Annotated in this window: 44 protein-coding genes, 1 tRNA gene and 1 riboswitch (1 of these 46 cut by a window edge); of the genes, 34 read left to right on the forward strand and 11 right to left on the reverse strand. The window is 58.3% G+C overall.

The window, feature by feature from the left end:
• The 8 genes from C6Y32_RS05775 to C6Y32_RS05810 all read left to right on the forward strand — a co-directional run.
• Nucleotides 1–30, forward strand: partial view of an HD domain-containing protein gene (locus C6Y32_RS05775; RefSeq protein WP_105204442.1) — the end only. It extends 564 nt beyond the left edge of the window; 30 of the gene's 594 nt are visible here — the last part of the coding sequence; the start codon falls outside the window, past its left edge; it ends in the stop codon at nt 28–30.
• A 22-nt stretch (nt 31–52) separates the two neighbouring features.
• Entirely contained in the window at nt 53–700 is a 648-nt protein-coding gene (locus tag C6Y32_RS05780; protein WP_164998154.1) for an HAD family hydrolase, read from the forward strand.
• 55 nt (nt 701–755) lie between these two features.
• Nucleotides 756–944, forward strand: a complete 189-nt coding sequence (locus tag C6Y32_RS05785) for a DUF6440 family protein (protein ID WP_105204388.1) — start codon at nt 756–758, stop codon at nt 942–944.
• A gap of 43 nt (nt 945–987) precedes the next feature.
• On the forward strand, nt 988–1,536 hold the full coding sequence (locus C6Y32_RS05790) for a nucleoside 2-deoxyribosyltransferase (protein WP_105204389.1): 549 nt from the start codon (nt 988–990) through the stop codon (nt 1,534–1,536).
• Between the two features lie 299 nt (nt 1,537–1,835).
• A complete protein-coding gene (locus C6Y32_RS05795) occupies nt 1,836–3,227 on the forward strand; it encodes an MATE family efflux transporter (protein WP_243562560.1) in 1,392 nt (463 codons plus the stop codon).
• Nucleotides 3,228–4,170: 943 nt separating this feature from the next.
• The gene (locus C6Y32_RS05800) at nt 4,171–4,743 is read left to right on the forward strand and encodes a DUF3793 family protein (protein ID WP_105204390.1); all 573 of its coding nucleotides are present in this window, start codon (nt 4,171–4,173) and stop codon (nt 4,741–4,743) included.
• 56 nt (nt 4,744–4,799) lie between these two features.
• Entirely contained in the window at nt 4,800–5,231 is a 432-nt protein-coding gene (locus tag C6Y32_RS05805; protein WP_105204391.1) for a flavodoxin, read from the forward strand.
• A 296-nt stretch (nt 5,232–5,527) separates the two neighbouring features.
• A complete protein-coding gene (locus tag C6Y32_RS05810; protein WP_105204392.1) occupies nt 5,528–5,773 on the forward strand; it encodes a glycine zipper domain-containing protein in 246 nt (81 codons plus the stop codon).
• Nucleotides 5,774–5,917: 144 nt separating this feature from the next.
• Here C6Y32_RS05810 and C6Y32_RS05815 read toward each other — a convergent pair whose 3' ends face one another.
• Both C6Y32_RS05815 and C6Y32_RS05820 read right to left on the reverse strand, forming a co-directional pair.
• A complete protein-coding gene (locus C6Y32_RS05815) occupies nt 5,918–6,688 on the reverse strand; it encodes a sulfite exporter TauE/SafE family protein (protein ID WP_105204393.1) in 771 nt (256 codons plus the stop codon).
• A gap of 284 nt (nt 6,689–6,972) precedes the next feature.
• The gene (locus C6Y32_RS05820; protein WP_105204394.1) at nt 6,973–8,139 is read right to left on the reverse strand and encodes an iron-containing alcohol dehydrogenase; all 1,167 of its coding nucleotides are present in this window, start codon (nt 8,137–8,139) and stop codon (nt 6,973–6,975) included.
• A 467-nt stretch (nt 8,140–8,606) separates the two neighbouring features.
• On the opposite strand from C6Y32_RS05820, the gene C6Y32_RS05825 reads away from it, so the two are divergent.
• Together C6Y32_RS05825 and C6Y32_RS05830 are read left to right on the forward strand one after the other, a co-directional pair.
• The gene (locus tag C6Y32_RS05825) at nt 8,607–8,984 is read left to right on the forward strand and encodes a CidA/LrgA family protein (RefSeq protein ID WP_105204395.1); all 378 of its coding nucleotides are present in this window, start codon (nt 8,607–8,609) and stop codon (nt 8,982–8,984) included.
• Complete coding sequence (locus C6Y32_RS05830) at nt 8,981–9,661, forward strand: LrgB family protein (RefSeq protein WP_306418969.1); 681 nt, start codon at nt 8,981–8,983, stop codon at nt 9,659–9,661. Before C6Y32_RS05825 ends, C6Y32_RS05830 begins: the two co-directional genes overlap by 4 nt.
• 77 nt (nt 9,662–9,738) lie before the next feature.
• Here the strand turns inward: C6Y32_RS05830 and C6Y32_RS05835 are convergent, their stop codons facing one another.
• Nucleotides 9,739–10,365 (reverse strand): flavin reductase family protein, encoded by a 627-nt coding sequence (locus C6Y32_RS05835; RefSeq protein WP_105204396.1) that lies wholly within the window; start codon nt 10,363–10,365, stop codon nt 9,739–9,741.
• 199 nt (nt 10,366–10,564) lie between these two features.
• Here C6Y32_RS05835 and C6Y32_RS05840 point away from each other — a divergent pair, with 199 nt between their 5' ends.
• The 3 genes from C6Y32_RS05840 (at nt 10,565) to C6Y32_RS05850 (ending at nt 12,838) form a co-directional block, all read left to right on the forward strand.
• Complete coding sequence (locus C6Y32_RS05840) at nt 10,565–10,879, forward strand: hypothetical protein (RefSeq protein WP_129589397.1); 315 nt, start codon at nt 10,565–10,567, stop codon at nt 10,877–10,879.
• The gene (locus C6Y32_RS05845) at nt 10,869–11,306 is read left to right on the forward strand and encodes a HEPN domain-containing protein (RefSeq protein ID WP_105204398.1); all 438 of its coding nucleotides are present in this window, start codon (nt 10,869–10,871) and stop codon (nt 11,304–11,306) included. The genes C6Y32_RS05840 and C6Y32_RS05845 overlap by 11 nt, the downstream gene beginning before the upstream one ends.
• A gap of 197 nt (nt 11,307–11,503) precedes the next feature.
• Entirely contained in the window at nt 11,504–12,838 is a 1,335-nt protein-coding gene (locus C6Y32_RS05850) for a DNA recombination protein RmuC (protein WP_105204445.1), read from the forward strand.
• A gap of 115 nt (nt 12,839–12,953) precedes the next feature.
• Here the strand turns inward: C6Y32_RS05850 and C6Y32_RS05855 are convergent, their stop codons facing one another.
• Nucleotides 12,954–13,379, reverse strand: coding sequence for a hypothetical protein (locus C6Y32_RS05855; RefSeq protein WP_105204399.1), 426 nt, complete (start codon nt 13,377–13,379; stop codon nt 12,954–12,956).
• A 206-nt stretch (nt 13,380–13,585) separates the two neighbouring features.
• Between C6Y32_RS05855 and C6Y32_RS05860 the strand changes: the two genes are divergently transcribed.
• From C6Y32_RS05860 to C6Y32_RS05870, 3 genes are all read left to right on the forward strand, one after another.
• Nucleotides 13,586–13,677: transfer RNA gene (locus C6Y32_RS05860), tRNA-Ser, on the forward strand.
• A 263-nt stretch (nt 13,678–13,940) separates the two neighbouring features.
• Complete coding sequence (locus tag C6Y32_RS05865; RefSeq protein WP_105204400.1) at nt 13,941–15,059, forward strand: C45 family autoproteolytic acyltransferase/hydrolase; 1,119 nt, start codon at nt 13,941–13,943, stop codon at nt 15,057–15,059.
• Between the two features lie 16 nt (nt 15,060–15,075).
• On the forward strand, nt 15,076–15,951 hold the full coding sequence (locus C6Y32_RS05870; RefSeq protein WP_105204401.1) for an AraC family transcriptional regulator: 876 nt from the start codon (nt 15,076–15,078) through the stop codon (nt 15,949–15,951).
• Nucleotides 15,952–16,183: 232 nt separating this feature from the next.
• On the opposite strand, the gene C6Y32_RS05875 is transcribed toward C6Y32_RS05870, so the two are convergent.
• Entirely contained in the window at nt 16,184–16,606 is a 423-nt protein-coding gene (locus C6Y32_RS05875) for a pyridoxamine 5'-phosphate oxidase family protein (protein WP_186487707.1), read from the reverse strand.
• 688 nt (nt 16,607–17,294) lie between these two features.
• Nucleotides 17,295–17,398, forward strand: a riboswitch (purine riboswitch).
• 195 nt (nt 17,399–17,593) lie between these two features.
• Between C6Y32_RS05875 and C6Y32_RS05880 the strand changes: the two genes are divergently transcribed.
• The 6 genes from C6Y32_RS05880 to C6Y32_RS05905 all read left to right on the forward strand — a co-directional run bounded on the left by C6Y32_RS05880 (nt 17,594) and on the right by C6Y32_RS05905 (nt 23,896).
• Nucleotides 17,594–18,466, forward strand: coding sequence for an MTAP family purine nucleoside phosphorylase (locus tag C6Y32_RS05880; protein WP_105204402.1), 873 nt, complete (start codon nt 17,594–17,596; stop codon nt 18,464–18,466).
• A gap of 79 nt (nt 18,467–18,545) precedes the next feature.
• The gene (locus C6Y32_RS05885; RefSeq protein ID WP_105204403.1) at nt 18,546–19,583 is read left to right on the forward strand and encodes a BMP family lipoprotein; all 1,038 of its coding nucleotides are present in this window, start codon (nt 18,546–18,548) and stop codon (nt 19,581–19,583) included.
• A gap of 101 nt (nt 19,584–19,684) precedes the next feature.
• Nucleotides 19,685–21,253, forward strand: a complete 1,569-nt coding sequence (locus tag C6Y32_RS05890) for an ABC transporter ATP-binding protein (protein WP_105204404.1) — start codon at nt 19,685–19,687, stop codon at nt 21,251–21,253.
• Nucleotides 21,214–22,323 (forward strand): ABC transporter permease, encoded by a 1,110-nt coding sequence (locus tag C6Y32_RS05895; protein ID WP_105204405.1) that lies wholly within the window; start codon nt 21,214–21,216, stop codon nt 22,321–22,323. Before C6Y32_RS05890 ends, C6Y32_RS05895 begins: the two co-directional genes overlap by 40 nt.
• A gap of 2 nt (nt 22,324–22,325) precedes the next feature.
• Nucleotides 22,326–23,261 carry an ABC transporter permease gene (locus tag C6Y32_RS05900; protein WP_105204406.1) on the forward strand — a complete coding sequence of 312 codons (936 nt, stop codon included), beginning with the start codon at nt 22,326–22,328 and terminating at the stop codon, nt 23,259–23,261.
• A gap of 14 nt (nt 23,262–23,275) precedes the next feature.
• The gene (locus tag C6Y32_RS05905) at nt 23,276–23,896 is read left to right on the forward strand and encodes a 4-vinyl reductase (RefSeq protein ID WP_243562563.1); all 621 of its coding nucleotides are present in this window, start codon (nt 23,276–23,278) and stop codon (nt 23,894–23,896) included.
• A gap of 100 nt (nt 23,897–23,996) precedes the next feature.
• Here the strand turns inward: C6Y32_RS05905 and C6Y32_RS05910 are convergent, their stop codons facing one another.
• The 3 genes from C6Y32_RS05910 to C6Y32_RS05920 form a co-directional block, all read right to left on the reverse strand.
• Nucleotides 23,997–24,200 carry a hypothetical protein gene (locus tag C6Y32_RS05910; protein ID WP_129589398.1) on the reverse strand — a complete coding sequence of 68 codons (204 nt, stop codon included), beginning with the start codon at nt 24,198–24,200 and terminating at the stop codon, nt 23,997–23,999.
• 545 nt (nt 24,201–24,745) lie between these two features.
• Complete coding sequence (locus C6Y32_RS05915; RefSeq protein WP_105204408.1) at nt 24,746–25,426, reverse strand: TIGR00266 family protein; 681 nt, start codon at nt 25,424–25,426, stop codon at nt 24,746–24,748.
• Between the two features lie 164 nt (nt 25,427–25,590).
• The gene (locus C6Y32_RS05920; protein WP_105204409.1) at nt 25,591–26,856 is read right to left on the reverse strand and encodes a saccharopine dehydrogenase family protein; all 1,266 of its coding nucleotides are present in this window, start codon (nt 26,854–26,856) and stop codon (nt 25,591–25,593) included.
• 435 nt (nt 26,857–27,291) lie between these two features.
• On the opposite strand from C6Y32_RS05920, the gene C6Y32_RS05925 reads away from it, so the two are divergent.
• Entirely contained in the window at nt 27,292–27,564 is a 273-nt protein-coding gene (locus C6Y32_RS05925) for a DUF1905 domain-containing protein (RefSeq protein WP_105204410.1), read from the forward strand.
• Between the two features lie 454 nt (nt 27,565–28,018).
• Here C6Y32_RS05925 and gltA read toward each other — a convergent pair whose 3' ends face one another.
• Nucleotides 28,019–29,407 carry an NADPH-dependent glutamate synthase gene (gene gltA, locus C6Y32_RS05930; protein ID WP_105204411.1) on the reverse strand — a complete coding sequence of 463 codons (1,389 nt, stop codon included), beginning with the start codon at nt 29,405–29,407 and terminating at the stop codon, nt 28,019–28,021.
• A 2-nt stretch (nt 29,408–29,409) separates the two neighbouring features.
• On the reverse strand, nt 29,410–30,252 hold the full coding sequence (locus C6Y32_RS05935) for a sulfide/dihydroorotate dehydrogenase-like FAD/NAD-binding protein (protein WP_105204412.1): 843 nt from the start codon (nt 30,250–30,252) through the stop codon (nt 29,410–29,412).
• 415 nt (nt 30,253–30,667) lie between these two features.
• Here C6Y32_RS05935 and htpG point away from each other — a divergent pair, with 415 nt between their 5' ends.
• The 5 genes from htpG to C6Y32_RS05955 all read left to right on the forward strand — a co-directional run bounded on the left by htpG (nt 30,668) and on the right by C6Y32_RS05955 (nt 36,857).
• Nucleotides 30,668–32,566, forward strand: coding sequence for a molecular chaperone HtpG (gene htpG / locus C6Y32_RS05940; RefSeq protein ID WP_105204413.1), 1,899 nt, complete (start codon nt 30,668–30,670; stop codon nt 32,564–32,566).
• 47 nt (nt 32,567–32,613) lie between these two features.
• On the forward strand, nt 32,614–33,459 hold the full coding sequence (mutM, locus tag C6Y32_RS05945; RefSeq protein WP_105204414.1) for a bifunctional DNA-formamidopyrimidine glycosylase/DNA-(apurinic or apyrimidinic site) lyase: 846 nt from the start codon (nt 32,614–32,616) through the stop codon (nt 33,457–33,459).
• Nucleotides 33,460–33,704: 245 nt separating this feature from the next.
• On the forward strand, nt 33,705–35,720 hold the full coding sequence (locus tag C6Y32_RS05950) for an N-acetylmuramoyl-L-alanine amidase family protein (RefSeq protein WP_105204415.1): 2,016 nt from the start codon (nt 33,705–33,707) through the stop codon (nt 35,718–35,720).
• Nucleotides 35,721–35,763: 43 nt separating this feature from the next.
• On the forward strand, nt 35,764–35,889 hold the full coding sequence (locus tag C6Y32_RS15735; protein ID WP_279386204.1) for a hypothetical protein: 126 nt from the start codon (nt 35,764–35,766) through the stop codon (nt 35,887–35,889).
• A gap of 200 nt (nt 35,890–36,089) precedes the next feature.
• Nucleotides 36,090–36,857 carry a GNAT family N-acetyltransferase gene (locus tag C6Y32_RS05955; RefSeq protein WP_105204416.1) on the forward strand — a complete coding sequence of 256 codons (768 nt, stop codon included), beginning with the start codon at nt 36,090–36,092 and terminating at the stop codon, nt 36,855–36,857.
• 103 nt (nt 36,858–36,960) lie between these two features.
• Here C6Y32_RS05955 and C6Y32_RS05960 read toward each other — a convergent pair whose 3' ends face one another.
• Entirely contained in the window at nt 36,961–37,641 is a 681-nt protein-coding gene (locus C6Y32_RS05960) for a nitroreductase family protein (protein WP_105204417.1), read from the reverse strand.
• Nucleotides 37,642–37,890: 249 nt separating this feature from the next.
• Here C6Y32_RS05960 and C6Y32_RS05965 point away from each other — a divergent pair, with 249 nt between their 5' ends.
• The 6 genes from C6Y32_RS05965 to rplS all read left to right on the forward strand — a co-directional run bounded on the left by C6Y32_RS05965 (nt 37,891) and on the right by rplS (nt 44,753).
• Complete coding sequence (locus tag C6Y32_RS05965) at nt 37,891–38,865, forward strand: M23 family metallopeptidase (protein ID WP_129589399.1); 975 nt, start codon at nt 37,891–37,893, stop codon at nt 38,863–38,865.
• Nucleotides 38,862–39,464, forward strand: coding sequence for a site-2 protease family protein (locus C6Y32_RS05970; protein WP_105204419.1), 603 nt, complete (start codon nt 38,862–38,864; stop codon nt 39,462–39,464). Before C6Y32_RS05965 ends, C6Y32_RS05970 begins: the two co-directional genes overlap by 4 nt.
• A 211-nt stretch (nt 39,465–39,675) precedes the next feature.
• The gene (locus tag C6Y32_RS05975; protein ID WP_105204420.1) at nt 39,676–41,406 is read left to right on the forward strand and encodes an EAL domain-containing protein; all 1,731 of its coding nucleotides are present in this window, start codon (nt 39,676–39,678) and stop codon (nt 41,404–41,406) included.
• A 277-nt stretch (nt 41,407–41,683) separates the two neighbouring features.
• The gene (locus tag C6Y32_RS05980; RefSeq protein ID WP_105204421.1) at nt 41,684–43,537 is read left to right on the forward strand and encodes a TIGR03960 family B12-binding radical SAM protein; all 1,854 of its coding nucleotides are present in this window, start codon (nt 41,684–41,686) and stop codon (nt 43,535–43,537) included.
• On the forward strand, nt 43,515–44,186 hold the full coding sequence (locus C6Y32_RS05985; protein WP_129589400.1) for a TIGR03936 family radical SAM-associated protein: 672 nt from the start codon (nt 43,515–43,517) through the stop codon (nt 44,184–44,186). The genes C6Y32_RS05980 and C6Y32_RS05985 overlap by 23 nt, the downstream gene beginning before the upstream one ends.
• 222 nt (nt 44,187–44,408) lie before the next feature.
• Nucleotides 44,409–44,753, forward strand: a complete 345-nt coding sequence (rplS, locus tag C6Y32_RS05990) for a 50S ribosomal protein L19 (protein WP_105204422.1) — start codon at nt 44,409–44,411, stop codon at nt 44,751–44,753.
• Nucleotides 44,754–44,994 lie beyond the last annotated feature (241 nt).

Consider the following 44,994-nt stretch of genomic DNA (forward strand, 5'->3'; position numbering starts at 1 on the left):
ACCTCTGATGTGCCCAACGAGCACCGATGAGCAGACTGTTAGGAGAGAGCATTTGAAAGCGATATTTGATATGGATGGAACTCTGACCTGTTCCACCTCTATCTGGGACGGGGTCAGCGAGGCGTATGTCCGCTCGCTGGGCTACGAGGTGCCCAGTGACTACCAGCAGCGCATCCGCGGCAAGAGCTTTAGCGGCGCGATGGAGTATATAATCGAACGCGATGGTATCACCGGTATCACCGCCGACGAGATGATCGCCGCTCAGTTCGAGATCGTGCGCCAAAAGTACCGCGCGGTGCCGCTGAAACCGTCGGTACAGGCATATCTCGAATACTTGCAGCAGCAGGGGATCGAGATGGCGGTGGCCACCCAGTCGCACGACTATATGGCCGCTGAGATCCTGCGCAGCCACGGTATCGACCGCTATTTTTCACACATCGTCAGCGCCGAGGCCATGGGCACCCACAAGTCGAGCCCCGACGTGTATCTCGAGACAGCCCGCCGCCTGGGGGCCGCTCCGGGGGAATGTGTGGTGTTCGAGGACATGCTTTTTGCCCTCACTACCGCCCATAGTGCCGGTTTTCGCACCGTGGGGGTGGCCGACGAGAAATCACTCGGTGACCGCGCAGCCATCTGCCGCATTACCGAGCGCTACATCACCGATTTTGCCCAACTTATCGCCGAGCCGCTGCCCCGGTAAACATTTTGCTTGCAATGCGGCTTTAGCAGGGCCTTACTAGGGAGGAAAAAACGACATGGCCAGAGCAGATGACCGCTTCGTTCGGGTGTATAAGCAGGGGACGATGACGATAACCGAGATATGGGTGGACCGGTATACCGGCGTCAACTACCTCTACCACGAGGATGGGTACTCTGGCGGGCTCACCCCGCTCTTAGACCGCGACGGCAAGCCGGTGGTTTCGCCGGTAAGCGGCAACTTGTAGCCGCCCGCCGCCGGCAGGATACTATTTTGACAGGAGGTCCCCTATGCCCAAGATCTTTTTGAGCGACAGCAATATTTTTTATAAAGACTGCCACCAGCGGGTGGAGCGGGCGGCAGCGCTGTGCGCCCAGTACGGGTTCGACTGCTTTCACCCCCTGCGCTCCAACTTCCACGCACAGGCTGGTATGGCTCCGCCCCAGATGGCGGCTGCGATTTGCCAGAACAACTTAAAAGAGCTCGACGCCTGCGATATTCTGTTGGCCCAGTTAGACCCTTTTCGCGGCCACGAACCCGACAGCGGTGCCGTGTTTGAATGCGGGTATATGTTCGCCAAGGGAAAGCCGGTATACGGCTATGTCGCCGACGCCCAAAAGAGCTATTGCCAGCGCTACCCGGTCAAGACTTTCGACCGGGAAGACGGGGTGTACCGCGACGAGCAGGGGAGGCGCATCGAGGAATTCTCGCTGCCGGTGAACCTGATGCTGGGGGTGCCGGTGCATATCGTCACCGGCGGTATCGAGGATGCCCTGCGGCAGATCGCCGCCGATTGGAAAGCACAAGGTATTGATGGCGATGCGGGATGTGTAAAGTGAAATAACATTACACTGTAAAAGCCGCTGGCCTGTGCAGGGCAGCGGCTTTTTGTGCGATCATGACGCATCTGCAAAGATCTGCACGAGTACTGTAAAGTCTAATCACATTACAGCAAAAATGCGACAAAAGACAGGACCTGTAGAGAAGTTTTTAACGCACTGCGTATCGAGCTGCTGCACAGCTGTCAGGTAGCGACAAAAGCCGTCTCATTTTGTGGCATATACCTTTACGAAAGATAAAAAAGGTGTATAATGCAGGTATGAACATATTATGAATAATGTAAAGCTGGTGTAAACAAGTGCAGTTTTTTAAGGCAGAAAAGTTGCTACACGGCATGGGCCGGTTGGGGGAGATCCCCAGCGAACAAAAGATCTTCAAGACCACCTTCGACATCGCCTGGCCCTCGATCCTCGAGTCGTTTCTCATCAGCCTGGTGGGCATGGTCGACACGGTGATGGTCAGTTCGCTGGGGTCCTATGCGATCGCGGCGGTGGGGCTCACCACCCAACCCAAATTCATCGCCCTGGCGGTGTTTCTGTCGCTGAACGTGGCCATCTCGGCCATCGTGGCCCGGCGCCGCGGCGAAGGCGACCGTGAGAGCGCCAACAAGGTGCTCATGCAGGCACTGGCTATCTCGGTGGTGCTCACGGTCATCATCTCGGCGGCATCGGTTGTTTTTGCCGATCCTATCATTCACCTGTGCGGCTCGGCGCCCGACACCCACAAAGATGCGGTGGGCTACCTGCGCATCATTCAGGGGGGCATGATCTTCAATGTGCTCTCAATGGTCATCAACGCCGCCCAGCGCGGTGCCGGCAACACCAAGATCGCCATGCGCACCAACATCGTATCCAACGGTGTAAACATCGTGTTCAACTACCTGCTCATCGGCGGCCATTTCGGCTTTCCCAAACTGGGGGTCCAGGGGGCGGCCATCGCCACCGTGCTGGGCAGCATCTGCGCCTGTGCTATGAGCATCTTCTCGGTGCTGCACCCCGACCAGTTCATCTGCCTGCGCCATCACTTTACGCTCTCGTTTGATAAGCGCAATATCTCCGCCATCGTCAACATCGGCTCCAGCACCTTGGCCGAACAGGTATTTTTGCGCATCGGCTTTCTCATCTACGCCATACTGGTGGCCAAACTGGGCACTACCGCCTTTGCCGCCCACCAGATCGGCATGAACATCATGAACATCTCCTTCTCATTCGGCGACGGTCTGTCAGTAGCTGCTATCGCGCTGGTGGGCCGCAGTCTGGGCGAGAAGCGGCAGGATATGGCCAAGATCTACGGCGGCGTTTGTCAGCGCATGGGGGTGGTGTTCTCCCTCATGCTCTCGATCATCTGTGTGGTGTTGGGCAAGCCGATCTTTATGCTGTTTTCCCGCGAAAAAGCCATTTTAAATTACGGCGAGATGATCATGGTCCTCATGGCGGCCATCACCTTTTTGCAGATCGCCCAGGTGGTGTTCTCAGGCTGTCTGCGCGGCGCCGGCGACACCAAGTTTACCGCGTTCGTCTCGCTCATCAGCGTCACCTGTATACGCCCGGGGCTGGGCTATCTGTTCTGCTATCCACTGGGGCTGGGGCTGTTGGGGGCCTGGTTGGGCCTGGCCTTTGACCAGCTGGTGCGCTTTTTCCTTACCTGGCTGCGCTTTAAAAGCGGTAAGTGGACGACCTATAAGGTGTGAGTACCTCTGTAAAGACGTAAAAGAGCGGGGAATCCCGCTCTTTTTTTGTTGCAGGAGGGGGCGGAGATATTTGCAGACAGGGGAGAGATCAGCTTCGCGGTCGGTATAGACCATATCTTCTCGGTCCGGTGGCCGCATCTGGGTTTTTAAAGACCATGTAGATGCCGGTTGCCGATAGCGCTCTACTAAAATATTCGTGCGCAGCACACGCTGTAAGCAGGTGTTTGGTCAAGTGATCCAGTCACAAAAGAGCAGAGATCAGATGCAGTAGAGCGCGGCGGCCCTCCAGAGACTTGCCGACTGGAAGATCGGTGTTCCGGTCATCCACAGAATAGCTGGCCGGCAGATATGCCGATCTTTTATAGGTGTGCCAGCTTGCTCGCGGAACACCGGTGATCGTTATTTGTCCACCCATAAAAAGCAGATGGGCGTAGTACTGCACACAAAAAAGACGATCCTACGGCCAAGTACAAAGCGTGTTGGCTCCCGGCCGGTACCCGCGTACGTAATATTAGCCGTGTCAAGGCGTCTGTCAGGTGCGGTACTTGACGGCCCAGAGTTCATATTTTGCTGTCCTGCACTGTGGGCCGGTCAAAAGAGATGGTAGCGCGCCTATATAGAATAAAAAGTGAGCGTCAAGAGCTGCCAAAAGAGTGGACGAGTCAGGTGATTATCGGGCGAAGTTTATTAAAAAATATTTGCGAGCTCTGACAAAAACACCGATAGACCGCATGAATATCCCATTTTTACAGTTGTAAAAAATTTGCTATTCCCCATTGACAAATTCAGAGAGGAATGGTATAGTATAGCCGTGGTTAGCAATAACTAACCATCAAAGATCGACTAGCCCTAAAGATCAGGGCGTTTTTGATCCGCTATAGTTAGCTATTGCTAATTACAATTTCGGCTCGCTCCCCCGATGAGCGACTGTGAGGAGGACCGCATGGAGAGCACGCACCCCTGCCGCGCCGAACAGCTGCTGGCCTTTCACTGTGCGCCGGCGCTGGCCGGCATCAAACCGGCCAATCTGCTGTGTTGCAAAACAGATGACTTCTCGCGGGTGCGCACCCAGTTTCGCGATCTGGCCCGTCAACTCAGCGGGACCGATATCTGCATTCAGGTGCTCTGCCGCTGCCAAAAGCGGGTGCTCATCCTGGTATACCGCCGCCATAAGCTGGCGGCCCACCTGGACCAGCCCGACTATCACACCTACCTGAAAAAGCAGGGGTATCCAGTGGGGCAGGGGCTCAATACTGTGCTGCAACATCTGGCCCGCGCCATACAAAACGAGTGCGGCTTTCCCCACGAGATCGGGGCCTTTTTGGGATATCCCCTCGAAGATATCCAGGGCTTTATCCGCCACCGGGGGCAAAATTACCGGCTGTGTGGGTACTGGAAGGTATACGGCGACCCAGACCGGGCACAGCTGCTATTTGCCCGATACACCAGCTGTCGCAACGGGCTGTGCCGTCAGCTGGCACGCGGAAAACACATGGCACAGCTATTTGTCGCTTAAAGGCAAACCGTTCTCTGCGGCCGGTCACGGCCGCCGTCAGATAAGGAGGCAATATTTTGGATCAGATCGCAGTCATCTACTGGAGCCAGACCGGCAACACAGAGGCTATGGCACAGGCTGTCGCCGCGGGGATCGACGGGGCTGGGGCCAAGGCAGAGCTCTTTGAGGTATCGTCCATCACCCCCGATCAGGCTGCCGGTTACGATAAGTTGGCACTGGGGTGCCCAGCCATGGGCGCCGAAGTGCTGGAAGAGGACTTTTTCGAACCGTTTTTTGCCGAGCTCGAGCCCAAACTGGCGGGCAAAAAGGTCGCATTGTTCGGTTCATACGGCTGGGGTGACGGTGAGTGGATGCGCGACTGGCAAGACCGCACCCAAAATGACGGCGCCACCCTGTGCGGTGACCAGGGTCTCATGATCAACGAAGCCCCCGATGATGAGGGGCTACAACAGTGCAGACAGCTGGGGGCCGACCTGGCGGCACTGTAAAACTTCGGTGCATCCGCGGCGCAAGTCGCGTTTACACATATACACCTCTTGGGAAGGGTTCTATCTACTCCTTTTTACAAAACTTCTTTCACTTGTGTGCAGCGTGCTCAGTGGGTAGAGTGCGCTGCGGCAAAAATGGGGCTGTGCAGACAGTCCCTTTTTTGCGCCTATAACGCAACAGGTGTTTGTTGACAGGAGCCCGCAAGCCGGCGTATAGTATCAATATGCGGGCAGCACGATCCGGCCCGCACGCTGCCGCGGTCACCGCGATGGCACATAAAGGAGGCAGCACGATTATGGAGCCACAGGATAAAGACGAGCAGCAGCCCCAGGATCAGGGGGAAAACAAACCAGATTTTGCTCCCGATGATGCGCCTTCACAGCCGGAGGAAGAGAACTACCAGTCGCTGGGTATTGCTCTGGGTCTCTGTTTTGGTGTGTCGCTGGGCCAACTGTTGTTTAAAAACATGGCCATTGGTATCAGCTTAGGGCTCTGCATAGGGCTGGCCGTCGGCACCAGTATCAAAAAGAAAAAGAGCTGAATCGGGCCCGGCGACAGGTTCGGGATCCAAAAAGTAAAATGCAGGTGGTGGGGCAATAGATTCACCGCCAACACGCAAAAAAGGAGGGCGGCTCTGCTGCTCTCCTTTTTTGCGTATTCGCGTGTAAAATATTTATACGGGCGGTTACTTAAAGAGGTTGACCAGCAAGATAGCAGCTCCCAACACTGTTAAGATCAGGCCGGTGATACGGTTTAGGGTGCGGGGAGCCGCCTTATTGGCAAAGCGAGCGGCCAATCTGGCCCAGAGCAGGGTAAACAGCATGCACAGCGCCAACAGCAGCAAGTCTGGTGCGTCGCCGATGACAAAGTGCGATACCGCCCCGGTCAGCGCCGTAAAAGTCATGATAAATACGCTGGTGCCCACCGCCGTTTTTAGCTCGTAGCCAAGTACCGAGGTGAGGATGAGCAGCATCATCATACCGCCGCCAGCCCCCACAAACCCGCAGATAAAACCCACTGCCGTACCGCACAGCAGCGACTGGAAAAACCGCTTTTGCGGGGAGATATGACCCATGGCCTCTTTGGTGGTCATCACCGGGCGCACGATAAACTTAATGCCCAGCAGCAGCGTCATCACGGTAGAAAAACCGCCCATCGTAGTGTTGGGCACCAAACTCGAGGTATAGCTGCCCACCAGTGTAAACACCAGTACGGCCCCCATCATCACCAGCCCGTTTTTTATGTCCAGGTTTTTATGTTTGCCGTATGTGTAGGCCGACACTGCACTGGCCAGTACATCCGAGGCCAGCGCGATGCCCACCGCCGAGTAGGCCGGCACCCCCAAAAAGGTAATGAGCATGGGGCTGATGACTGCCGCCGCGCTCATACCAGCTAGCCCGGTGCCCAATCCGGCCCCCATACCCGCCAAAAAGTAGACCACGATCTTTAAAGCCATTTTACCATCTCTCCTGTCACTTTTTGCCCCTCCGTCGCAAACTATCGCGCCGAGAGCGCTCTTTTTCAGTGGGCTGGGCGGCCTTCTTATCGGCAGCGCCCAATGCTATGCCGATAAGGCCGATTTTTCGACCTGAGGGAGCAGTGGCTCTGCCGCCGGTTACGGGGCCGCGGGGTATAGAACCATCTGTCAGAGACGGCACCGCTGCATTACCCTGTGAAAAGGCGCAGATAAGGAGCCGGGCGATTCTGCCCGGCTCCTTATTTTGCGCGGTATAAAAATACTTATTTGGCCAGTTCGAAGATGGCGATGATATCCTCTTTGTCCAGCTTGGCAAAGAAGCCGGTGGTGGCTCCGCCGTCCAGTGCGCGCAGGGCCATCTCCTCGTAGCGGTCGTCGGTGATGCCCACATCGTGCAGGGTGGTGGGCATACCGATGGATTTGAAGAAGTTCTCCAGCCGGCGGATACCCTCCAGAGCGATCTCCTCCTGGTGCTCAAAGGCGATGTCTACGTCCATCACCCGCACTGCGAACTGCACGAACCGCTGCAGGTTCTGCTTGTACACATGTTTCATCCAGGCCGGGGTCACCACCGCCAGACCGGCGCCGTGGGTCACATCATACAGAGCCGAGAGCTCGTGCTCGATGTTGTGGCAGGCCCAGTCTTCCTGACGGCCCATGCCCAAAAGGTCGTTGTGGGCCACGTTGCCCACGAACATGATCTCGGCGCGGTAGTTGTAGTTGGTGGGGTCGCGCAGTACTCTGGGGGTCACGTTGAGCATGGTGCGCAGGGCGGCCTCCAGCAGGCGGTCGGTGAAATCCACATTCTCGGTCTGGGTAAAGTAGCGCTCCATCACGTGGCTCATGATGTCGGTGCAGCCGGCAGCCGTCTGGTAGGCGGGCAGGGTATAGGTGGTCTCGGGGTTTAAGATGGCAAATTTGGGCAGGATGAGGGGCGAGGAGATCATCCGTTTCTGGTGACCCTCGTCCTTGGTGACCACACAGGCTTTGGACGACTCCGAGCCAGAGGCGGGCAAAGTCAGTACGACACCTACCGGCAGAGCCGCTTTTACCGTATCGTGGCCCAGGAAGGTCTCCCACAGGTCGCCTTCGTACAGCACGCCGGCAGCCACGGCTTTTGCGGTGTCGATGGCGCTGCCGCCGCCCACGGCCAGCACGAAGTCCACATCATTTTTGCGGCACAGATCGATGCAGGTCTGCACGCCCGACAGGCGCGGGTTGGGCACTACGCCGTCGAACTCCAAAAAGCTGATGCCGCTCTCGGTCAGCGAATTCTCGATGCGGTCCAGCAGGCCGTTCTTTTTCAGGTAGTCGCCGCCGTAGCAGATCAGTGCTTTGGTGCCGTACTCTTTTACGAAACCGCCCACGTCGTTTTCGCGACCTTTGCCGAAGATGATCCTGGCAGGATTGTGATACTCAAAATTTTGCATCGTGTTTCACCTTGCTCTTTCTTATTGATTATCCGGCCCGAGGGGGCCGACTTTTTAGGCGCGGTCCTTTTCTCGATAGGAGGACCTGTTGCATTAACTTTATTATAGAACGAAACGCACAACAAGTCAACGAAGATATTGTGAAAAACGTGGTCATTCTTTGTTAAAAATCCAACATATTTGTATATTGCGCATAGTATGTCTGGGTTTTATTATGCAAAAAGCGGTATTCTGCAAAGTCGCTGCACATTTGCGGCTCATGTGGCGATTTGTCTGTGTCAAAGCACTTAGCCGGCGTTCAGCGCTCGCAAAAACAGGGCACTGCCCGCGACGGACCCGCTTACAGAGCGGCCGGCAGCTACTTTGTGTAATTTTTCTCTCCGTTGCGCCAGTTGACTGTTTGTGTTATGGTTATGTCTGAAAAAAATAAATGTGCACTCTACACAAATATGATCGAGGAGCGCTGTATGAAAATACTCAAACAAATCTCTATCCTGCTGGGTGTCTGTATCGCCGGCAGCGTCATCACCCGTTTTTTGCCGGTACCTTTTCCAGCCAGTGTCGCGGCGATGATCCTGCTGCTCATTTTGCTGGGCACCGGCCTGCTCAAGCTGCACCAGATCGAGCAGACCGCTGATTTTTTGCTGCAGAACATGGCCTTTTTCTTTATCCCGGCAGCAGTGGGCATCGCCGCTGATTTTGGCCTATTTAAAAACTATCTGCTGCAGCTGGCGGTGGTGTTGGTGATCACCACTCTGCTCACCTTTGCCGCTACAGCGTTTACCGTCAGCGCTGTCATCCGCCTCACCGAGCGCCGCCGCCAAAGAAAGGGGCAACAACCGTGATCAGCGAGATCTTAACGAGTCCGTTAGGGGCTATCTTTCTCAGCGCGGTGTGCTTTGTTTTGGGCAGCTGGCTGCAGAGAAAGGTCCGCTCACCGCTGCTCAACCCGCTGCTGGTGGCGGTGGCGCTCATTATTCTGGTTCTGCAGCTCACCGGCGTACCGCCACAGGCCTTTACCGATGCCACTCAAGTTATCGCTATGTTACTGGGTCCGGCTACCGCTGTGCTGGCAGTATCGATCTACCGGCAGATACAGGTGCTCAAACGGCACTTTCTACCGGTCGTGCTGGGCTGTCTGGCCGGGGTGCTCACCTCGGTGGGCAGCGCCTACCTCCTGTGCTCGCTGCTGGGGCTCGATCGGGCGCTCACCGCCTCGATGCTGCCCAAATCGGTGACCACCGCGATCTCGATGGAGCTTTCGCGCCAGCAGGGGGGCATCGTGGCGGTAACGGTGGCCGTTACGGTGTGTACCGGCATTTTGGGGGCGGTACTGGCCCCACTGCTGGTGCGGTTGTTGCGCATCCGCCACCCGGTGGCCGCAGGGGTGGCTATCGGGGCCAGCAGCCATGCTATCGGCACCTCTAAAGCGCTGGAGCTGGGGGAGGTAGAAGGAGCTATGAGCGGGGTGGCCATCGGTGTCTCGGGCCTGCTCACGGTGCTGATTTTCTTATTTTTGTAACTTATCAAGTAGGCGAAGTGAAAAGGCGGTACCTCGTGTAGAAGTACCGCCTTTTTGTGTGCCGGCAACTGCTGCGATCAGCGCTGGCCGCCGGGTTGCGTAGGTGCTTTAGGGGGCACAAAACGCCGCGTCTTTTTGCGCTTGCCCGGCTTTCTCACCGAGTAGCCGAAACTGCCCAACTTCTGCCCCAAAGCGAAGTACTCGCCATGGGCATAAGCGGCCAGGTCGGCCCGGTCCAGCTGCAGCCGACCGCTGTCGTCGATCAGCGACTCATCCACATCCACCGCCACGATCTCGGCCAAAAACATCTCGTGGGTGCCCAGTGGCAGTATCTGCTGTACTCGGCACTCCAGCGCCAGCGGGCTCTCGGCGATCAGCGGTGCCGAGACCTGGCTGGCCTTTTCGGCGTGCAGGCCCATCAGGGCAAATTTATCCGTGTCGCGGCCTGAGCGCACCCCGCAAAAATCGGCCGCCCGCACCAATTTTCGGGTGGTGAGATTGATGCAAAATGCACCGCTGTCTTTTATGAGACTGTAGGAGTGCCGCTGTGGCCGCAGCGAGATATAGGTCATGGCCGGGTGGGTGCATACGATACCGGTCCAGCCCACCGTCAAAGCGTTGGGGGCGTCGACCGTGCCGCAGCTGACCAGGGCCGGTGGCACCGGCGCCAGCAGCGCGCCTGGGCGCCAGATCTGTCTAGCCATTTAAGGTATCCTTTCCGGTGCCGGTCCGTCGCCTGGCACCCGCTTTTTTTCTATCATAACACACAATGACCGCCGGCAAAAGTGTTGCCGGGCAGATTGCAGCTGAGACTAAAAAGGGGTATGATAGGAATAGAGACAGATGAAAAAAGCGCCCTGATACCGCCACCGGCGGTGCGGCGCTCTAGAGGAGGTTACCGCTGTGCCAACACAGGATATGCGCGACGAGATGCGAGAAGTGGTGGCGGATATCGTCAGGCTCATCCACCCGGAAAAGATCATTCTCTTCAGCCAAAAGCACTCGCTGCAGGGTGAGATGGTCAGCTTTAAATTGTGCGTAGTGGCTGACTGTGCCGATAAGGCCCAAACAGAGCGGCAGCTGTATCTCGAGATCGACAGTCCGGTCCCGTTCGATGTGGTGCTGTATACCCCCGAGGAGTTTGCGCAGTTAAAGGCGCTGCGCGGGACCTTTGCCTCAAAGGTGCGGGCGAAAGGCAAGGTGCTCTATGAGGCGTAGACATGGCGGCAACGACAGCCGCCGCTATTACGACTGGATCGACAGAGCGCAGGAGGACCTGCAGACTACCGAGGTACTGCTGCTGGCCGACAAGTGCTATTTTAGCTGCGCCTTCCACTGCCAGCAGGCCATTGAAAAAGCGCTAAAAGCTTACCTGCTGGTAAAGAGCGGCGACCTGGTCGACGGCCACAACCTGACCTGGCTCTGCAAGCAGGCCATGCGCCACGAGCGCGATTTTGACCAGTGGCTGGATGAGAGCGCCGCACTCAACCGCTGCTACATCGAGACCCGCTACCCCACCGACATCCCCTACAATCTGTCGCACAAGCGGGTGCGCCGTTTTTACCAGATGGCCAAAGATATGTTCGAGTTCATCGACGACGCAGTAGACCGCGAGCTGGAGCGCAGAGAGGCTGGCCGCGCCTGACAGGCGCTCTGCCAGCAGGCCCAGCACCCGCATGGGTGCTGTGTGTTACATTGTATAGGCCCTGCCGACCCCGCTGCCGGCAGGGCCCTGCTGCGCGTTGGGGCTTGTACTGCCGGGCGCGGCTGTGCTACAATAGTAAACAAAAGTTCTTGCCGGTGCTGGGCCGGCAAAATCACAGTAAAGGACGGTTCACTTTTATGGAGACCTTACTGCTGGGCCTGCTGACCCTCAATACGCTGCTGCTGGCGCTGCTCATATTTTTCACACTGCGCAAAAAGTCGGGTACCGGGGGCGACGAACGCGCTCTGCAGGCCCTGCGAGAGGCCCTGCTGAAAGACGCCCGCGCCAACCGCGCCGACAGCCAGCAGATGGTACAGAGCAGCGTAAATGGGTTGGGCAGCGTGCTGGCCCAGTCGCAGCAGCAATTTACCGGCGTGCTCAACGAGCGCCTGCGGGAGCTCAATACTCAGTTGACCATCCGCCAAGACAGTCTGCAGCAGTCGGTGAGCGCCATGATGAAAAATACCGACAAGCGCATGAGCGATTTCACTGCTCAAAACTACCGCCAGATGGAGGATATGCGCGATACCATCCAGCGCTCGGTGCGCGCACTGCAGCAGGACAATGCCCAGCAGCTGGATAAGATCCGCGGCACGGTGGACGAAAAGCTTCAAAAAACGCTGGAGGAGCGTATCGGCCGCTCGTTTGCGCTGGTCAGCGACCGTCTGGAACAGGTGTACAAAGGCCTGGGCGAGATGCAGAATCTGGCCGCCGGGGTGGGGGACTTAAAAAAAGTGCTGGCCGGGGTAAAAACGCGCGGGATATTGGGTGAAGTGCAGCTGGGCGCTATTTTAGAGCAGGTGCTGGCCCCCGAGCAGTACGCCCAAAACGTAGCTACCCGCCCGGGCAGTAAAAATGTGGTGGAGTTCGCCGTAAAGCTGCCCGGCGATGGCCAGCAGCCGGTGTACCTGCCCATCGACGCCAAATTTCCCTACGACGCCTACGCTCAACTACAGGAGGCCTATGACGCCGGCGACAAGGGGCAGATCGACCTGCTGGGCAAAGAGCTGGAACGCCGCATCCGCAGTTTTGCCAAAGATATACGCGACAAGTATGTAGAGCCGCCCTATACCACCGATTTTGCCATTTTGTTTTTGCCGGTAGAGGGGCTGTATGCCGAGGCGGTGCGCCGGGGCCTGGTCGAGGTGCTGCAGCGCGATTACAAGGTCAATCTGGCTGGCCCCACAACCATGGCCGCGCTGCTCAACAGCCTGCAGATGGGCTTTAAAACACTGGCGATCCAAAAGCGCTCGGGCGAGGTGTGGCAGGTGTTGGGGGCGGTAAAGACCGAGTTTGCCAAATTCGAGCAGGCTCTCACCGCCACCCGGCAGCGGCTGGAACAGGCCGGCAACGAGCTCGACAATCTGGTGGGGGTGCGCACCCGCCAGATACGCCGCAAGCTAAAAGATGTCAGCACGCTGGGCGAGGACGAAGCGGCCCGCATCCTGCCCGCCGGCGATCTGCCGGAATAGCCGCTGCCGCCAGCACGGCAGTTCAGTAAGTAATACCGCCCGCACCGCCCAGGCTTCATCAGCGCATGGGGCGGTGCGGACGGTATGGAAACAGGCAGCTTCTGCCGTACTTGACCTACTCGCCTAAAAACGACTTCATGGTCTCGATGTTATCCTGCTCGGTCTCGATCAGGCGCTGGGTGAGCGCGCGCACTTCTTCATCGGCGCCGGCCTGTTCTTTTAAGTGTTTGGTGGCCTGCACTACGCCCATCGTGCTGCCCTGGATCATCATCTGGGCAATATGAGATGGGGACTGATCGGCGATGGTCTTCATCTCGATCATCATGTAGGCCGAGAACTTGGCCATGGTCCCGTTTTCGCCCAAGTCGGTACCGGCCATTCGCTCGGCCTCATCGGCGATATTGCGGTACTCCTCTTTCTGGGTCATCAGCGCCACCTTAAAGCGGTCGTCGTCGACGATATCCAGCAGGTGGGCGATCGTGTCGATCCCCATTTTTACGTTTTTGTGTACAAAGTTGAGCAGTTCGGTATTTTGATCCATAATAGAAAGACCTCCTTTTCTCTACCTGTAGTATGGGGTGCAAAAGGGCTGTTTAGTCGCTGGCGCGCCCGCCAGATAGTTGCTTTTTTTGCCCGATAACAGCGGAGAGAACTCTTTGCAGAAAGTAGCAAAATACTACTTGACTTTTACTGGTCGGATCAGTATACTATAGAAGTACTCGCTGCGAAAACGGCGAGTATCTGTATGGAAAGATGGCTGAGCTGGTCGAAGGCGCACGACTGGAACTCGTGTAGGCGGTGATACCGTCTCGAGGGTTCGAATCCCTCTCTTTCCGCCAAGAGAAAAGCTGCTTTTTAAGTGGCTTTTCTTTTTTTGTCTCTGCATTTTATAGGGGTCCCGCCACATCAGTTCGGGACCTCTTTTTCTTTTGGAGCGGCAGCTCTTAAAAACAGCAGGAAATATCATGTCGCTGTAATGATCGCCTGCTAAACTGTAAAGAGCAGCTGCATAAGTTCCCGGCAGGGCGCTGACCGTTGGCCGGTACAGCTGCGCTGCCCAGGTCAACTACATTTTACACACCGAGACAGGGAGGCAAAAATTATGCCCACGATACAGACACACACGCTATCTCTCAGCGGCACCAGTTACGAAGTGGGGCTCCAGCTGGGGCACGTGATACGCCAAGACCCGGCGCTGCTGTCAAACCACACGGCCGGTATGAGCGGGTTTGGCCCCGCGCAGGTGGCCGAGGCGGCAGCGCTGTTTGACCGCTGGTGCCCAGGTCTAAACGAGGAGCTGGCCGGTTTGGCCGATGCGCTGGCTGTACGGCCAGAAAAGCTCTTTTATTACAGCATGACCTATCTGCTGCCCCGGTGCAGTCATGTGGCGCTGTTGTCGGCCGTCACCGCCGACGGCAAACCACTGCTGGCCCGCAACTACGAGTTTAGTCATCAGGCAGAGGATTTTTGCCTGGTACGCACCGCTGTAAAGGGGAAATACGCCCATCTGGGGACCAGCGTGCTCCACCTGGGGCGGGATGACGGCATCAATGAGCACGGGCTGGCAGTGACCATCAGCTCCTGCGGGTTCCCGGTCGGGGCGCTCCCCTACATGCGCGCCCCCAAAAATAAAGGATTACAATTTTGGGCGGTGACCCGTGCGCTGCTGGAAAATTGCCGCGACGTCAGCGAGGCGCTGGCCTGTTTAGAGGGTATGCCCATCGCCTATAATCTCAATCTGATCCTGCTGGATCGCAGCGGCCGCGCCGCACTGTTCGAGACGCTGGATGGCCGCCGCGCGCAAAAGGTGATAGAGCCCGACAGCGCCCAGCAGATGTTGTGGGCCACCAACCACGCGGTGCTGCCCCAGCTGGCTGCGATCGAGCCCCAGGTAATGGCCCACTCGGCCAGACGGTACGATTATATCGGTCAGCAGCTGGGCGGCAAGACCGGCATCACGGTGCCGGCGCTCAAAAATATGCTGTTGGCCGAATATCCAAACGGGTTGTGCTGCCACTATTTCGACGAGTTTTTCGGCACCACCAAAAGTATGCTCCTCTCACCGGCCGACGGCACTGTAGAGCTCTGCTGGGGCGGGGAAGCGGCTAACGGTTGGCGGACCTACAGCGTGGCTCAGCCGCTGACAGACAGCGCCGCCACGGCGTCTATCCAGCTCAAAAAAGCAGCGCCTGGCACCTACGACTGGCTGCCGCTGGGCTGACAGAAAGGGGCGAACAGTGGACTATAAAAAAGCGCTGGAACAGGCGATCGTGTACATCGAGAGCCGTTTGGGAGAAGATATTCGGGTAGAGGAAGTGGCCCGTGCCGTCGGGTACTCCTACTATCATCTAAACCGGCAGTTCTCGGCAGTTTTGGGGGAGAGCGTGGGCAGCTATATCAAAAAACGCCGTCTGGCCGACGCCGCCCAAAAGCTGCTCTACAGCAATAAAAAAGTCATTGATATCGCCATCGAGAGCGGCTTTGACTCTCCCGAGGCATTTAGCCGCGCCTTTAAGGTTTCTTTTCACGCCAGCCCGCAGTCCTACCGGCGGCAGCGGCTAAATACCTTTGTCAGCGCCAAGTGGCAGCTGGATACCGAGCGGCTGGACCACTTGGCCAGCAATGTGACGGTACACCCCCAGATCGTGACGCTGCCGCCGATCAAGGTTGCTGGTCTGCGCGGCGAGACCACTCTGCACGATAACCGTCTGCGACAGCTGTGGGAGCGGGTCAATACCGTTTATACGCAGATCCCCAACCGGCTGCCCAGTGCCCGCGGGTTCGGCATCTGTGAGGCCTGTCACGAAAACACCGTCTACACCATGAACGACCAGGTGCTGTTCAGTGAGGTAGCCGGCGTGGAAGTGTCCTCTTTTGTGGGGCTGCCAGAGCCATTTGTGCGCAAAGAGCTGCCCGGTGGGCGGTATGCGGTGTTCACCCACCGCGGCTCGCTGCGCCGCCTGCCACAGACCTTTGCCTATATCTGGGGCACCTGGTTTTTAAACACCAGAGAACAGCTGGACGACCGAGAGGATTTTGAGCTTTACGATCGGCGCTTTCTGGGGTATGATCACCCCGATTCAGAGGTAGACCTGTACATCCCTGTGCGGTAGATATGTCACGAAACATCGCGGGCATATGTTTTCGCGGATGGCCATATCATACAGATGGGGATCACCGCGACCGTGACCTGTTTTATACATTCAGCCCGGCCACCGCGGCCGTAAAGATCGGCGCCGGCTACCTGCAGCCTTGTAAGATTGAACACAAAAAATAGAGAGAGCAGACCCTATTGTGCGGGGTCTGCTCTCTCTGTCATTTACAGATGGTACGCACTGCGCCGCTCTACTCCACTGTAAAATCTTCCGAGGAAAAATTGCGATAATAGCGGCCGCGCTGCGCTAAAAAGCGCAGTACACAGTAGTCGGGGTCGGTCACCCCCTGTGGGTAGTAGAGCGTATCGCCGTCCTGCCAAATGCGCTGTTTGCTCTCGCTGTCCTCCAGTACCTCTACAGTGCCCAGTAGCATCACACCGCGAAAAAAGCGGCGGTCGCAAAAATAGATACAGGCCTTGGGTTCGCGCCGATACTGGGCCACCCGCATGGAGGAGGTGTTGGTGGTAAAATAAAAGGTCTTTAGCCCCTCCCGCAGCCGCGGTTTTAACATGGCCTTGATATTGGGGTAGCCATCTTCAGATACTGAACCCAAAAACGCTACCGTCTGTTTGTCGATCAGGTTGCCAATGGTCTTTTCTACGTCTCTCATCATGTTCTCCTCTGTGCAGTAGCAGTTAGCCGGCCCGGCACCGGCAGCCTGATACAGCTGAATGTCCGCCCAGGTCTGCACGGGTCTGCCCGATGCCGCCCGTTCCCGCTGTATCTTGCAGATTATTTGATGCGGTGATCCGTCTACTCAGCCTGCTCTGGCAGTACATGTTTGGCCCAATGTGTACTGGCCGGACCGTATCGAGAAGGTTGCTGCCTGGCGAAATACGTAATGTATAGGGGGCTAAAGTGCCGCTTTCATTTGGATCTATCTCACAGTATACGTCGTTTGCCGGCCAAAGAAAAGGTGATCCTGTGCAGCATATACCAAAAATGGGAGAAAGTAGAGTGTGGTAAACTACATAAACAGAAGGAGAGATACCTGTACAGTTTACACAAGTGTAGGTAAAGATAGGTCTATGACCGGGTAGAGTAGGTCAGAAAGACCAGTCAAAACCATCCTTATACGGTATAAGCTGGGCAGGATATCTAAACAGACCGGTATTTTGCGTGTGGGCTAGCTACCGCCAAACGCCCTCAAACCACGGCCGAAAGCACTTTTTATTGTGAAAGATGCTATTGTTGAATACTACTAAGCATCGACAATATTTTTTATAAAGTTTGGATGTTTAGCCGTATTTCAAAAAGGGAATTGCGCTTTTTGAACGGTGGTGTTATGCTAAAGGCGTCAACTGAATACCGAGATCAGCATTCGTATAAGCCTGCGAATACGGCGCAGGAGTATCTACGGGACAACCGGAAATTGTCGTACGCTATGAATGTGTTTTTTCAGCTATTTCTAAAAATCGAGATAGCTCTATTCGAGTTCGCTTTTTTGCGCTCGCAGAGATTGAACACATTCGTGTACATCTTCTGCGGGCGCTTTTTACGTTGACAGAGATCGCTTTTTACAGGGGACGCCCCTGTAGGGATATTTGGGACAGGCGTTCTGGCCACCGCGGCCAGAACACGGCAAAAGTGGAGGTAGACAATGATCGTAAACGAGATCCCCAAGGTCACATATGCCATTATCGGCGGCTCGGGCACCTGGGCTGGTGAATTCCCCGAAACGGTGGGGCTCGACGGCGTGCGCGTCCTGCAAAAAGACATGGAGTTCGAGACGCCTTTCGGCACGACCATGCCCATGAAGCTCATCGAGCTCGACGGCTCTATCACCGCCGACGGCAAAGCCCGCCAGCTGCTCACCGTTCCGTTCCACGGCTTCCACGGGTTGGCTCCTGAGGGCTGTCCCAGCGAGCAGATATTCTGGGTTTTCCAGCAGGCCGGGGTCAAATACATCGTGGCTGAAGGCAGCGGCGGCAGTGCCAACCCGCTGATGGACCCGGGCGATATCATTATCCCCCACGACCTGTTCGACTTTACCAAACGCCCCTCGAACATCCATAAATTCACCCGCAACATCGTGCGCATGCAGTCGCCGCTGTGCCCCGACCTGCGCGAGCTGCTCATCAAATTTGCCCGTGAGCAGTACGACCGGGTGTTCCCCCGCGGCGTGTACGCCAACACCGAGCCCCCGCGCTTTGAGACCGAGACCGAGATCAAATTCCTGCAGTCGGTGGGCTGTGATATCTCCGGTCATACCATCGTGCCGGAGTGCTACCTGGCTCGGGCCATCGGCGCCTGCTACGCCTCCTGCTACATCGTCTCCAACTACGCCGAAGGGGTGGAGAGCACCAACTGGGCCGGCTCCTCCATCTTCGACTGGTACCGTAACTGCGGCCAGAAAATGGGCACCATCACGCTGAAGACCATCGCCGCCATCGTGCCCGACGAGAAACACTGCCACTGCGCCGACTACCTTATCGAGGTGCCCGAGAACGTGCGTGAGCGCATCGGCCAGTAAAATTTGGGTAGACCCTCTATATAAAAGAGGTCACTGATAAAAAAACAGAGTGGGAAACAGAGGAAAAAAGGAGAAGAGTATGCGCAAAAAATGGCTTGCCTTGGTTTTGAGTGTGGTCATGGGTCTTCTGGTGTTTGCCGGATGCGGTTCAGACGGGAAAGACAGCGGCAGTAAATCTGACAAGAGCGGCCCCAGCGTGGCGCTGGTGCTGGGCACCGGCGGTCTGGGCGACCAGTCGTTTAACGACAGCGCCTACAAAGGCCTGCAAAAAGCCGCCGACGAGCTGGATGCCGACGTGCAGTATGTCGAGCCCAAAGAGATCGCCGAGTTCGAGGGTCACTTCCGCGACTTCGCCAAATCCAAAAAGTACGATCTGATCCTGGGCATCGGCTTCGACCAGGCCGACGCCGTCACCGCTGTGGCCGCCGAGTTCCCCGACCAGAAGTTCGTCATTATCGACGGCTCGGCCGAGGGCGACAACGTCACCAGCATCAACTTTAAAGATGAGGAGAAAGCCTACGTGCTGGGCACCATCGCCGCTATGACCACCGAGACTGGCAAGGTCGGTATTCTGGGTGGTATGGATGTCCCCTCCATCAACGTGTTTGTAGAGGGCTTTAAAGCCGGGGCCATCGCCCACAACAAAGATGTAGAGATCATGGTAAAATACGTGGGCGCTTTTAACGACGCCAACACCGGTAAAGAGCTGGCCCTGTCGATGTACGACGCCGGTGCCGACATCGTGATGCAGGCTGCCGGCGGCTCGGGCCTGGGCGTGTTCAGCGCCGGTGCTGAGCGCGGCAAACTGGCTATCGGTGCCGATGTGAACCAGATCCCCATCGACCCCGATGTGATCATCGCCAGCGGTATGCGCACCCTGGATAACGTGGTGTTCGATCAGGTGAAAGCAGTAAAAGAAGGCACGCTCAAATCCGGCGATGTGATGCTGGGCTTTAAAGACGGCGGTGTGGACTACACCACCGAAGGCACCAAAAAAATGCCCAGCCAGGAGGCGCTGGACGCCGCTGCCGCCGCCAAGCAGGATATCGTCGACGGCAAGATCACCCCGCCCCGCACCGCCGAGGAGTACGACGCTTTCGTCAAAAATTTGAAGTAAATACAAAAGGCGCTGACACAGCGCAGGGAGAGACCATCCCCAAATTCAGGTAGGCGGCTTTTGGCCGCTTATCTGCTTTTTGGGTACAGGGGGGAGGACCCATGGATTTTGTGCAGATGAGGGGCATCACAAAGATTTTTGGTAAAGTGGTGGCCAACGACCGGGTGGATTTTTCGGTAAAAAAAGGGGAGATACACTCGCTGCTGGGTGAAAACGGTGCCGGCAAGACCACGCTGATGCGCATGCTTTACGGCATGTCGGTCCCCGATGAGGGGAGCATCATCCTCAACGGCAGCCCGGTGACATTAAAGAGCCCCAGCAGCGCCATCGAGCAGGGCATCAGCATGGTGCATCAGCATTTTATGCTGGCTGATCCCATGACCGTGACCGAGAACATCGTGCTGGGCTACGAGCCGCGTAAGGGTCCCTTTTTTGACCGCAAAAAAGCCGAGCAGCAGGTCGCCGAACTGTCGGCCCGCTACGGCCTGCAGATAGATCCCAAAGCTACCGTGGGCGATCTGTCGGTGGGCAACAAACAGCGCGTCGAGATCCTCAAGGCGCTTTACCGCAAATGTGACCTGCTCATTTTAGACGAGCCCACCGCCGTGCTCACCCCGCTGGAGGTAAAAGACCTGTTCGCGGTGCTGCGCTCTTTAAAGGAAGACGGCAAGACCATCATCATCATCACCCACAAATTAAAAGAGATCCTCGAGATCTCTGACCGGGTGACCATCCTGCGGGCCGGCAAGCTCATCACCACCAAAAATACTGCCGAGACCGACGCTGCCGAGCTGGCCCGCCTAATGGTGGGCCGCCAGGTGCAGTTCGAGGTGCAGGGGGCCAAGCCGGTAGCTGCAGACGCGCCGGTGCTGCTGGAGGTAAAAGACGCCGAGCTGCGCCGCCGGGGCATGCAGCTGCTCAGCGGTCTGTCGCTGCAGGTACATGCCGGCGAGATATTTGGCATTTGCGGGGTAGAGGGGAACGGCCAGACCGAGATCATCGAGGCCATCACCGGTATCGGCCAGCTGTCTGCCGGCCAGGTGCTGCTAAACGGTCAGCCGGTGCACAAGCCCACCCCCACTAAAATGGCCGATCGCGGTCTGGCCCATATCCCCGAGGACCGTGGTCTGCGCGGGCTGGTAGCCGACTTCTCTATCCGCGACAACTCCATCCTGGGCTATCAGCGCAGCCGCCGCTTTAGCCGCCGTGGGGTGCTGGACAAAAAAGCCATCGAGATGCACACCCGGCAGATCGTCTCCGACTACAGGGTCAAGGTGGGCAGCATCGACGACACCGCCGCCTCTCTCTCCGGCGGCAACCAGCAAAAGGTGGTCATCGGGCGGGCGCTGTCGCAAGACCCCGATGTCATCATCGCCGCCCAGCCCACTCGCGGGGTGGATATCGGCGCCATCGAGTACATCCACCAAAAACTCATCGAGATGAAAAATGCCGGTAAGGCTATCCTGCTCATCTCGGCCGAGCTCGACGAGGTGCTGGGTCTGTCAGATCAGGTGGGGGTACTGTACCGCGGCCGCATCGTAGCCACCGGCGCCCCGGCCGATTTTGACGAGCAGACCCTGGGCCTGCTCATGACCGGCTATCACAAAGATACCGAGAAGGAGGAGCGCCCATGCTTGGAAACGCTGCACAGCGCGTTTGCAAAGTCCTAAAAAGCAAAAAACTGCAGACTTCGCTGCTGGCTCTGGTCGGTGCTATCGTGGTCAGCGGCCTGATACTGGCTCTGTCGGGCTACAGCCCCTTCGTGGCCTACGGGGCCATGTTCTCCGGCGCCTTTGGTGGGGCGGCCAACATTGCCGATACGCTGGGCACCGCCACCCCACTCATCTTTACCGGTCTGGCTGTAGCCATTGCCATGAAGGGCGGCGCAGTGAACATCGGCGCCGAGGGCCAGCTGTATATGGGCGCCTTCGCCGCGGCACTGGCCGGCGCTTACGGCAAAGATCTGCCCATGGTCCTGCACATAGCCCTGTGTCTGCTGGCCGCCTTTATCGCCGGCGGACTGTGGGCGGTGCTGGCCGGAGGGTTAAAGATCAAGCTGGGCGTCAGCGAGGTCATCATCACCATCATGCTCAACTACATCGCCACCTACCTGACCGATTATCTCACCACCTATCACTTTAAGGCCGAAGGGATGGTCGTAAAGACCAAGCGGGTGGCCGAGAGTGCTATGTTGCCCACGCTGTACCCCCACTCCCGCCTTACAGTGGGCTTTCTCATCGCCATCCTGGCCGCTGTCATTCTGGTCTGGGTGCTGCGGCGCACCGTGTTCGGCTACGAGCTGCAGGCAGTGGGGCTCAACCCTTTTGCCGCCGAGAGCGGCGGGGTGAAAAAGGGCCGCCAGTTTTTGCTGACCATGCTCATTTCCGGCGGCTTGGCCGGTCTGGCCGGTGCCTGTGAGGTGCTGGGCGTACACGGTTACTTTATGAAAGGCTTTTCGCCGGGCTACGGCTTCGACGGTCTGGCCATCGCAGTACTGGGCCAAAATAACCCGCTGGGTGTCACGCTGTCGGCGATCCTGTACGGGGCGCTGCGCTCGGGCGCTACCATGATGGACCGCATGACCAAGATCCCCCAGGACTTCGTGGGCATCATGCAGGCGCTCATCATCATCTTTGTAGCCACCCCCGGCCTGGTGTATTTTTATCGGCGCAAAAAGAAAAAAACGGCCGCCATACATAAGGGGTCCGAAACGGCTCCTGCCACGACCGAGGAGGTGTAGATATGGCCCTGACTGAAACGCTGCAATTTGCCGGGACCATGTTTTCCGGTGCGATGCGCATCGCCATCCCCATCTGTTTTGGTGCGCTGGGCTCCACCATCTGCGAGCGGGCCGGCATCGTCAATATCGGTATCGAGGGCATGATGCTGGCCGGCTCCTTTGGCGGTGTGGTCGGTGCGCTGGTGACCGGTTCTCCCTGGATAGGGCTGCTGTTTGCCATGGTCGCCGGCATGCTCTTCTCGCTTCTGCACGGGGTGCTCACCATCCACTACGGCACCGGCCATATCATCAGCGGCCTGGGGGTCAACCTGCTGGCCAGCGGGGTGACTACGGTGCTGCTGGTGGCCATATGGCAAAACCGCGGCAAAAGCGAGATGGTCGGCACACTGCCCACCATCGAACTGACCTTTTTAAAGAAGATCCCCTTCATCGGCCAGGCTTTCGGCAGCTTTTCGCCGCTGTTTTTGCTGCTGCTGGCGGCGGTGGCACTGCTGTGGGTGTTCCTCTATAAGACCACCTTCGGCCTGCGGGCGCGCATCGTGGGCGAGAGCCCGCAAACAGCCGATGCTGCCGGTATCTCGGTGCCCAAGATGCAGTATATCTGTGTGCTGCTGTGCGGTCTGCTGTGCGGCCTGGGCGGCGCCTATCTCTCCATCGGCGACATCGGCATGTTCTCGCGCGATATGGTGGCCGGCCGCGGTTACATCGCCATGGCCGTCACCATCTTCGGCGCCTGGAACCCCATCGGGGCGCTGGGCGGCGGTCTGCTGTTCGGCTTGGCCCAGAGCCTGCAATTTCGCCTGCAGCAGAGCGGCATACCGGTGCAGCTCATTCAAATGCTGCCCTATGTCATCACCATTTTGGTCCTGCTGCTGGTGCGCCGCAAAGGCGGCGGCCCGGCGGCGGCAGGCAAGACCTTCGACCGTGAAAAACACTAGAGGAGTTACAGGATATGCAGGATGAAAAACTGTTTGCGGGGCTCGATACGCTGTCGGCTTACCGCCAGACGATCGCAAAAAAACTGCGCATCGACGACCGCGCCTACCGCGAGATGGGTCAGGTCATCGACCGCAGCCCCGAGCTGGTGGCCCGTATCCAGGAGCACTACCGCATGCTCGATGAGCACCGGCCGCTGCGGCCCACACTGGGAAACGACATGCAGATCTTCTACATGCGCGACCGGCAGACCTTTACTTTTTTGATGTTCCCCGAGCTGCTGGATATGGCCTACCAGACTGCGCGCATCATCGGTGAGAAGTTTATCGCCCCGTATCTGACCGGCAAAACTCTGCCCGAGATCATGCTCAGCAATCAGCCCATCGCCGCCCAGCACGGCTACGCCATTCAGGAGATCGTGGAGTGCCGGGAAGACTTTGCCATCTACCGCAACTACGAATGTGCCGACTGTTACGGTATGCCCAATATCGGCATGAAGATCTGCGCCTACGAGGCGGGCACCGCCGCCGGCTGTTTCGAGACTCCGCTGGGTCGCCCGGTAGAGGTGCGCGAGACCAAGTGCTGTGCTAACGGCGACGACTACTGCGAGTTTGAGGTGCGGGTCTTAGATAAATAGCGCCCCGAAAACAGCAGTTGTATCGAGTAAAATAAAAAAGAGCGGACCTGAGAGATAGCTCTCGGGTCCGCTCTTTTTGGTGCCCTGACGGGGTGCGGATCTACTGTTTGTCTTCCATATCCAACACGTCGTCTTTTGACAGAGGGATATCGTAGATCTCGCTGTAGGCGCTCACTTCCGGGTTGGTCACCGGCGGAGTGGGCACCAGGCCCGTGCACTCGGTGCTCGAGGCCACGGCCATCATCTCCTCATACAGCTCCTCCTCGTCATAGGGGTCAACAGGCATATTCGGTGTTTCACGCATTGCCGCCTCAGCTCCTTTCAGGCACCCATAGTATGCCCTGAAATGCGCCGGGCATGTGGCCGCCGCCAAATCGGCCACCAGAGCAGTTTTATATGATGTCGGCGAGCACCTGAAACATCTGCTCCGGCGGCTCGGCGCCGCCGGCATTCAGCGAGCGCTCGACCAGCCGAAAGCCATCGTTCAAAATTATAAACGGGACAGATATGCCGCCACCGACTGATGCCTATAATGGACCTATAGATACCGCTTTTTGCGATGGTTCGATGATGGTATCGGTACGAACCGTTTTATCCTACCGGGTGTGTGTCAGAACCTCCTGTAAGGTCAGGTCAAATAAAAGGCCTACTGTGCAAGCTGGTATGGAGGTATCTATAGTGGTTTTGATAAAGGTGTCCCATCTGCCGCTAAAGGTGTTTATCCGTATAAAAGCAGTGATCTTATGGGCACGGGCATCATAACAGGTACAAAAAATGCCCGTCGGCACCGTGCCCAGCGGACATTTTTGCCATTGAGGCGGGGGATAGGAGCTGGCGGCAGTAACAGGATCAGTTGCTGCCGGAATTGAAAAACGGGGCCAATGCCTGGGCCACTCCGCTGACCGGCATGGTCTGTAAGGTCACCTTGCCCGGCCCGGTCACAACGGTGTTAAAAAATCCCTCGCCGCCCAAAAACTTGTTTTTAATGCCTTTTACCGTCTGTATCTCCATGGTGCAGGTGGCATCCATCATGGCCAGATTGCCGGTATCTACGACCATGCTCTGGCCGGGCTGCAAGTCGTACTCGACGGCATAGCCGTCGATCTCGACAAAGGCCGTACCACTGCCCGACAGCCGCTGCATAATAAAGCCCTCACCGCCAAAAAAGCCGGCGCCCAATTTTTTCTGGAAATGCAGCGAGAGCTGTACCCCCGATTCCGAGGCCAAAAACCCGGTCTTCTGCACGATGACCGGGTGCTCGGGCGAGATAGAGATCGCGCGGATAGAACCGGGGAAGCTGGAGGCGAAGGCGATAAGTCCAGGACCGCCCTGGGCGGTATAGATGTTTTGGAACATGGCCTCACCCGAGAACATGCGGCCAAAAGCCTTGCCGATACCGCCGGCCGAGGTCTGCATATCCATATTGGGCGACATCCAGGCCATCGACCCCTTTTCGGTGATCATTGACTCGCCGGCGGCGAGCGAACAGGTGACGACTGGCATGGGCTCGCCGATGATTTGATACTGCATGGTAAATCCTCCTCTAAATAGGTCATACGGCTAAAAACGAGCTGTAGCGGTCTCTGGGCCATCTCCGCTGCACACAGATGACAAATCGCAGCGGCCCCTCTTACCGGCTACCTCTTTACTATACAGGACCAACGGGCTATTTGGCAACAAGAAACCGTCCCAGTCTACAGCTGCTGTGGCGTCAGCTCCACACAGTGCCAGTCAAATCCGGCCTGATCCATGAGCGCTAAATAGGGCAGGGGGTCAAAATATTCCGGCGAAAACACGCCGCTGTCGCGCCACACCCCAGTGGCGATCAGCTCAAGGGCCAGCGCGGCGCCAAAACCAGTCTGGGCCACTACAGCCTGCATGTCCCAATCGGCCATAGCTCTGGTATTTTCATAGGTCTGGTACAAAAACACCTCTTTGCGCCGCCCGTCTTTTTGGCCGATACAGTGCACCCCCACACACATGCTGCCGGTCATCTCGCGGCCGATATCTCTGGGCTGGGGCGCGCAGGCCGCCACCACATCTCGGGGGACCACCTGTACACCCCCCACGTTTACCGGCTTTAAACTGCGCAGCCCCAATGCATCCAGCGTCTTTAGCGCGGTTATCAAATTGGGGTCCAGCGCGATCTTAAAAGTGGCCCGCTTTAGTCCGTAGCGCGCCAGGTAGCGGGGCATCGTCACCACCTCTTCATGCTCCACCTTTACCAGGTGGTTGGAGCCGATGCCGTCGGGCATCACAAAGGTCTCGCCGCCGGTCAGGGCGGGCTCCACGATCAGCCCGCCCCGGTCGCGGTCATACTCCACGTTGGGGTTCATGCACTCATCGAGCACCGTCCACACATTAAAGCCAAAGGCGATCTGGTCCGGTCCCGCCCCGGGGATAGACAGGTCACCGCCATCTTTTACGTGCACCTCCTCCAGCGAGTCAAACAGGTACTGTGCGGCGTAGCGGGCAAATACGTTCACCACTCCCGGGTCTATACCCAGGCAGATGCAGGCCATCCGGCCGCGCTGCTGCCACTCCTCATGGCGGCTAAAGTTGTAAGCGGTCATCGGGCGGTCGTAGCTGTTTTCGATCCCCGGTCCGTAGGCCGGTCTCTGGCTGGGGATCGACCAGGTGCCCATGTTGGCGTAGTCGGCCCCGGCTAAAAAGGCGGCGTCAAAAATGTTATCAGCTACAAACGGTGCTGCCGCATCCATGATCAGGTCGATCTGGTGCGCCTGTGCCAGGTCGGCGATAGCCTGGGTGCTGCGGGCGTCCAGCGCCGCCACGGTACAGCGTTCAGGAAAGGGGAGCCTTGCTACCACCTGCCGTGCCCGCGCGATATCGATATCGCAGACCAGCGCCCCGGTAAACCAGTGCCCCTCTCGGTCGCGTGTCTGCATGACCTTCAAAATACACTCCCCGACCGCTCCGGCCCCCACCAACATCATCTTCATTTTCAGTTCCTCCACCAATTTGTATTTTGTCCCAACAGCCATACACAGGCGCGAATGTGTCCAGATCACACGGTCTTACCGGCAGTGGTATCTACACCAAAAAAGAGAGAGCCGGCGCGCCAAATGCGCACATGCTCTCTCTGTCCTTTTGCCAGTTGGTTATTGCCACGTAGGCGGCGGCCGCAGCCGCTCTCTTCAGAGGTCCGTCTGGCTACCTTCCTTTTTGCCTGTCAGTTTCTGCCGCCGGGGAAATGTGCGCCCCGGGCGGTTTGCTTCTTCGGCCCCGGCGTCTCATCGCGCCGATGTCTAGGGTCGCCATCCACCGTATATGCTGTTTTCTGTATCCATCTTACTGAAAAAAGATGATTTGTCAAGTGTTTCAAGGGCAGCTTTGTGGAGCTATAATAAAGGGAGAAAAGTAGGAGAGAGGACAGAATGAAAAATAAAGGTGTTTACCGCTTTCGAGCCGAGATCAAAAAAGTTCCGGATATCGATGGCGCCTATGTAGAGATCCCTTTTGACGTGCGGGCAGAATTTGGCCGCGGCCGGGTCCCGGTACATGCCACCTTCGACGGCTGCCCTTATGACGGCAGTCTGGTGCGCATGAAAACGCCCGGCCATATATTGGGTCTGCGAAAAGATATTCGCGCAAAGATCGGCAAACAGCCAGGCGATCAAGTAGAGGTCTGCCTGTGGGAGCGAAAATAAGCGTGTAAATGTAATTAGCTTTACACACAAATACGGCAAGATCTGACAAAGATCCCTGTATTACAGGGGTTTTTGCATATGTAAAGTGAAAACACATTACAATCAAGGCGAAGCGGTACAGCAAAAATAAGCGGGGAGAACTGGCGACTGGCAGCAAAATGAACCTCTTCAATATTCACGGACCCCGCTTTACAGGGTGGCTATTTGCCGGTGTTGTTTGCTGATGGCCAAAAGAGTGCTGTGGACGGCAGGCACCGCTTTGTGGATGTGCTGGCTCAGTACGCCCCCGCGGCCGGCCCGTCGCTTCCCGCCGCCGGCAGCCGTTAGCTGTGCCTGCACGTGTAAGCGTGGGTAAATAAAAGAAGTTCCAGATCTGACCGGAGAAGTTTATCCGGATGCCAAAGAGGGGGCCGCAGCTTTAAAAGCTGCGGCCCCCTCTTAAGTGGAGATTTTTTTACTTTTCCTGCAGATAGTGGTTAATGGCCTGGGCCGCCTTTTTACCGGCGCCCATGGCCAGGATCACCGTTGCCGCCCCGGTCACCGTGTCGCCGCCGGCGTAAACACCTTGGCGAGAGGTGAGCCCGGTATCCTCCTCGGCAATGATACAGCCGCGGCGGTCGGTTTGCAGCCCCTCGGTAGTGTTGCGGATCAGGGGGTTGGGGGAGGTGCCGATCGCCATGATCACACAGTCTACCTCCATGGTAAAGGCCGAACCCTCTTTGACCACCGGCCGCCGCCGGCCCGATTCGTCGGGTTCGCCCAGCTCCATCTTCATGCAGGTCATGCCGTTTACAAATTTGTGCTCGTCGCCCAGTATCTCGGTGGGGTTGGTGAGCGTATCAAAAATGACCCCTTCCTCTTTGGCGTGCTCGATCTCCTCCCGGCGGGCGGGCATCTCGGCATCACTGCGGCGGTAAACGATATGTACCTCTTCGGCGCCCAACCGCAGCGCGCAGCGCGCAGCGTCCATAGCCACGTTGCCGCCGCCAACCACCGCCACTTTTTTGGCGCGGGAGATGGGGGTATCGCTGCCGGGCAGGTAGGCCTTCATCAGGTTGGTGCGGGTCAAAAACTCGTTGGCCGAGTACACGCCTTTTAGGTTTTCCCCGGGAATACCCATAAACCGGGGCAGCCCGGCGCCAGAGCCCACGAACACCGCCTCGTATCCCTGCTCAAACAGCTCGTCTACGGTGACCGTTTTGCCAACTACCACATTGGTCTGCACATCTACACCCAGCGCTTTCAGGGTGTCTATCTCTTTTTGTACGATGGCTTTGGGCAGGCGAAACTCGGGGATGCCGTACACCAGCACGCCGCCGGCGGTGTGCAGCGCCTCGAAAACCGTCACCTGATAGCCGGCCTTTTGCAGGTCGCCGGCACAGGTCAGGCCAGAGGGGCCCGCCCCCACCACCGCCACCCGGTGGCCGTTGGGCGCCGGTCTCTGCGGGGCAGCGGTGGCATTTTGCATGTGCCAGTCAGCCACAAAGCGCTCCAGTCGACCAATGGCCACCGGCTCGCCCTTGATGCCGCGCACGCATTTTTGCTCACACTGGGTCTCCTGCGGGCAAACCCGTCCGCACACCGCCGGCAGAGAGGACTGGGCCTGCAGCACCTGGTAAGCGCCCTCAAAGTCCCGCTCCTTTATCTTGGAGATAAAACCGGGTATGTCGATCGACACCGGGCATCCGCCCACACAGGGCTTGTTCTTGCAGTTCAGGCAGCGCATGGCCTCGTCTACGGCCTGCTGCTCGCTATAGCCCAGCGCTACCTCATCAAAATTGTGGCGGCGCACCTCAGGGGCCTGCAGGGGCATCTCGTTTTTGTGTAAAGACATGTTGGGCACAGTTACTCTACCTCCTTACTGAGGAGGTTGCAGGTCTCCTCGTACTGGTGGCGCTCAAAATCGCGGTACATGGCCCCGCGCTCCATAGCCTCGTCAAAATCCACCAGGTGGCCGTCAAAATCCGGCCCGTCTACACAGGCAAATTTGGTCTCGCCACCCACCGTCAAGCGGCAGCCGCCGCACATGCCGGTGCCGTCTATCATGATGGGGTTCATGCTGACGACGGTCTTGATGCCGTAGCTCTCGGTCAGCTTGCAGACAAACTTCATCATGATCAGCGGGCCGATGGCGATGACCTCATCGTACTGCTCGCCGGCTTTGATCAGGTCTTCCAGGGCGTTGGTCACCAGCCCCTTTTGCCCGTAAGAGCCGTCGTCAGACATGATGATCAGCTTGTCGCTGACCGCCCGAAACTCGTCCTTTAAGATGACCAGATCCCGGTTGCGAAAGCCCACGATGGTATGTACCACGGCCCCCAGCTGATGCAGCTTTTTCGCTACTGGGTAGGCGATCGCGCTGCCCACGCCGCCGCCGATCACGGCCACCTTTTTAAGCCCCTCCAGGTGACTCGGGGTGCCCAGCGGCCCCACAAAGTCGTGCAGGCATTGGCCCTCGTTCAGGGCGCCCAGCTTGGCGGTGGTGGCGCCCACGATCTGAAAGATAATGGTCACCGTGCCTGCCGCGGGGTCAAAATCGGCAATAGTCAGGGGGATGCGCTCCCCATTTTCATCTACCCGCAAAATGATGAACTGGCCCGGCTGGGCCTTGGCGGCCACCAGTGGGGCCTGTATCTCCATTAAGGTAACGGTGGGGTTGAGCACCTTTTTTCGCTTTATCTCGTACATGGCAACTCCTCTACTCCTGTCTGTGCACAGCCGGGGCGTCTTGGCAGCCGGCTGTCGGTCGCAGTTAAAAAAGGGACGGGGCGCCGCCCCGACCAGGCTTTTAGTATAGCCTATAAACACCGCTTTTGTCTACTGCTGTCGCACCATCAGATGTACCAAACTTTGGCTCTGTAAGGCCACAGGTTCTGCTGCTTGCGGACTGTGGGGGCAGATTGCCTGCCCCCCAAAGACAGCGCTTTCAGCATCGGTACAGCCCGCTGTAGCTCTTAGATGAATAGCTGTATAAACAGAGACTGTTTTTGTGCAAATGGCACAATTTACAAATTGTTCATTGAAATAAAAAAGGGATTGCGGTATTCTCTAATTAGCACTCTAATTGCTCGAGTGCTAATTTTGCGAGAGGGAGATCGTTTCCATGGCTAAAAAACAATTCAAAGCAGAGTCTAAACGGCTGCTCGATTTGATGATCCATTCCATCTACTCCAATCGGGAGATATTCCTGCGCGAGATCTTGTCAAACGCCTCCGACGCCATCGACAAGCTGTGTTACCGCGGCCTGACCGACAGGGAAGTGGGCCTTTCGAGAGACGACTTTTATATCGAGATACTGCCGGATAGAGAGGCGCGCACCATCACCGTGCGCGACAACGGTATCGGCATGGACCGGCAGTCGCTGGAAGAAAACCTGGGTACCATCGCCAGCAGCGGTTCGCTGCAGTTTAAAAAAGAGATCGCCGGCCAAGAAGGAGCCGACGACACCGATATCATCGGCCAGTTCGGCGTCGGCTTTTACTCGGCCTTTATCGTCAGTGACAAGGTCACCGTCATCACCCGCCCCTACGGCAGCGACGTAGCCTATAAATGGATCTCCTCCGGCGCCGACGGCTACACCATTACCGAGTGCGCCCGCGACACTGCCGGCACCGACGTCATCATGCACCTCAAAGAGGACACCGAAGACGACAAGTACAGCGAGTTTTTAGAGGAGTACCGGCTGCGCAGTCTGGTAAAAAAGTACTCCGACTACATCCGCTGGCCCATCAAAATGATGGTCACCAAGTCGCGCCCGGTCGAAGTCGGTGAGGGGGAGGACAAAAAGACCGAGTACGAGCAGTACAGCGAGGTCGATACCCTCAACAGCATGGTCCCCATCTGGCACCGCCCCAAGAGCGAAGTCACCAGCGAGGAGTACGCCGATTTCTACCGCGAGAAGTGCGGCGACTTCGAGGCCCCGCTCACCACCATCCGGGTCAGCACCGAGGGCCTCACCTCCTACGAGGCGCTGCTGTTCATCCCGGCGCGCACCCCCTACAATTACTATTCAAACGACTACCAGAAAGGCCTGCAGCTCTACTCCAGCGGCGTGCTCATCATGGAGAACTGCGCCGATCTGCTGCCCGAGCACTTCCGCTTTGTCAAAGGTGTGGTCGACTCGCCCGATGTGTCTCTGAACATCTCCCGCGAGATGTTGCAGCAGGACCGGCAGGTGCGCACCATCGCCACCAATATCGAAAAGAAGATCCGCCGCGAGCTGGAGAAGCTGCTCGAGAGCGACCGCGAGAAGTACGAGAGCTTCTTTGCCCAGTTTGGCCTGCAGCTCAAATACGGTGCGGTCGGCGATTACGGCGCCCACAAAGATCAGCTGCGCGACCTGCTGCTGTTCTACTCCTCCACCCAGGAAAAGCCGGTCACTTTAAAAGAGTATGTCGCCCGCATGCCCGAGGATCAAAAAGAGATCTATTATGCCTGCGGCGATTCGGTGCAGAAGATCGCCAATCTCCCCCAGACCGAGGCCATCCGCGACCGCGGCTGGGAGATCCTCTACCTCACCGACGAAGTGGACGAGTTCGTGATGCAGATCCTGCACGACCAGGACGGCAAGGAGCTCAAAAACGTCAATGCCGCCGAGCTGCCCGAGAGCGAAGAGGAGAAAAAGGCGGCGAAAGAAAAAGAGGAGCAGAGCGGCGAGCTGCTGGCCTTCTTAAAAGAGACGCTCAAAGACAAAGTCAGCGACGTGCAGATATCCTCTAAGCTCAAAAGCCACCCGGTATTTCTCTCCAGCACCGGCGAAGTCACGCTGGAGATGGAAAAGTACTTCGCCCAGATGAAGATGGAGGACGCGCCCAAAGCCCAGCGAGTGCTCGAGCTGGGGGCTGACCACCCCATGTTTAATAAGCTGCAGCAGGCCTTTAGCAGCGACCGGGACCGCGCCGCCAAGCTGGCCCAGCTGCTCTATCAGCAGGCCAGCCTGATCGCGGGCTTTGCCATCGAGGACCCCACCGCCTACACCGATCTGGTCTGCGAGCTGCTCTAAACAGCCGCCGCCAGAAGAGAGCGACCACATAGGTCAAGGAGATACCCATGCCGGAACTGCCCGAAGTAGAGACGTTGCGCCAGGCGATCGAGCCCTGTATCGTGGGGCGCAAGATCGTCGATACAGCCGTGCTCAAGCAAAAGATCATCGCCCGCCCCCAAGCCGAGACTTTCTGCAGCGCTTTGGCCGGTTGTACCATCACCGCCATGGGTCGCCGCGGCAAATTTCTGACCCTGCAGATGGATAGCGGTGATACGGTGATCCTGCACCTGCGCATGACCGGCAACCTGTTGGCCGCCCCAGCCGACTGGCCCCGGGAAAAACACACCCACGTAGTGTTTTCGCTCAGTGACGGCACGCAGCTGCGGTATGTAGACTCCCGTGGGTTTGGCCGCTTCTGGCTGCAGACGGCAGGCGAACAAGACGATTTCAGCGGTATGGCCAAACTGGGCCCCGAGCCTTTCGACCCCACCTTCACGGCCGGGTACCTGCAAAAGAGCCAGCAAAATCGGCGCCGTCCCATCAAGGAATGCCTGCTAGACCAGAGCGTGGTGGCGGGCATCGGCAACATCTACGCCGACGAGATCCTGTTTGCCGCCGGTATCTGTCCCACCAGCCCGGCCAGCACGCTGCGCCCCAAAGACTGGAGGGCCATAGCGGCGCTCACCCCGCAGATCTTGCAGCAGGGGATAAGCTACAAGCGCCGCACCGCCCGGCAGCACCTGGAGGGAACCGGTAAAAAGTACAGTGAAGAGGTCTTTTTGCAGGCCTATGGCCGCGCCGGTCAGCCGTGTACGCGCTGCGGTACACCCATTGAGCGCACGGTCATTGGCGGGCGCTCCAGCTGTTACTGCCCCCACTGCCAGCCGGTGCCCGGCCGCCCTAAAAAATAGTACATAGCACACACAATACTCTTATATAGGAGCACCGCGGACCCCGGCGTTTTGCCGGGTATTGGCGGTGCTCTTTTTTGGCAGCCCCCGTTTGCATACCAGGAAGCCCCCTTAATAAGTACACCGTATGCACAAAAAGATCTTTAAATGTTTAGCACAGTGCAGTTTTTCGACAAAAATGTTGTTATTTTGTCGAAAAATAGATACCATGTACTTATTACAGGCAGGTAGAACGGGGAGATCTTATGAAAAACAGAGAGCAAAGCCAAAACAGTCCCACCGATCGTCGCGCGGCGATCGATCCGATGTCCGGCCGAGAGCAGCCGCCGGCGCATCGCCCGCAAAAACTGTTGCGGCTGCTGGCCGGCTGCCTGGGGTGTCTGCTTCTGGTGGCGGGGGCTATTCTGCTGGGGAGATATCTGGGTCAGCGGCAACACGTTCATCAGGTCACCGGCTTCCCCCAGGCGCCTGCGATCAGCGGCGAACCGCTCGATGTAGGTGACGGCGTGACGGCCGCGCTGTTGGGCGGATACCGGCAGCTGGGCCTCGATGATCCGCTCCCGGCCGGGCTGGATATAAAAAACCCGGCGCAGCCCTATACCGTCACCGAGGCTGATACCATCCATTTTTACGGCACCGCCAGCCCAAAAGTCACGCTCAAAATAAACGGGGTCAAGGTGCTGTGCAACGCGCGCGGACAGTTCTCGGTCACCGGCCGGCTGTCGCCGGGGCCCAACGCCTTTCACATCGTGTACAAAGACGAGCCGGAACGCCTGTATGTGGTGGTGTGCGACCAGCGCCTTTTGCGTGGGGTGTCACCGGCGCAAGACCTGCAGCTCTCTGCCGGCAGCGGCATTTTGGTAGAGGTGCAGGCCAGCGCCAAGGCGGCGGTTACTGCTCGGCTGCTGGGGGAGGAGATCACGCTCTCCCAGGTACAGCAGCCCGCTGGCGACGAAGAGCGGTCGGCGGCCGGCAGTACCTTTGTGGGTATGCTCTTTGTGCCAGATGATCTGCAGCCGGGCAGCGAAGTGGGCCGTATTCAGATACGGGCCACTGCCGGTGGGCGCACCGAAGAGATGCAGGGCGGCTTGGTCACCGTAGCCGAAAATGGGCCCCAGGCCCTGCCTGCGCCCCCGGCTGACAGCTATCTGCCGCCGGCGGTCGACCCGGGGCAGGATCTGTACCCCGACTACAGTGGCAGCGCGGTGGCCATCCAGGCCGGTCCGGGCGGGGCCGCCGGCTATGCTGCCGGCCAAATGACCAACCTGCCCAGCCCCACGATCTTTCCGCTTGCTACCGGTACCATCGATTTTATCGAGGCCGGCCCCTTGGTCTGCAGCGATCTGGGGTATACCGACCAGTACTACCTGCTGCGCTCCGGCACTAGAGTGCTGGCACGGGAGGTGGCGCTGCTCGGCGAGGAGCAGATACCGGCCAACCACATCGAAGAGATCACCGCACAGCTGGATGGAAAAGACCTGCAGCTTCGCATAAAACAGTCTTGGCGCGCCCCATACCGCATAGAGTGGAGTGAGGGGGGCCTGCTGCTCCACTTTTACTGTCAGGATGGGGCTCGCCCGCTGGTAGAGCTGCCAGTCAACAGCGTGTTTGCCGGTGCCAGCTGGCTGACCGGCGAGGAGCAGGGGAGCCAAACGCTGGCGCTCACCTTTGGCAGTACCGGCCAGTTTCGCGGTGTCAGCAGCAGCTATGACGGCCAGGACCTGGTGCTGCGCTTTGCACCGGTGGTGCGCTCGCTCGCCGGTGCACGGATCTACCTCGACCTCAGCTACAGCGGCTTGTCGCTGGGCGGCGTCACCGATGCGGAGGTACTGCGCGGCATCGCAGCCGAGACTAAGATCCAGCTGGAGACCCGCGGTGCCCAGGTGTGTATCGGCGACGGGTCACTGCCGCCAGATCAGCGGGTACAGGCCTGTCGCGACTGGGGCGGAACGCTGTTTTTGCAGCTGCGGCTGGCGAGCGCTGGCCAGTCCGCCGCCAGCGGCTGCACGGCCAGTTACTTTACCCCCTACTCGGCGCGGCTGGCGGGCAACCTCACAGCGGCGCTGTCGTCGGCGACTCCGCTGCGCGACCTGGGCGCCGCCCAGGGGTATCTCTCCGTCACCCGCCAGTTTACCTGCCCGGCAGTAGCGCTCTCCTGCGGCCATCTGAGCGACCCTGACGACCTGGATTATCTGTCCAGCACACCGGGCAAAAAGCAGGTGGCAGCGGCCATTGCCGACGGTATCTACGCCGGGTCGTGACTCGTGCCACAGGGCACATCACCGCCGACGGCGACCCTGCAAAATGTTCTGGGATCAGCAGATCCTGGACCAGTCGTATATCAAAAAGCCGCAGATCGGCCAGCTGGCCAACATACTGGACCTTAATGGCCAGATCCTCTACTGCGACGAGCTGGTCGCGCGCCTGTAAACTGGGGCAGAGGCGTGCCCATTCAACACTGCGCTTTTATTAAAAACAGCCGGCAGCGGGTCCGGCTGTTTTTTAGTGGGAAAAAGTTGACATACTGCTGTCAGCTTCGCTGTGCTATGATAGCAGTAGTAAACAGGGGCAGGCATCTTAAAGAGGAACCGAAGTACCAAAAGCCCCTGGATCAAGAGAGGGTAGACCAGATGGGATTTATCACCGTAGATCAGCACAATATCGACACCGAACACATCTGTTGCGCCATCGCCGATAAAAAAGGCGAGCACTGTGTGTCCTCCAAAAAGATGTGGATGAAACAGCGCTTTGCCGATGGGCTCACCTTTGTCAAACTCGACCAGCGCGGCAAGGTGTTCATCGAGTACCTACCGGCTCAAAGCGCCTGGTACCCCATACAGGCCAGCGGGTATATGCACATTGACTGCCTGTGGGTGGCGGGCAAGTTCAAAGGTCAGGGGTACGCCAGCGAACTGCTGGACCGCTGTATCGCCGATGCCGAGCAGCGGGGATTTTGCGGGCTCACAGTGCTGTCATCAGCGAAAAAGCGCCCCTTTTTAAGCGACCCCGGCTATCTAAAGCACCGGGGATTTGCAGTGGCTGATACCGCACAGCCCTATTTTCAGCTCTGGTACCTGCCTTTTACCAGCAGTGCACCGGTGCCCCAGTTTCGCAGCTGCGCCCGCTCCGGCCAGATCAAAGAGCAGGGCCTGGTGCTCTACTACACCAATCAGTGCCCCCACACCGAAAAATATGCGCCGCTCATTTGCCAGCTGGCGGCAGACCACGGCCTGCAGCTGTCGCTGCGCAAGCTGCAAACTACCCGGCAGGCACAGGCGGCCCCCACGGCTTCTCCCACCTACAGCCTGTTTTACGGCGGCCACCTGGTAACCAGCGAGATCCTGTCGCCGGCCAAGTTCGAGAAGTTTTTACAAAAACAGGGCCTTATACCGCTGTGACTAGCTCACTTGTAAAACCGTATATGGCCGTTTTCCTCCGGCGGCGCCACAGGTAAAAAAAGCCCGGCACCTCACAGCAAGGTGCCGGGCTTTTAACAAATTTTTAGCACACCGCCTGCATCTGCGGCAAAAAACAGGTCTGGCCGGCGCCACACTCAAAATGGTATTTGACGATGCCCACGTTCACCTCGGCACAGCTGCCGCCGGTGGCGTGTACCTGCACCTCCCCGTCGGCCAGCGACACGATGAACTTCTGCTGATTCATAGCTGTGGGTGCCAGCATGGCCGCCTCCATCCCGGCGCGAAACCAGTCGGGCATCGGGCCATTTACGCGGCACAGCGCCGAGAGCGGCTTGCTCTTGTGGGCGGTGCCCTGCGTGGTCCCATGCCCCAAAGCGATCACGCACACCAGCTTTTGCCCCTCTTTCAGCACCGCCGCGCACCTGTTTTTGCGATAGGTACCGGCCACCCAGCAGCTGTTTAGCCCCAGCTGACCGGCGCGCAGAGCAAGGCGCTGGCCAAAATAGCCGGCGCGCTGTGGTAGGTCGGGTGTGTCCTCACCCGCCAGGAGCAGGTAGTTGCGCACACCGCGAAACCCGCTGCAGCGGGCCATCAGGCTGCCAAAGGCCTCCGGCTCGTCGGTGACGAGCTGTATGTCCAGCCCCCCCTGTCCGTTGCAGGCGGCTATCTCCTCCCGCAGCGCCTGCAAAACAGGTTCCTCGATCTTTTGGTCGGTGTAGCTGCGCACCGCATGGCGGTCGCGCAGCGCCTGCATCAGGTCCATATTTGCCCCTTTCTGTGCAGCGGCCTGGGCCGGCTGCAAATGTTTCGGCACGCACCCGCATACATAAAAGCAGCGGGGAATCTACTCTACTATTATAGCACACCGCCGCCAACAGGTGTGCGGGCCGACAAAAGAGGGCAAACCGTACGGCGCCAGGCCTGTCCGGCGGTCTTTTCTGGCATTTTTGGACATAGACTTTACAAAAAGTGCCTGGCAAGACAGGATGCGTAATGCGTGGGAGGGAGAACGGTGAGAAACGACAGGGATTACCGGACTTATAGCAGGGATACACGTCCATCGCGGCGGGAGGAGCGCACAAACAGCGGGCTCGTCACCTTGGTGCAGATCGGGCTTACCGCTCTGCTGGTGGGGGGGATAGCGCTCACTCAGTGGGTAAAGCCAACCTTTTTCGAAGATGTGCGAAAAGATTTTAAAGCCGTCATCTACCGTGAAGAGGACCTGTCCGAGGCACAGGATGTGCTGTGGCAGGTGTACGATAAGCTCGGCGGCAAAGAGAGCGAACAAAAAGATAGCAGTCGACAGAGCTCCTCGGCCGATGCTTCGTCTGGCAGCCAGTCCAGCGGCAGCGGTACCGGTACCAGCAGCACTGCCGACAGCGCTGCCCAGTCCTCCAGCGCGCAGGCCACCGCCAGTCAGGGCGCCACTACCACCACAGTGCTGGCGGCGCCGGGCACGCTGGTGCGTCAGGGCGAGGCGCTGGGTCAGGGCGGCGGTCAGGAGGTGGATCAGTCGGTGCTGGCCACCGCCCAGAGCGGTGAGGCGCTGGCCCCGCCGGAAAATGCCAGCTACGAGCCTTTTTCGCTCACCCAGCAGCCCACACTGCCGGTCAAAGACCCCACCGTCACCTCGCCGTTTGGCTACCGCGATCACCCGCTGACCGGCAAGCTGGATTTCCACACCGGCATCGATCTGGCAGTGCCTATGGATACCCGTATCGCCGCCACGCTGTGCGGGGTAGTAAAAGAGGCGGGCCAGTCAGAGGTGTACGGCAACTACCTGCTCATCGACCACGGCGATGGGCTGCAGAGCTTTTACGGGCACTGCAACAGTCTGCTGGTCTCGGCCGGCACTGTGGTCCGTCAGGGCGAGACCATTGCTCGGGTGGGCACTACCGGCTGGTCCACCGGCCCCCATCTGCACTTTGAATTTCGCATAAACGGGGTGCGGCTCAACCCAACTTGGGCCTTCCCGCAACTGGCATGAGATTTGCCCTAAAAGGGACCGAGATCGCCGTCAGCCCGCTGTATCTTTTTTTGCTGCTGTGCATCTCGGTGTTCGACTATACGGGTATCGTGCGCACCGCCCTGGTGGCTAGCCTGCTGCACGAAGCCGGGCACCTGGCAGTGCTCCTGTTACAGCGCCAAAAAATATACGGTCTCTATTTTTCCCCCGCCGGTATCCGGCTCGACCGCGGCGGCGATTACCTGCCGGGCCTGCGCGATATACCGGTATTTTTGGCGGGCCCGGCGGTCAATCTGCTCTGCGGTCTGGCGGCGCTGGCGGCGCTGCAGCAGCGCTTTCAGGTAGATGTGCTCATCTTCTGTCTGGTGCACCTGCTGCTGGGCGGCTTTAACCTGCTGCCGGTCTCGGTGCTCGACGGCGGCCAGGTGCTCTACCTGCTGTTGTGGCGCGCCTTTGGCCGCCGCCGGGCCGATGTGGCCAGCGCGCTTTTGTCCTATGCGGTACTGGGTCTGCTCTGTCTGGCCGGCGCCTGGCTGTTGCTGCATACCGGCGGCAACCCCACGCTGCTCATCGCCGGGCTGTATCTGCTCTGGGCCCAGCGCCGGCAGGGAAGCGGTTGAGCAGAGCACATCAGATCTTTAGAGGAGCTGGCTGATAGCCGGCTCCTTTTTTGCCGCGCTCACAGCAAAACGATTGGCAACGAGCAGGGAGCACAACCGGGAGATCGAGCTGCCGATTTGCTTTTATCGGTAAAAGCGCGGTATAATCAGGTCAGAGTAAAATAAAAAATGGTCCCTCTGCACCGCCAGATGTGACCGGGGAGGTGTGCGCATGCGCAGTGTAGAGGCAGAACAGATAGCACAGAGGTTCATCCAGTGCTATTTGCGCCGGGATCTGGACGGGATAGGGGAGCTCTTGGCTCAGCCGCTGTTTTGGATAGGCGCAGAAAAGAGCGATGTGTTTTACAGCTTCGAGGATGTGTGCGCCCACATGCGCCAGCTGCACGGCGACCCAAAGGTGCAGCTCCTGCTGGAAAACATGCAGGTCGAGAGCTTTTCCTCCGGCCGCGACACCACCACCGTGCTGGCTTTTCTGCGGCTGGGCGTAGAGGCAGAGAGCGGCGCCTCTATGCTCACGGTGCGCATGACGCTGCAGCTGCGCTCTCTGCCGCAGGGGTGGCGCATCTGCTGCATCCATTCCTCGGTGCCCTATTTTCCGCCTCAAGACGCCTCCGCCGTCCAGGTGACCCGGCGGCAGTTGGAAGAGCTGCGCCTGCGCGATGCGCTCACCGGCATCTACAATATGGAGGGCTTTGTCGCCGCCGCCGACCAGCTGCGCCGCCGGTGGCCGCAAAACACCTATGTCTTTTTAAAGTTCGGCATCAACGGCTTTCGCTACATCAACCGCACCAGCGGCTTTGTGGTGGGCGACCAGGTGCTGCGGCACATCGCCGGCCACCTGCAGGCCAGCTGTAGCGAGCAGGAGACCTGTGGCCGGGTAGAAAAAGATATCTTTGCCGCCATGCTCGTCTTTCGCGGCAAAGCCGATATGGCCCGCCGCATGGAGCAGATACGCGCCGCGCTCGTCGACGAGGAACTGCGCCGGCAGCTCAGTGTCGAGATCAACTTCACTGCCGGTCTCTATCTGCCGCCCAACTTGCAGGGCGAGGAGATCAAAGATATGCTCGACAAGGCCCTGGTCGCCCAGCAGTCGCTCGACAGCAGCCGTGCAGTGAGCGAATACGTGTACTATGCCCCCGAGATGTCGGCCCGCTGGTACGCCGACTCGCAGCTGATGGCCAAAGCGATGTCGGCGATCGAGAGCGGCGCCTTCAAACTGTACATACAGCCGCAGGTAGAGCTCGCTACCGGCTCGCCGGCTGCGGGGGAGGCGCTGGTGCGCTGGCAGCAGCCCGATGGTTCTCTCATCATGCCGGGGGCGTTCATCCCCCTGTTCGAGCACAGCGAGTTTATTTTGGAGTTCGATTTCTACATGTTAGATCTGCTTTGTCGGCATCTGCGCCGCTGGCTAAATGAGGGCCGGCCGGTGTTGCCGGTATCCATCAACCAGTCGCGCCGGCACCTGGCCCACAGCCGCTACCTGGAGGACTTTTGCTCGGTGGTCGACAAGTACCGCATCCCCCACGAGCTGATCGTGTTCGAGCTGACCGAGAGCACCTTTGTCGAGTATAACGACGAGGTCTATGTCATGGCTCGGCGGCTGCACGAGATGGGCTTTTTGCTGGCCATCGACGATTTCGGCACCGGCTATGCCTCCCTCAACATGCTCAGTATGCTCTCGGCGGACATCTTAAAGATCGACCGCAGTCTGGCCATCGACTGCGAGAAGAACCGCCGCAGCGTCGTCATTTTGCAAAAGGTGGTGGAGATGGCCCACGAGACCAAAATGATCGCTGTGTGTGAGGGGATAGAGACTGCCGGTCAGCTCGACTGCGTGCGGCAGCTGGGGTGCGATGTGGTCCAGGGCTTTTACTACGCCCGGCCCATGCCGGCCGAAGACTTTGCCGGCCAGTATCTCGCCCCCTGCGCCGTCAGCCATTAGCGCGGTGCCCGCCCGCGGCTGGCGGTCTCAATAAAAATGCCACACTTACATAAAATAGATCCAAGCGATTCCTCCTAAAAGAAAGCACCTCTCTAAGCGGGCCCGGACCAGATGTCGTCCGGGCCCGCTCTCTTGTTTTTTACGGGCTCCGCACCGGCATATACTGGCGATTGCAAACCGTGTCGAGATAGGCTATAATACCTTAGAATGGCCCGGGATCACGCATTTTCAGGCCGCGTAGAGGTCCGGTGTCCACAACCGTTTTTGGAGGAAGAGCATGCTGCGAGACGAGATAGAGCGCGTACTGCTGCGCGTACAAAAACCCGCCCAATACATCGGCGGCGAGATGGGGAGCATACAAAAAGACAAGAGCGAGATCGATCTGCGCTTTGCCTTCTGTTTTCCCGACACCTACGAGGTGGGCATGAGCCATCTGGGCATGAAGATCCTCTACGGGCTGCTCAACACCCGCGAAAATTTTTGGTGCGAGCGCTGCTTTGCCCCCTGGACCGACATGGAGGCCGAGATGCGGCAAAACCACATCCCCCTCTACGCGCTCGAGAGCCTCGATCCGCTCACCGATTTCGATATCCTCGGCTTTACCCTGCAGTACGAGCTGAGCTTTACCAACATTTTAAATATGCTCGACTTGGCGGGCATTCCGGTGCTGGCCAAAGACCGCCACGACCTCAAAAATCTGGTGGTGGCCGGCGGCCCCTGCGCCTGCAACCCCGAGCCGCTGGCCCCCTTTATCGACCTGTTCTTGCTGGGTGAAGGGGAGGAGCTCAACATGGAGGTATGCGACCTCTATCTGGCCTGCAAACAGGCCGGCGAGAGCAAGCAGCAGTTTTTGCAAAAGGCCTGCCGCATCCAGGGGGTCTACGTGCCCAGCTTCTACCAGGTACACTACCACCAAGACGGCACCGTCAAAGAGGTAGAGCCCTTAAACGGCGCTCCGGAAGTGGTCAGCAAGCGCATCGTAAAAGATCTCGACCGCGCCTATTTCCCCGATACTTTTGTCGTCCCCTTTACCGATATCGTGCACGACCGCGCCATGACCGAGGTGCTGCGGGGCTGTATCCGCGGCTGCCGCTTCTGTCAGGCGGGCTTTATTTATCGCCCATTTCGCGAGAAGTCGCCGGAGGTCATCGACCGGCAGGCAAAATGTCTGTGCGACAGCACCGGCTACGACGAGGTGTCGCTCACCTCGCTTTCCACCAGCGATCTCTCCACCATTGAGCCGCTGCTCGAAAAGCTGCTCTCCTGGTCCGAGCGCGACCACGTCAGCTTGTCGTTGCCCTCTTTGCGGGTGGATAATTTTTCAGAGGAACTGGTGGAGAAGATCAGCTCGGTGCGCAAGTCGAGCCTCACCTTTGCCCCCGAGGCCGGCACCCAGCGCCTGCGCAACGTCATCAACAAAAACGTCAGCCAACAGGAGATCGACCACACCTGCCGCGTGGCGTTCGAGGGCGGATACACCAACATCAAGCTCTATTTTATGATCGGCCTGCCCACCGAGACCGAAGAGGACGTCTGCGGTATCGTAGACACCGCGCAGGGGGTCGTGAATCTCTATTATCAAAATCCCGACCGCCCCAAGGGCAGGTCGGTGAGCGTCTCGGTGAGCGCGGCCTGCTTCGTGCCCAAGCCGTTTACTCCTTTCCAGTTCGAGCCGCAGGCCACCATGGATGAGCTGCGCGAAAAGCAGCAGCTCATGCGCCAGCATCTGCGCACCAAAAAAGTGCGCATCTCCTCTCACGACGCCAAGACCAGCTTTATCGAAGGGGTGTTTGCCCGCGGCGACCGCCGCCTGGGTCAGGCGCTCCTGCTGGCCTGGCAGCGCGGCTGTAAGATGGACGGCTGGAGCGAGTACTTCGATTTTGACAAGTGGGTGCAGGCCATCGCCGACTGCGGGCTCGACCCCGCCTTTTACGCCAACCGGCGGCGTCCCTACGACGAGGTGCTCCCCTGGGATCACCTGTATTTCGGGGTAGACAAGGCGTTTTTGATCCGCGAAAACAAAAAGGCGCACGCCGATACCGCCACCCCCCACTGCCGGCTGCAGTGCAGTGGGTGCGGCGCCAATAAACTGTTAGGAGGGCCCTGTTTTGGAACCGCTGAAAACTGTTAGGCTGTGGTTTGAAAAGACCGGCCGCGCCAAATACATCTCCCACCTCGACCTGGTGCGCTGCGTGACCCGGGCACTCAAGCGCTCGGGCCTGCCGGTGTGGTACACCCAGGGCTTTAATCCCCACATCTATCTCACCTTTGCGCTGCCGCTGTCGCTGGGGCAGGAGAGCTGCTGCGAGATCATGCAGTTTCGCCTGGTAGAAGAGGTGGAGATGCAGGAGGTGGCCCGCCGTCTGGACGTGGCGCTGCCCGAGGAACTGCGGGTGCGCACTGCCTACGATGCCAGCGAGGGCCGCGATTTTACCAAAATAGCTGCCGCCCGCTACCAGCTGCGTCTGCAGGGCGATAAAAAGCCGCTGGCACTGGCCAGCGCTCTGCAAAAGTTTGTAGAGCAGTCGGCGATCATCACCTCCAAAAAAACCAAAAAAGGCATAAAAGAGGTAGATATCCGCCCCATGCTGCTCGACGCTGAGGTGCGCGCCGAAAAAGAGGCGTGCGCCGCCACACTGCGCTGTGCCGCCGGCACCCAGAAAAACCTCAACCCGGCGCTGCTGCTCGACGCCTTTTGCACCCAGACCGGCTGCCAGCTCTCGGTACAGCGCATCTTCCGCGATCAGCTGTACGATACCGAGGGGGCGCTCTTTCGCTAGGCCCCCGGCCGGACTGTCTGCCGGTATAAAAAGGCAAAAAAAGCTTGCACCGGTACAAAAAGTGTGCTATCATTCTAAAGAATGTTCCGTCAGTGGCCGCTGCTGCTGATGGGGTTAATGTTCAGGACCGACATTAAACCGGGCAGTCCTCTGTTCACGTGCGGTAACCCGCCCGTCCCAATATTTAAGAGACAAGAATGCCTGAAACCAAGGAGGATCATTATGGACGCTTTAAAACTCATGACCAGCTCGATGCTCAAGAGCGAGATGCCCGAGATCAACATCGGTGATACCGTACGGGTACACGTGAAGATCAAAGAGGGCCAGCGCGAGAGGATCCAGGTGTTTGAGGGCACTGTCATCGCCCGCAAACACGGTGGTATCGAGGAGACCTTTACCGTGCGCCGCGTGTCTTACGGCGTAGGCGTAGAGCGCGTGTTCCCGGTACACTCTCCCAAAGTCGAAAAGGTCGAGATCGTCAGAAGAGGCCGTGTTCGCAGGAGCAAGCTGTACTATCTGCGCGATCGCGTCGGCAAAGCTGCCAAAGTCAAAGAGCAGCTCAAGTAATTACTCCACGAAAAAAAGAGCGCGGGTCACCGCGCTCTTTTTTCATGCCGCCAACGGCGGGGCGGGGACCCCCCCCCCCCCCCCCCCCGCCCCCCCCCCCCCCTCCTTTACACCCCCTGTCTCGTTTTAACGAGACAAAAAAACGCAACCGCTTTCCCCCCTAAAAAAGAACCCCTCCCACCCGGCCCCGACCAGCTCGCGCCCCCGGCCCCCCCCCCGCTTCTTTTAGGGCCCCCCCCCC

Origin of the sequence: Neobittarella massiliensis (ex Bilen et al. 2018) (assembly GCF_900289145.1) — a bacterium.
Classification (GTDB): Bacteria; Bacillota; Clostridia; order Oscillospirales; family Ruminococcaceae; genus Neobittarella; species Neobittarella massiliensis.

Bases quoted from the DNA above. Each gene is read 5' to 3' on its own strand.
- C6Y32_RS05785 (WP_105204388.1), top strand. From the start codon at position 756: ATGGCCAGAGCAGATGACCGCTTCGTTCGGGTGTATAAGCAGGGGACG.
- C6Y32_RS05790 (WP_105204389.1), top strand. From the start codon at position 988: ATGCCCAAGATCTTTTTGAGCGACAGCAATATTTTTTATAAAGACTGC.
- C6Y32_RS05800 (WP_105204390.1), top strand. From the start codon at position 4,171: ATGGAGAGCACGCACCCCTGCCGCGCCGAACAGCTGCTGGCCTTTCAC.
- C6Y32_RS05810 (WP_105204392.1), top strand. From the start codon at position 5,528: ATGGAGCCACAGGATAAAGACGAGCAGCAGCCCCAGGATCAGGGGGAA.
- C6Y32_RS05815 (WP_105204393.1), bottom strand. From the start codon at position 6,688: ATGGCTTTAAAGATCGTGGTCTACTTTTTGGCGGGTATGGGGGCCGGA.
- C6Y32_RS05820 (WP_105204394.1), bottom strand. From the start codon at position 8,139: ATGCAAAATTTTGAGTATCACAATCCTGCCAGGATCATCTTCGGCAAA.
- C6Y32_RS05825 (WP_105204395.1), top strand. From the start codon at position 8,607: ATGAAAATACTCAAACAAATCTCTATCCTGCTGGGTGTCTGTATCGCC.
- C6Y32_RS05835 (WP_105204396.1), bottom strand. From the start codon at position 10,365: ATGGCTAGACAGATCTGGCGCCCAGGCGCGCTGCTGGCGCCGGTGCCA.
- C6Y32_RS05845 (WP_105204398.1), top strand. From the start codon at position 10,869: ATGAGGCGTAGACATGGCGGCAACGACAGCCGCCGCTATTACGACTGG.
- C6Y32_RS05850 (WP_105204445.1), top strand. From the start codon at position 11,504: ATGGAGACCTTACTGCTGGGCCTGCTGACCCTCAATACGCTGCTGCTG.
- C6Y32_RS05855 (WP_105204399.1), bottom strand. From the start codon at position 13,379: ATGGATCAAAATACCGAACTGCTCAACTTTGTACACAAAAACGTAAAA.
- C6Y32_RS05865 (WP_105204400.1), top strand. From the start codon at position 13,941: ATGCCCACGATACAGACACACACGCTATCTCTCAGCGGCACCAGTTAC.
- C6Y32_RS05875 (WP_186487707.1), bottom strand. From the start codon at position 16,606: ATGATGAGAGACGTAGAAAAGACCATTGGCAACCTGATCGACAAACAG.
- C6Y32_RS05880 (WP_105204402.1), top strand. From the start codon at position 17,594: ATGATCGTAAACGAGATCCCCAAGGTCACATATGCCATTATCGGCGGC.
- C6Y32_RS05885 (WP_105204403.1), top strand. From the start codon at position 18,546: ATGCGCAAAAAATGGCTTGCCTTGGTTTTGAGTGTGGTCATGGGTCTT.
- C6Y32_RS05890 (WP_105204404.1), top strand. From the start codon at position 19,685: ATGGATTTTGTGCAGATGAGGGGCATCACAAAGATTTTTGGTAAAGTG.
- C6Y32_RS05895 (WP_105204405.1), top strand. From the start codon at position 21,214: ATGCTTGGAAACGCTGCACAGCGCGTTTGCAAAGTCCTAAAAAGCAAA.
- C6Y32_RS05900 (WP_105204406.1), top strand. From the start codon at position 22,326: ATGGCCCTGACTGAAACGCTGCAATTTGCCGGGACCATGTTTTCCGGT.
- C6Y32_RS05905 (WP_243562563.1), top strand. From the start codon at position 23,276: ATGCAGGATGAAAAACTGTTTGCGGGGCTCGATACGCTGTCGGCTTAC.
- C6Y32_RS05910 (WP_129589398.1), bottom strand. From the start codon at position 24,200: ATGCGTGAAACACCGAATATGCCTGTTGACCCCTATGACGAGGAGGAG.
- C6Y32_RS05915 (WP_105204408.1), bottom strand. From the start codon at position 25,426: ATGCAGTATCAAATCATCGGCGAGCCCATGCCAGTCGTCACCTGTTCG.
- C6Y32_RS05920 (WP_105204409.1), bottom strand. From the start codon at position 26,856: ATGAAGATGATGTTGGTGGGGGCCGGAGCGGTCGGGGAGTGTATTTTG.
- C6Y32_RS05925 (WP_105204410.1), top strand. From the start codon at position 27,292: ATGAAAAATAAAGGTGTTTACCGCTTTCGAGCCGAGATCAAAAAAGTT.
- C6Y32_RS05935 (WP_105204412.1), bottom strand. From the start codon at position 30,252: ATGTACGAGATAAAGCGAAAAAAGGTGCTCAACCCCACCGTTACCTTA.
- htpG (WP_105204413.1), top strand. From the start codon at position 30,668: ATGGCTAAAAAACAATTCAAAGCAGAGTCTAAACGGCTGCTCGATTTG.
- mutM (WP_105204414.1), top strand. From the start codon at position 32,614: ATGCCGGAACTGCCCGAAGTAGAGACGTTGCGCCAGGCGATCGAGCCC.
- C6Y32_RS05950 (WP_105204415.1), top strand. From the start codon at position 33,705: ATGAAAAACAGAGAGCAAAGCCAAAACAGTCCCACCGATCGTCGCGCG.
- C6Y32_RS15735 (WP_279386204.1), top strand. From the start codon at position 35,764: ATGTTCTGGGATCAGCAGATCCTGGACCAGTCGTATATCAAAAAGCCG.
- C6Y32_RS05955 (WP_105204416.1), top strand. From the start codon at position 36,090: ATGGGATTTATCACCGTAGATCAGCACAATATCGACACCGAACACATC.
- C6Y32_RS05960 (WP_105204417.1), bottom strand. From the start codon at position 37,641: ATGGACCTGATGCAGGCGCTGCGCGACCGCCATGCGGTGCGCAGCTAC.
- C6Y32_RS05970 (WP_105204419.1), top strand. From the start codon at position 38,862: ATGAGATTTGCCCTAAAAGGGACCGAGATCGCCGTCAGCCCGCTGTAT.
- C6Y32_RS05975 (WP_105204420.1), top strand. From the start codon at position 39,676: ATGCGCAGTGTAGAGGCAGAACAGATAGCACAGAGGTTCATCCAGTGC.
- C6Y32_RS05980 (WP_105204421.1), top strand. From the start codon at position 41,684: ATGCTGCGAGACGAGATAGAGCGCGTACTGCTGCGCGTACAAAAACCC.
- rplS (WP_105204422.1), top strand. From the start codon at position 44,409: ATGGACGCTTTAAAACTCATGACCAGCTCGATGCTCAAGAGCGAGATG.